Raw genomic sequence first — 53,726 nt, forward strand, 5'->3', positions numbered from 1 at the left:
TTACAGCAATTTCAGAATCATTTAATTCTCTTTTAGAAATATATTTGAGATTAATACTATTTTCCGATATTGGTGTAATAGCCATTTTAGGTGGCTTTGCACCTTTTACCTTTTTCATAATTATAGAATGAATAAAGTTTAGGGATTTTAAAAACTTATATAGAGTAACTCTTTTAAAAAATACAGGGTAATCTTCAGCAAACTTATTTAAGTTATTCTCCCCTATTACCTTCCATAAATCTTTAACTGAAACTCCAACATTATCTGCTATAATATCGATTAATGTAAAGATTTTCTCATCTTCTACATCTTCTAGTGGCGAAAAAATAATATTTTCTGGCCAATTAACTTTTCTTAAACACTGGTTTATTGTATTATCTCCATATAAATCTCTACAGGTTCTGATCCATGTGGAAACCACAGTACCTTTCATAAATTTTCCTCCTATTATTGTATTTAAAATATCCATCTATTATTGTATATCTAATATGCATAAATAAACAGATATATTATCGTCAAATAATAAATATTCTTTATTATATTTCATAATAATAAAGAGACTGCCTGAACAATCTCTAATTAAAAACCTAGAATGTAAAATAATAAATTATTTTACATCTTTAATTAATAACCTTACATTGCTAGACAGCCTCATTATTATTGCATATCATCAAAATAATTAAATCTTGGTACTGTTCTATCATAATAATTATCGAAAGACCTTGGTGGTATAAAGATTCTCTCTACAGATTTTGCACTTCTTCTAAGTTCAGCTATTCTACTTACACCAACATATATATCAGAAATCTTATACCAAGTTGCATAGTCTACCACACCAGTCTTTGGTAAATTAAATACTCCTTGAAAAACTTTAACAGCTTCAGCTGTATTTTCTCCAAAAATCCCATCCTGTGCCACCTTAGGAATTAAAGGGTAGTTTTGTGATATTCTATTTAAATATTCTTGTATAGCTTGTACTTCTGATCCAGTTGATCCTACTATTAAATCATATCCAGGATAAGACTTTGGAATACCTTTAACTTGTTCTGCAGTTACTAGCTCTATATCACTTCCATAAAAGTTAGTTAAAATTTCATAAGGTGTTTTTCCTTGATCTCCTAAGTACTTACTTCCCCATTGTGTCATCCATTCAGGACAAGTAACATTTTTTCCATCACAATATTGTGTTAGTAAAGGCTGTTTTTTTCCTATCCTTCTTATATAAGTTGCAAAGATATCATCTACAACAGCACTTATACTTTCAAATATGTTTCTTCCATAAGTAAAAGCATGATCATAAGCTGTAGAATTTGTTATATCAAAGTTTTTTCCCTTTCCCCTGTACCATTCTGTATATATTCTATTTAATGTAAATGAAATTATTGCATATACATTTGCTCTTATAGTACTTTCTGGCCAAGTTGAATAAATTTCGCAAGAAGCTACATTTTTTATATAATCCTTATATAAAACCTTATAGTTTGCTGCTGATGTGTTATTAGGACCTCCTGCATGTACTACTATGAATTCTGGTACAACAGGTTTTGGTAAAACTACTCCACTAGTCGGTGGTGGAAGAGGTTTATCCACTTCTTCAGGAATTTTTTCTGGATAATTACCATTCAATGTATTTGGTCCTATATTTATTATTTCATTTACATTTCCACCTTGCTGATTTTGTGGAAAGTTAGCTGTATTAGGTGGTATATTAATATTTTCCATTCTAGTCAATATACCTGAAGATTCTATAAGATTACATTGTTGTATTGCTAACTCATCAGGGAATACCTGACATCTGTTTATTAATATACTTTGAAATCCTTCCCTTTCAACTAATATATCATACATGCTATAAGGGGTTCTTCCTGTGGGTTGTTCGGAATATTCTAATGGTGGTGCTTCTAAATCTACAATTTGAGATTCCCCCATTGAATTTGTAGTTAGTACTATTTCATTAGTATTTGTACCACCTTCAGATGGTCTTACTGTTATTCTTGTATTATTTACAGGCAAATAAGTTTCATTTACAAAGCATTGAACTTTCAACCTACCCTGAGCCATATATTACTCCTTTATAATTTCTCCTTTAATTAATATATGCATGCCTTTAATTTTGGTTCTAATTATATATCTTATATAAACATACTAACCTTTCTTATAAATAATTTTAATATAGCTATTATTTATCCCTAGTATTTTCTACTCCGCCTGTTAGGTTTTCCCTTATACCATCAAAGACTTTCTTCATATTTATTGTCCCATATCCCCATTGCTCATTAGGATATTTCTCTCCCACTCTCATATCAGTTCCTCTAATTAAATAACTTCTTAACTCTGTAGGATATATTTTTTTATTATTTCCATCTACAATTGCCCATTGTAATAAAAGAGCACAACATCCTGACATAACAGCTGTTGCTACAGATGAGCCACTAATGGTTCTAGTTCCACCTCCTGGAGTAGTTACTAGGGCATTAATTCCTCCTGCAGCTACGTCTGGCTTTATTCTTCCATCTCTAGTAAAACCTCTTCCTGACTGACCAACTATGGCATTATTATTCTGATTATAAAAAGCTGAAACTATGGCGCCCTTTGATGTGCCTGGAATAGTTAATGTTGTATATTGGCTTGGACTTAGAAATTTTGTTTCTTCATCTAATAAGCTTCTTTGAGGTAGCCAACTCCAATACCTTCCATCAACAATATAATCTCCATATAATTTAAACTGCCATATACCTTCCCTTAGATTTCTTGCTTCAATACTTATTATTTCTGCCCCTGTAATAGGATCTGGATAATAGTAATAAACCCTCATTTTAGTGCCTTCATAAACAAAACTTATATTTTCCACTTTATTTAATTTAGCTGGTATTTTTTCTATTACTTCTCCTGATGGTGATACTATTCCTAAAGACACTCTATCTGGCTGTTGTACATATATTTGAAAGTTTAAACTCTTTTGACTCTTCCCAACCTTAATTTCTATGGTATTAATATCATTAGCTCCTGCAAATTTCCCTTCTGTATGGGTGTCAGTATCTCCTTCATTCCCCGTTCCTGTAACACATACAATTCCAGCTTGTTTGCTGATAAAATCTATTGCTCCTTCAATTTCACTTGTTCCATCATGAGAGCCTGTATTGGTGCCTACTGGAATACACATTACTAATGGTTTACCAAGATCACTAGCTAATCTTGATAAATATCTAATTCCTAAATATATATCTATACTTGTATATCTGCCAGGTTTAACATCATTTAACCCTGCTCTACTTTGTATAATTCTAGGGGCTTCATTTAGTTTAACTATGGCAAAATCACAATTAGGAGCTGCTCCTATAAGGTCTGGATTATAGCCTCTAGCTCCAGTTATACTTGCCATAGCTGTTCCATGGCCTATTGTATCCTTAGTATTTACTATTGAATAAGGATCTCCTCCATTTTTACTTTCTTGTATAGCTCTATTAATATCTTCTTCCTTATACTCTGTTCCAACTTTAACCCCATATATATTTTGATTGCTATTTATTGTTTGATCCCATATCCTTAAAATTCTTGTGGTATCATCTTCTTTCATAAATTCTCTATTTAAATAATCTATTCCTGTATCTATAATTCCAATAATAACTCCTCGCCCATTTAACTGAAGAAATGGATTGTTATGAAATAAACTTGCTCCACTAGCATCTACAGGAGATATTTGCTCTAATGTATATATTGAATAAATTTCTATAGATGCTACATCTTTTATATAAGGAAGAATGTCATTTATCTTATTAAAAGGTATAAATACTACTGCATAATTATTATCTAATACTGTAACAGATGTATTAAGTATATCTTCTATTTTCATTAATTGCTCTACTGAATTATATTCTACAAATATACCAATAACTTCATTATCTTCACTAGTATCTATATTTTGTTCTATTCTATTTATAAACTCTTCTATTTTCTTCATATTAGTATTTTTATCCCCCCTCCTATTCTTATTACTTAATTTATTTCCTCTTTGATTATTAGAGAAACCTATATTTTCTATCACTCTCTTAATTGCAGAATCTAAACAAACCTCCCCATAACCCCAAGTTGGGTCTGGATACGTTATTTCTGTTCTATTCCTGTTGGCAGACACTACTAAAAAATACTTAAGTCTTTCTCCATAAAGATATGGATCATTTTGTTTAACTATTCCCCACTCCATCATTAAAGCTGCTATTCCTGAAACATGTGGGGTAGCCATTGATGTACCACTTTTAGAATCAAAACTTCTATTAGGAATGGGTGATACTATTCCTTCCCCTGGGGCAACTAAGTCTGGTCTAATAGGCTGGTAAATTGTTTCCTTTCCCCTTCCACTAAAAGGTGATATATTATTAGTTAAATAATTATAGCTTCCAACTGCTATAACATTAGTTACTGTAGCTGGTATCCCTAAAGTATTTAAAATAGTAGGTTGTAAAAACTTAGTATTAACATTTAGGCCTTCTCTAATAGGTAGCCACATATCATAAATTCCACTATACTGATTTAATAAATTAATACTAATTTCCCATTGCCCTGATAATATATATTGTCCACCTGATAATATAGCAATAGTAATTTCTCCAACTATATCAAAAGGCTTTGGACCTGAATAATAGAGCTGATATCTATCCATTCCTATTGTTCCTTGGTAATATCCCTCTCTAATGGTTATATCTCCACTTGTTGCTCCAGCAGGACTAGTTATTCTAATAGATATATCTGATAAAACAGGCTTATATAAATTCAATATTATCCCTGGTTCATCTGCTGCAACATTTATAGAAACTCTATTTTGCCTTTCTAAATTTCCACCAATATGATGTGATGCATCTCCTTCATTGCCAGCTGCTATTACTATAGTAACTCTCTCTAATGTTGATACAGTAGAAATATATTGTTCTAAAAGGCTCGTCCCATTATGTGCTCCATCATTAGTACTAAGACTAATATTAACTACTAAAGGCTTCTTTAAGAATTTACTTGCTTCTATTAAAAATTTTAATCCCTTCATAATATTGCTGCTTAAAGCAAAATTACCTCTTGTGCATTTAACCATAGCTATAGAACTTTTAGGTGCTACACCATAATACTGACTATTAATTTTTCCTCCTGCACAAGCTATACCTGCTACATGGGTTCCATGTTCAACAGTATCAATAGATGGAACAATAGAATATGGGTCTTGGCTACTTAGAGCCTTATCTATATCCTCTCTACTATAAGGCTTACCACCTTCGCTTAAATCATAAATATAATCTATCCTAGTAGTTCCATCGCTATTTCTAAAGGCAGGATGAGTATAATCTATTCCAGTATCTATAAAACCTATTAAAACTCCCTCGCCTTCAATTCCATAGGCACTTCTAGCAACCGGAACGCAAGCTGCTCTATTACTACTAGCATCTGTAGTATATAATTGCTTTGGTAATTCAATATATTCAATTGATGGAATATTGGCTAGCTTAATTATATTTTCTATAGAAATTGTTACTAAACCAAATCCATAGCCTAAGTCATAATAGCTTCCCCCAATACTCTCAACTGCAGTTCTTATGTTTTCTGTAGTATCTCCTGATATAATAGTAACTTCTATGGTGCTATTTCCATCTTGCCCTAATCCAACATTTAACCCTAATTTCCCAAGTAAGTTTTTAGATATATTTTGAGCTAGTCCTAGCCCAGAACTTATTTTATTTGAATTTATATTTTCTATTACTATCACCTCAAAAAGTTATTTGTACTAATATATGACTACTGAAATTCATGTGATATATAAATTCAAATATCTATTAAAGTTAATATTAACTATTTTTATTGTTAACAACAAAAAAAGAGATGAAATGTTACATTTCATCTCTAATGCTTATAATTATTTTATAATTTTATTTCTAATCTCTCTAGCTTTGCTACTACAGAAATCTCGTTTAAGTTCATAGTTTCTGTTAAAAGAGTTCCACCATTACTAACTAATAAAGCCTTAGAATTTCCTAATAACTTTATCTGTCTTATAGCTCTTTTTCCCTTATATTCAACTAGGAAAATACCATTATTAGTAGGTTCTTTAACTATACTAGAAAAGGCTAAATCTCCTTTTAACATTCTAAAGCCAGACATTTCATCATCTTGAATTTCTAAGTATAAAACTTTGTCTTGATTGAAGCCTTCAACTTTATTTGAGTGAATTGGTAACTCCTTATATCCCTTGCTATTCTTTAAAGTATAATCGAATATAGGAACATTTTTTAATACTGATGAAAAGGCATTTGTCCAAACCTCTTCCTGCTTTGAATTATTATTCTTAGCAGAAGAATTAGTTTTTAAATCCTTCATCATTTTTCTTTCTTCTAATAAAGCTTCATCTGTTACTACCATGCTAACATCATTAAAATCAGCCTTTAATATTTTTGATGCTTTATCAATAAAAGATTCTTGAGCTATTCTTCTTCCCATTTCAACTTCATTAATAAACTTTTCTGCAACTCCTAGCTTTTTAGCTAAAGCCTTTTGACTTAATCCATTTTTTATTCTAGCTTCCTTTATCTTATCGCCAACTCTGCTCACTTAAGCTCTTCCCTTCTGATTTCTTAAATACCATTCTCTTTCTTCAATTAAATGCTCAATTAAATAACTAAATTTCCATTGAATTGAAGAAGGTGTCACTGTGGCAAATATTCCTTCTTTATATCTCTTCCTAATTGTTGTTATAGCTGATTTAATTTCCTCGTCTGAGAATCCATTAAATAAAATAACAGCTTCATTAGGTAAATTTGCATTAACAGTTTCAAATCTTAGTCCATTTAAAATATCATATACTGTCATTTCTGCCATTTCCCTTGATACTTCTACTACCTTAAACTCATCATTTTTTAATTCCTTAAGTTCCTCTTCTGGTATATTATGAACTAATATGCACTTATTATTGCTAAGCATATTCCTCTCCACTCCCCCTTTTTTATGTTATCTTCCTACAGTTTCTGGTTCGTCGTAAGTTTCGCCAAAAGTATCAACAGTAACTTTAAGCATTCTTTGATCTTCAAGCGGCTTATCATTATAATCTCTCTTAGCCTTTACTATTTCATCAGCAACTTCCATACCTTCTATAACCTTACCAAAAGCAGCGTATTGATTATCTAAATGTGGAGCATCTGCTACCATTACAAAGAATTGGCTTCCTGCTGAATCATGAACCATAGTTCTAGCCATAGATAAAACACCTCTTGAGTGCTTTAAGTCATTTTTAAATCCATTTCTATTAAATTCACCTTTAATACTATATCCTGGGCCACCCATTCCTGTTCCATCTGGACAACCACCTTGAATCATAAATCCAGGTATTACTCTATGGAATATAACTCCATCATAAAAACCTTTATTTATTAAGCTTATAAAATTTTTAACTGTATTAGGAGCTACTTCTGGATATAATTCTGCTTTAATAACTCCTCCATTTTCCATATTTATAGTTACTATTGGGTTTTTCATATAAAATCTCCTTTCAATGTAAATCCTTACTTATTATTTACACTTTCATCATTATCAATTCTTCTAAAGGCTAGCCTTTAGGTAAAATTTATATTTATCTCTTATAGTAATTATATATTATTTAAAAGTAAAAACAACACATAATTGAAGCTATAAAGCATTCTTCATATTATCCCTAAATAAAGGATAAGAAGGAATTGCATTAATACAATTCCTTCTTACCGATTTTAATAATTAGTTTTTTCATTTTATTATTTAAAGGTAGTTCCTAGAACTACTCTTGAATAATCAGTAGTATTTGATAAATTTTTAACACCAACTTGTTGAAAAATAAAATCTCTACCGAAACTATTAATAAGATCTCCAAATAACATATTTAGAAATGTTGTAGGAATTCTTTTAAATCCATCAAAATCTAATAAAACTCCAATATTAAGACTATTCCTAATCATTTCTCTTAATAATATAGCATCTTCTATAGTTATATCTTCCCCTAATACTTCTCTTACTTTAATTTCCATAAATCTTCCCCCCCAAAAAATATCGTTAATTTATCGAATTTTCTGAATTTTCTCTTTACTATAATATATCAACTCTTCCCGTTTTTGTCAACATTTTAACAATATTTTTTTTAAATTTAAAACAAAAATAAAAACTCCTTTCGGAGTTTTCTTAATTCATTAATAATTCATGACTTAAATCTAGTACTTCTTTCTTATTAGAAGAATTTATAATTTCAATATTTCCTTTTTCTCTAGATTCTGATAATAAATTTTTTTCGCTTAGCCTTCTTCTAAGTTCTCTAGCAGTCCCTAATCCTCCATCTATAATATTAACATCTTCACCAACAATTCTTGATAATGTTTCTTTTATAAATGGATAATGAGTACATCCCAATACTATTGAAGATATTTTACCATCTCTATATGTATTTATTTTTTCTAAAAGATACTCTTCTACAGCCTTACCTTTATATTCTCCTGCTTCTATAAACTCAACAAGACCTGGGCATGGTACTGGTATTATAGATGCTCTCTCCTTATATTTATCCATTAACCTTTTAAATTTTTCTTCTTTTAATGTCATAGCTGTAGCCATAATTAATATATCTCCATTTTTTCTAAGTTCAACAGCTGGTTTTAGAGCTGGTTCTATTCCCACTAAAGGTAGATCTGGATATATTTTTCTTAAATCAGCTACCGCTGCACTTGTTGCAGTGTTGCAAGCTATAGCCATTCCTTTAACGCCCTTATTTAGTAGTAATTCAACTGCTTTAAAAGTTAATTCCCTAACTTCCTCTACAGTTTTCATTCCATAAGGTGCATTGATAGAGTCTCCAAAATATATATAATCCTCATTAGGCATTATCTTTATAGCTTCTCTTAATACGCTTAAACCACCAACTCCTGAATCAAAAAAACCTATTGGCCTGTTTTTATTGTCCAATTAACTCACTCCATTTTCTTTAATCCTACCTTTTATTTTATACCTTTCTTCATGATAAATCTATAAATTTATTATTTGTAATTGATTTATGAAATTTAATGCTATAACTAAAAATTTTAAGAAAAAAAATTTTTAGTTATTAACAAATTTAATCATTGACACCATAGCATGGATATAATAGAATTTTTTTATAAATTATTTAATTTTCCGAATATTATGATGTCTATACCAGTTTAATATTCGATTTTAATTGAAAGGAAGTGAAATTTTCTTTGCTGACTTTTAGCAAAGAATACCTCTATGAAAGACTTAATATATTTAATTCCAAAAGCAAAGCACAATAAAGATGACCTATTCACAATATTTAATGACCATCCTGAAATAAAATTCGTATCCATTGTTGGAATCGACTTATCAGGAAATGATACTGATGAAAAAATCCCGGCTAGACTTTTCCTAGATGATATAGATTCATTCTTAAATGGAGTTGCTATCCAAACAGATGGTTCATCAGTTGTTCTTCCTGGAATAGCTACTTTAAACGATGCAAAGGTAGATATGGTAGCTGACCTTGATGCTAATTGGTTTATTGACTATAACTATGATCATATAGATTATCTTACTAATAAACCTGTTGGTACTCTTAGAATTCCTTCATTTTTAATTCATAATAATAGACCTGTATGTTCAAGAAACATCTTACAATCTGCTATTAATACTTTTAAATCAACTCTTTTAGATATCTTTAAAAACAAACCTGAAACTTTAAAGCCTTTTAAAATTACTTATGATGATATAGATGAAATTGTTGTTACATCTGCAACAGAATTAGAATTCTGGGTTAAAACCCCAAATGAGCAAGCTCATATTGAAGAATTATCAACTTCTCAAGTTTTACAAGAACAATATTGGACAAGAACTAAGGGTTCAGTAAGAACTGCTCTTGAAGAAACTCTTCTACTTATGGAAGCATATGGATTTGAGCCTGAAATGGGACATAAAGAAGTGGGCGGAGTTAAATCTCAATTAGATAACAATGGACAATTTAATCATATAATGGAGCAACTTGAAATAGATTGGAAATATGCAGATGCAATACAAGCTGCTGATAATGAAATTTTTGTAAAAATATTAACTCAAGAAACTTTTAGAAGACATGGTTTAGATGTTACCTTTAAACCTAAGCCTATAGATGACGTAGCTGGTTCAGGAATGCACGTACATTTAGGTGTTAGCTTAAAATTAAATAATGGAAAGAGAATTAACCTATTTACTGCTACAAAGGATGATTTCTTAAGTAAAATAGGATATGGAGCTATAATGGGAGTCCTTAAGAATTACGAAATAATGAATCCTTTTATATCAACTACTAATGGTGCATTTAAGAGATTAAAGCCTGGTTTTGAAGCTCCAATATGTATAGTTACTTCTCTTGGTTTATCTCCTGATAATCCATCAAGAAACAGAACTATATTAATAGGCTTAATAAGAGACTTAGCAAATCCTCTTGCAACTAGATTTGAACTTAGATCTCCAAACCCACATAGTAATATATATTTAACTTTATCTGTTTCTTATATGGCTATGCTTGATGGAATCTTATATGCTCTTCAAGATAACAAAACTGAAGAAGATTTATTATTAGAACTTTCTAAGAAACCTGGTGAGGCTGCAGAGTATCTAGAAAAAGATAGAGCTTATAGAAGTGAAGAAGATGTATTTGAATTCTATAGTGATGATGAAAGAAATAGCTACTTTGGAGAAGCTCCTTCTACAGTTTATGAAAATCTAATTCATTTAGATAAATGCTCTGAAAAATTAAGTGTATTAAAAAGAAATAATGTATTTAGTGATCAATTAATAAATAGCTTTAAACTTGCTATACTTCAAAGATGGACAACTGATATTATTCATAGAATTATTTTAAATCATGCCGCAGAAGTAAGAAGCTTTAAATTATTGCATTCAAACAATGCACTTGACTTAGACATTTCTAATTGGATGACAATAAATAACTTAAGACATTATATAATGAAGGATACTTATACTTCAAAGGGTTTATTCACTAGAATTAAAACCGCTATTTCTAATGAAGAATATTCATTAGCTTCTGATTTACTTAACGAATTAGAAGATAACATGAAAAAGTTAAGAGATCTTTATAGTGACTATACTAAAAATCTATTAGATATATAAAAATATAATATATTATATTTAGAGGCTGTTTTAGACAGCCTCTTTGTTATAATTACACTTTTTATAGAATATTTTGTACTCCTAGTTTATAATAATATTAAATAAAATATATAAATTAATATTGAGAGGTAGTTATGAAATTAATTTTTATAAGACATGGTAAAACTGATTGGAATGTCCAGGGTAGAATTCAAGGCAGTCATGATATAGAACTTAATGAAATTGGAATAAATCAAGCAATGGAATTAAGTAATAAATTAAAAGGTCTTAATTATAACTTCAAAAAAATTTATACAAGCCCTCAGAAAAGAGCATTGAAAACAGCAAAAATAATAAGTGAAATTAGCAATGTTCCATATATTATAGCTGAAGATCTTAAGGAAATTAATATGGGTCAGTGGGAAGGTCTAATATGGAAAGATGTAGAGGATAAATATCCTCTAGAGTATAAGGAATGGAAAGGTAATAGGCGCTTTAATCCACCGCCAAACGGTGAATCATATGAGGATATGATGCAAAGAGTTATAATAGCTTTACATAAAATTATTAATGAAAACACTGATGATGTTGTAATTGTAACCCATAGTGCTGTAATTATGTGCTTACAATGTTACATAACTAATACATCTTTTAATGAAATGTTAAAATTCAAAACAAATAATGCTGAAATTACAGAAATAGATAGTAAATTTATTATATAAGTAATACAGGAATGTTGTTGAAATTATTATACAATATAATGTGCAATAAATAGTAACATTTTAATATTAATTGTTTTCCTAAGCAATAGTTTGGACAACCTACATGTAGTCTAGATTTATGTTTAATAACCACTTTTATATAAGGAGAGAAATTAATGAATATATTACATAAATTTATCTTATTTCTATCATATCTTGCAACAACTATATTTACTATTTCAATTTTAATGGTAGGCTTAGAGAAAAATATCAAAACCACTAAAAAACTTATGATAAAAGGAATGATGATATGTACACAGGAATAATAGATACAATAAATAGTATTCTTCAAAGCTTTCTATTTGTATTTGTAATAAATTATTGCGTTAATGAAGAACATAAAAAAAACAAAAGTCACTTAGTTATATTAGTAATATTACTTTGGATAATTATAACTTCACTCACTTACTTTCTTGGTAATTCAAGTTTATCTATTATAATTATTCATATTGCTCAATTATTATTTTTAATGCTTTTTGCTTATAAAAACGATAAACTCGGAGCAACAATTGGATTTACAATAGTATATTTAATCTTTGGTATAACCATGATTATATCCTTTATTGTATTTGTATTTATAATAAATAATACAAATGTAAATACAATTTATGCCAACATATTAATTATGTATTTGCCTCAATTTATAGTATCCTACTTAATAATAACTAATATAAAATCTATTAATAAGATAAATTTGATTATTAAATCAAGAATCTTTTCTATATTTACTTTAATAATAACTACCATAGCTGTAGATTTTACAATATCCTTTCTACTAATATATAATGACAAAGATAATCCACTTTTTAAAGAAATAGTATTTATATTTTTAGCTGCATTTATAATTTTTATCACATTATATTTTGCCAGTATAGATAAGAAAGCAAAGGAAATTAATAGCTTAAATAAAGAATTAACATCAAAAATTAATGAATTAAAGAAGATTAAACATGACTATGGGTCACAAATATCTTATTTATATGGAACTTATCTTATGAATGACTATGAAAAACTAGGTAAGTTATTAAAGGGAGTAATAGATGGATATGATATCTCATCTCAAGTTAAGGTTATAAGCAGTAACCTATCAATTATTGCCCAAGTAATAAATACTACTGATTTAAAAGAAGTTGATATTCTTATAGATGAACAAGCTGATCTTAATCATGCCAATATAAAAGAATTAGACCTTCAGAGAATCCTTTCTAATATTGTTAGGAATTCTGTTGAAGCCTTAAATGGAAAAGGTCTATTAATGATTAAAAGTTATTATAGTTATAATTACCTAATTATAACTGTGCAAAATAACGGTCCAGAAATTAATGCGGAGCTTATTGAAAAAATATTTGAAGAGGGCTTTTCAACTAAGACAAATAAAAATGGTGATAATGGATTTGGCTTATATATAGTTAAAGAACTACTCTATAGTTATAATGGTAGTATACATGTAAATAGTAATAAGGATGTAACTACATTTACAATAAAATTACCCTTACATATAGAGTAATTAATAACTTAAATAAAAATAGAGCTGTTGCACAGCTCCTAATTAAAAACTTAGAATGTAAAATGAAGAATTATTTTTAGTAATTTGTTCCAAATCACTAAAAATATATATTTTATTATAAACTCCTTTAGGAGTTTATTTCTTCATTTTACATTGTGCCACAGCACCACTTATATCCAAGCTGGAATATGTATTTTATCACTATTCATTAGTGAGATGTTGTCTTCAATTATTCTTCTTTTGCTAATTATATTACTTTTCTTTATAGAGTTCTTACTTATAAAGTCCTCTGCTTCTTTTAAACTATTCGCCTTAAATACAAATGTCCATCCATCTTTGTCGTACTTTCCTGTACAAATCATATATTTATTATTATCATAATCTTTATGTTGTCTATCTACTATTATGCTCTTAAATTCTCCAATTGTTTTATAATTTAATTTTACAAAAACATCATTATTCATTATAACCCCTCCGAGCAAACATAAGTTCTATCTTTATATTTATATTAACCGAACATACGTTCATTGTCAATAATTTTAACTATCTTTTTGTAAAAATTTATAAAAAAATATCCATTTAGAAATTTATGTAAAATAAAATTGTTTATTATATAATTATATTAAATTACACTTCAAAAATATTGTATATAATATTTATTCTAACTCCTTAATTGCCTTCCATTCCTCTTCTAAAATAGCCATAATAATAACATCTTCGTATTTATCTCCATCTAGAATAGCATCCTTTTTTACTCCTTCAACTTTAAAACCTGCTTTTTCATAGGCTCTTTTTGCTCTTGGATTAAATGCAAATACTTCTAATTCTAATCTATGAAGCTTTAAGCATTCAAAAGCAAAATCTCTAGTAGTTTCTACTATCCATGAGCCTATACCTTTTGAACGTCCTTCTTTTCTAAAAATAACAATTCTAAAATTTGCAGATTTTAATTCCCAATCTATTTCGTTAATAACACTTTCTCCAATAAATCTCCCTTCTGAATCAATAATCATAAAATCATATCTATCTGTATCGTCTACAATCCTATTATAATAATTAACTACTCCTTCATAATTAAAATCCCCACTTGAACCAGTTAATCTATTCACTTCTTCATCTGACACTTCAAAACAATCCCTATAATACTTATCTGCTTGTCCATATTCAAAGGAACGTAAAACAATGCCATCCTTCTGCCAACTCATTTTATATTTTTCCATTTCTTTTTCTCCTTCATAAATTCACTAATCTTTAAACAATAAATACCTTCATATATATTATAATCCTATAATATATATGAGAAAGAGGCTTTTCATTTATATGAAGGCCTCTTTCTCTATTAATAATCTATACTCTTATTTTGTTATATCAAATACTTCTAAATCTTTTTTATTTAAACCCTGTACCATAACTTCTGCTATTGCTCTTAATGTATCTAATGCTGTTATTACACCAATATTTCTCTCTACTGCTGCTCTTCTTATTAGGAATCCATCTCTATTAGAATCATTACCCTTTGTTGGAGTATTTACAACTAAATCAACTTCTCCATTTTTAATTATATCTAATATATTTGGTTCTTCTTCATCTAATTTCCTTACTACTTCTACTTCTATATGGGCTTCACTTAAAAGCTTTGCGGTTCCTTTCGTTGCTACAAACTTATATCCAGCAGCTGATAGCATCATAGCTATTGGAAGGAATTCCTTCTTATCATGCTCTTTTACAGTTGCTAATATCTTTCCCTTTTTATTTGAAGGATACATATTTCCTGCTATAAAGCCCTTATATAAAGCTTCTTTAATATTTCTTCCTATTCCTAATACTTCTCCAGTAGACTTCATTTCAGGTCCTAATGAAACCTCTACTTTAGGAAGCTTTTGAGTTGAGAATACAGGCACTTTAACTGATACTAATTCTGGTTCCTTATATACTCCTGTACCATAGTCTAACTCACTTAATTTACATCCTAGCATTACCTTAGTAGCTAAATCTACTATTGGAACTTTGCTAACCTTACTTATATATGGAACAGTTCTTGATGCTCTTGGATTCACTTCAATTATATAAAGTCCTCCTTCAAATTCTATGAATTGTATATTTATCATACCCTTTATTCCTATAGCGATTGCTATTTTTTTTGTATAATCTAATACCTTATTCTTAATCTTCTTGCTAATATTTTGGCTAGGATACATTGTAACTGAATCTCCTGAATGAACTCCAGCTCTTTCTAAGTGCTCCATAATTCCTGGTATTAATATTTCTTCGCCATCTGATATAGCATCAACTTCTATTTCTCTACCCATTAGATATTTATCTACTAATATTGGATTCTTATTATCCTTTGCAAAAGCGTTCTTTAAGTAGTATTTTAATTCTTCCTCATCATGAGTAATTTCCATCCCTTGTCCCCCTAAAACATAAGATGGTCTTACTAACACTGGGAATCCTAATATCTTAGCTTCTTCTAATCCCTCTTCTATATTCCATATTCCCTTACCCTTTGGTCTATCAATTCCTAGACTTTCTAGTAATTCATCAAACTTCTCTCTATCTTCAGCCATATCTATTTGATCAGCAGTAGTGCCAAGAGTCTTAATTCCCTTTTCCTTTAAGAAATTAGCTAATTTTATGGCTGTTTGACCACCAAATTGAAGTATAACACCATATGGATTTTCTTTTTCAATTATATTAAATACATCCTCTTCAGTTAATGGCTCAAAATATAATTTATCAGAAATATTAAAATCCGTACTTACTGTTTCTGGATTATTATTTATTATTATAGTTTCTATACCCATTTTCTTTAATGACTTTACACAGTGTACTGAAGCATAATCAAACTCTATACCTTGCCCTATTCTTATTGGTCCAGAACCTATAACTATTACCTTTTTATTGTCAGATACTTCTACTTCATCATATTCTTCATAAGTTGAATAATAGTATGGTGATAAAGCTTCAAATTCTCCTCCGCAAGTATCAACCATCTTATATGCAGGTTTTATATTCCATATACTTCTTAACTTATAAATATCATCTTCACTAACATTAAGCATATCTGCTATAGCCTTATCTGCAAAGCCCTTTTTCTTTAAATTTAGTAACCATTCTTTATCTAAATCTTCTATTTTACTAGATTTTAATTTATTTTCTTCTTCTATTATCCATTTAAATTTTTGTAAGAAGAATATATCTATTCCTGTTATCTTAGAGATACTTTCAATTCTATAATCTCTTCTTATCATTTCAGCTAAGGCAAATAATCTTTCATCATCTGGCTTAACTACCATTGATTTTAATTCTTGAATACTTAACTCCTTAAATTTTGGATGATATAATGAGTATCTTCCTATTTCTAAACTTCTTATTCCCTTTAATAAAGCTGCTTCTAAGTTAGAACCTATAGCCATTATTTCTCCTGTCGCCATCATCTTAGTTCCTAAAACCCTATCTGCTGTAAAGAACTTATCAAAAGGCCACTTTGGAATCTTAACTACTACATAATCTAATGTTGGTTCAAAACAAGCATAAGTTTTTTGAGTAACTGCATTCTTAATTTCATCTAGACCATATCCTAAGGCTATCTTTGCAGCTAATTTTGCAATTGGGTATCCAGTTGCTTTAGATGCTAAAGCTGATGATCTTGAAACTCTAGGATTAATTTCTATAACTGCATATTCAAAGGAGTTTGGATTTAATGCAAATTGAACATTACAACCACCTTCAATTCCTACAGCATTTATAATATTTATTGCTGATGTTCTAAGCATTTGATATTCTTTGTCTGATAAAGTTTGTGATGGTGCTACAACTATACTATCTCCTGTATGAATACCTACTGGGTCTATGTTTTCCATATTACATACAGTTATACAATTTCCATAAGAGTCTCTCATTACTTCGTACTCTACTTCTTTCCATCCCTTAATTGATTTTTCTAAAAGAACTTGTCCTATTGTACTTAATTGTAATCCTGACTCTAATATTTCTATTAATTGTTCTTCATTATCAGCTATTCCACCACCAGTTCCACCTAATGTATAAGCTGGTCTAACTATTACTGGATAACCTATTGTTTCAGCATATTTAATTCCTGCTTCTATTTCTGTTATTATTTCACTTTGAATAACTGGCTCACTAATTCTATTCATCATATTTCTAAAAAGTTCTCTATCTTCTCCTTCTTTAATAGATTGAATAGATGTTCCAATTACTTTTACATTATATTTATCTAAAATTCCTTTTTCGTATAATTCTACAGCTAAGTTTAGGCCTGTTTGACCTCCCATTCCTGTAATCATACTATCTGGTCTTTCCTTATCAATAACCTTTTCTAAAAATTCTATTGTTAATGGTTCTATATATATCTTATCAGCAACTTCTTCATCAGTCATAATAGTTGCTGGATTTGAATTTACTAAGACTACTTCTATTCCTTCTTCCTTTAGTGCTTGGCAAGCTTGTGTTCCTGAATAATCAAATTCTGCTGCTTGCCCTATAACTATTGGTCCTGACCCTATAACTAAAACCTTTTTTATTTCTTTATTTAATGGCATCTCCTAACTCCTCCTATAGTGCATAATTTAAGAACTTATCAAATATATACTCGCTGTCCTGTGGTCCTGCTGAAGCCTCTGGGTGAAACTGAACTGAATATATAGGAAAAACTGTATGCTTCATTCCCTCAATAGTTCCATCATTAATATTAATATGAGTTGCCACAACACCTTCTGGTAGACTTTCAACTACATATCCATGGTTTTGTGATGTAATATGAACTTTATTTTCTTCTAAATCCTTAACTGGATGATTACACCCTCTATGACCAAATTTTAATTTAGTAGTTTTACCACCTAAGCTTAAAGCTAAAAGCTGGTGTCCTAAACAGATACCCACTAGAGGTTTCTTACCTATTAAACTTTTTACATTTTCTATTACATTTTCTAAATCCTCTGGGTCTCCAGGTCCATTTGATAAAAACACTAAGTCTGGATTTACTTCTAAAATTTCTTCTGAAGTTGCATCCATTGGAAATACTGTTAATTTACAATCTCTCTTTTTAAAATTTCTAATTATATTTTCCTTTATTCCAAAGTCAATTATTGCTACATGTTTACCCTTTCCTTCTATAATGTATTTTTCCTTTGTAGTCACATTGCTAACTGCATCTTTATTTGAGAAAGCCTCAACTCTCTCTTTAACATCTTCTAAGTTAACATCATCTAAAGAAATCATACCCTTCATAGTTCCATAGTTTCTTAAAACCTTGGTTAGTGCTCTTGTATCTATTCCTTCTAAACCTATAATTTTATTTTGCTTTAGATAATTTTCAAGGTCCATTTCGCATCTAAAATTATTAGGAAAATCACATTTTTCTCTTACTATAAATCCTTTAACCTTTGGTGTTTTTGACTCCATATCTTCTAGGTTTACCCCATAATTACCTATAAGAGGATAAGTCATAGTAACAATTTGTCCATAATAGGATGGATCTGTTAAAACTTCTTGATAGCCTGTCATTCCAGTAGTGAATACTACTTCACCTATACTATCTTTTAAATATCCGAAGGCTTTGCCTTCAAAAATCATTCCGTTTTCTAATATTAGCTTTCCTTTCATATTTAGCCCTCCTAAAATATAAATATATATAGCTAAAAATACACTTCATAAAAGCTTATCCTACTAAAATAAAAAGGATACTAAGGAGATAACAAAATTACTGTTTTCTCCCTACTATCCTTCTATATTTAATATCAGTATTAGAAAAAGTCCTAACTGACATAACTATGCAATTATTTTGTGAATATAAATATAACATAAATACATACTCCCTTTCTGGCCTCACAGGACCAATTTAAAGTGTACTTTTTAACTTAGTATAAAAGTCATTATCCTTTTATACTATTCTATATTTCCCCAATGTATATGTCAAGATTTACTATATTAATATTTATACATATAAAAAGACTATTTAAACAAACTTTTTTAAACTTCACAAAACTATTACCGACATAAATATACTGATAGTAGATAAGTTATATATTATATTATTTATTTACTATATATAATACATTATTTTAATAAAATTTAAAACACATTTATGAATATTTATTCATAAATGTGTTATTTTTATACTAAGTTCTGTTTATTTTTCCTAAAATTATTCATATATTTTGTGATAATTATTATCTTTAACTAATTATATATTCTTTCATATACTATTCTAATAGCTCATCTTTCACTTTAAGTTCATAATTTTACCTATATGTAAAAATATTCAAATATTTATTGATTTTTTCACCTAAATATTGTAAAATAGTATATTATAACTCTTAAAAAAATATTTTTTACCATTATATAAAAGGAGGAACCATATGCTTAATTTAAATAATGTCAGCAAAAGCTTTAAAAAAGTAACTGTAGTTGATAACTTATCCTTTTCAGTAGATAAAGGTGAAATAGTTGGTCTACTTGGTGAAAACGGTGCTGGTAAAACCACAACTTTAAGAATGATATCTACAATGCTTGAAATATCAGCAGGAGATATTAAGGTAAATGACATAGATGTAAAATCAACTCCTGAAAAAGTAAGAAAAGAAATTGGAATACTTTTCGGAGGTGATGTAGGCTTATACGATAGATTAACTGGAAGAGAAAACATAAGATACTTTGCTAACCTATATGGCATGAGCAAGAAGGAAGCTGATGAGAGAATAGATGTATTGGCTAAAAGTTTTGAAATGGAAGATTATATAAATAAACCTGTTGGAAAATATTCAAGAGGTATGAAACAAAAAATCTCTATTGCAAGATCTATAGTTCATAATCCATCTGTTATGTTATTTGATGAACCAACAACTGGACTAGATGTAAGTGCTGCAAGAATTGTACAAGACTTCATTCTACAATGTAAAAGAGAAAATAAGATTATATTATTCTCAAGTCACTCTATGAAGGAAGTAGAAAAGCTATGCGATAGAGTTGTAATTATTAATAAGGGAAAACTTCTAGAAAATTGCACATTACCACAATTAGCAGAAAAATATAATAATAATGATTTAGAGGAAACATTCCTAACACTTATAGGAGGTCATACTAATGAATAACTTTATAACTGTTTTAAAGAAAGAATTATTAGATATTGTTAGAGATAAAAAAACATTAGTATTTACATTAATACTTCCAATACTTATTTACCCTCTAATGTTTAAATTTATGTCTTCCTCAATGGAAAAGGCAGTAACTGACGTTGAAAAAGAAATTAATATCTATATAGATGGTGATACTGATTCTACTATAGCAAAAGTAATAACATCATTAGAAAATATTAAAGTTTCTGAAATTGACTCCCCTAATGAAGCTCTAAAAAATGGAGATATTCAGTTAATAATAAATATTCCAGAGAATTTTGATGAAAATATAGCTACTGGTAAAAATGATACTATTGATATATTAATTGACCAGGAATCTAATAAATCAATAATTGCTAGTAGTATGGTTAATGAAATTTATGAAAATTATAAAGGCACAATTGTAGAACAAAGATTATCTGCAAGCGGTATTGACCCTTCAATATTAAAGCCATTTGAAGTTAATATTAAATCTGGAATAAGTGAAGATAGTGGAGCTGTAGACTCTGTTGCATCTATGCTTCTTACTATGATACCAACACTTATAGTAATATTAATGGTATCTTCAACTGTTGGTATGGCCGCTGACTTAGGAGCAGGTGAAAAAGAAAGATTCACTTTTGAGCCATTACTTTCAACTTCAGCTAAAAGATCTTCTCTTCTTTGGGGTAAAATAACAGCCTTATGCACAGTATCCTTTATAGCCTTAATTGCAAACTTGGCTGCTATGGTATTTTCAATGCAACGATTCATGAACTTTGGAAATGGAGAAATACAATTTAATTTAGCACCATCCACTATACTTGGTATGTTAGTGGTAGGATGCTTAGTTTTAGTAGCCTTATCAGCATTACAAATATCAGTAAGTATCTATGCAAGATCAACTAAGGAAGCAAATTCATACTTAGCTGCTATTACAATGCCAACTATGATTTTATCATTTATTCCATATATGATGGATGCAAAAGGAATAAATCCAATATTCTTTAATATCCCTGTAACCAACGCAATTTGCTTAATGAAAGAGTTCACAGTTGGAATATTCGATGTTAAACACATAGCTTTAGTTATAGGTTGGCATATAGTTTATATAATTGCTGCAATTATATTTGCTAAATTTATGTTCTCAAAAGAAGAAGTTATTTTTAGGAATTAATAATGCACAATGCATAATGCACGTTACTAATGCATAATTTAGGTTATAATTCACTTAGGTGAATTATTAAAAAAAAGGAATTCAGTCTCAAACTGAATTCCTTTTTTCCTTTTTTCATTTTTTCATTTCACTTTTGCAATAGTAAAAGTGAAGCTTCATTCATTTATTCTTAAAATTCCTAAGGAGTTTTTTCCCTAATTATCAATTACGCATTATGCATTGTTCATTGTAGAAAGTTTGGAATCAAACTTTCTAATATCAGGCCATGTATGATAATTAGCTCCTTCTTTAGAATGATAATCTATAAAGTCTTCAATACTAATTTCATATCTTTCAAAGTCATTTAATTCTATTTCAATATTATTATTCTCTAATACATCAAAGCTTGTTACTTCTCCTGTGGGTATTGATTCACTTCCATAATAAAAAGTAACTCCACTTTCTATTAAAGTTTCATATAGTTCTAAAATATCATCCCTTAAATTTTCTTCCAATAGTATCACCTAACCTTTGTTCATCATAAATATTATTTTTCTAGATAAACTTCTAGGTATAAATTTATTAAACGCTATAAATATCTTATTTCTAACTCCAGGAATTATTATAAGTTTTCCTTTTTTGAAATCTCTATAAGCAATTTTAGCAACTTCCTTAGGTGTCATTAATGCTTTTTTAGCTAACCCTTTTTTCTTTATACCAGCCCTTTCTTGAAAATTTGTTCTTACAGGGCCAGGGCATAAACAACTTATTTTAATATTTTTCCCCTTTACTTCTTCATATAAAGCTTCTGTAAAATTCAATACATAAGACTTTGAAGCATAATATGTTGCCATCTTTGGTCCAGCACAAAATGCAGCTGTAGATGCCACATTCATTATAAAGCCTTCTCCATGCTCAAGCATAGCTGGTAAAAATACTTTTGTAAGTTCTGTTAATGCTCTAATATTTATATCAATTAACTTAAGCTCCTTTTCCATATCTATTTCATTTAAATATCCAAAAGAACCTATACCTGCATTGTTTATTAAAATATCCACAGACAAATTATTTTTATTCACATATTCTAATATTTTTTCACAAGAATTATCCCCAGATAAATCTAAAGCAATAGTATAAACATTAATACTATATAGGCTTAATTCATCCTTTACCTCTTTTAACCTATCTTCATTTCTTGCAACTAGAATTAAGTTATTCTCTTCCTTTGCATATAGCTTAGCTAATTCATATCCTATACCAGTAGTAGCTCCTGTTATTAATACGCAACTCCTACCATATGGTTTACCCATAAAAATTCCTCCAATTATTTTTTAATAATAAACTTTAATTTTTAATATATCATATTGTCCTTTAAAGATAAATATTATTACTTTATATAATCATTAGTTTATTTAGATATATTCTAATAAATATCTATTAAAAATAAAAATAGGTGAAATATCTTAAGTTGATATTTCACCTTATTAAGAATTATATTTTATTATCTATAATTACAATGCCCCTATTATAAAGTTAATTAAGAATAATGCACTTACTATATACATTACTGGATGAACATTCTTAGCTTCTTTTTTAACTATTTTAACTAAGCAATATGTTATAAAGCCAGCTGCCACACCATTTGAAATACTTCCTGTGAAAGGCATAAATGTTACTACAAAGAATGCTGGTAGAGCTATTTCGAAATCCTCCCAATCAATATTCTTGAAGGATTCCATCATTAAGACACCTACTACTATTAAAGCTGGAGCTGTTGCTGCTGATGGTACCATTCCCATTATTGGTGCTATGAATAATGATAATAGGAATAATACTGCTACTGTAACAGAAGTTAGTCCAGTTCTTCCACCTTGTCCAATTCCTGCTGCACTTTCAACATAAGTGGTTGTATTACTTGTACCTAAAAGTGCTCCAATTGATGTTGCTGTTGCATCTGCAAATAAAGCTCTTTCTAATTTTGATGAGAAATTATTTTCACTTTCAAATAACTTTTCATCATTCTCATCAAATATCCCTGCCTTTCTTCCAGTTCCTAAGAATGTACCTATTGTATCAAAAGTATCTGATAATGAGAATGCAAATATTGTAATCAATACAAGAGATATTTTAGAAGGATCACTAAATAATCCTACAAAATCTAACTGGAAAAATGTTGGTGCTATACTTGGAATTCCAAATGAAATTTGTGAAAAATCAGGAACTTGTGTTACACCCATGAAAATACCAATAACTGTAGTTATAAGAATTCCAAATAAAATTGCTCCCTTAAAATTAAGAAGCATTAATACAATTGTAACTACTAGTCCTATTAGTGCTAATACAGCAACTGGATCTTTAAAATTAGTCATTGCTAAATTCACACTATTGAATATTGTTGAACCTTCTGATGCAGCAATTTGATTAGCAGCTTCACCTGTGAAGGTAATAAAATGCGCTTGTTTAATTCCTAGAAATGCAATAAATAATCCTATACCACCTGATATTGCATATTGAAGTGATTGAGGGATAGCTTGTATGATCATCTTTCTTATTTTAGTAGTGGTAATAATTATATTAATAATTCCACAAATAAATACCATGGCTAATGCTTGTTGCCATGTAAATCCTAAACCTAATACTACTGTAAAAGTGAAAAATGCATTTAAACCCATTCCTGGAGCTTGTGCAAAAGGTACATTAGCTACTAATCCCATTATTAAAGTTCCTATTGCTGCTGCAATAATAGTAGCTACAAAAACAGAATTCTTATTCATACCTGCTAATGATAAAATAGATGGATTTACGAATAAGATATATGCCATTGTTAGAAATGTTGTTAATCCCGCCATTAATTCGGTTTTAACATCTGTGCCATTTTCTTTAAGTTTAAAAAACTTGTCCATAAAAAATACCTCTTTCATAATCGAATATTATATTGTTATATTAACATTTCATTCGTCATTAAGCAATGTATTTTTAATTTTTTTTTATAAATTAATATTTTAATTAGTTATTTATAATTTTTCTTAAGTATTTTATTCCTTAAATTCTGCAAATACGAATATTCTCTATTTATTTCAAATGTTATCATCTGTGTTTTATAAACTAAAATTTCAAATCATATTCCATATATTTACAACAATCTTTGATAATGGTAAAATATATATATATATAATAAGTACTAATAGGAGGCTTTTAATTATGTTTAACATTCATAATGTATCAGTTTATGTAAACAATAATTCACCTGTGGATTTAGAAAACTGTACTATACAGCATAATGGTAATGGTGGGCATCCTATTAAATTAAGAACTATTAAATCAATGGGAAAAACCGAGGAAGAAATGTGCATCATAACTGCAAGAGAAAGATCAGAATTAATTTTTAGTTATAGCTTAAATGGAAAAAATTATAGCTTAAGCTTATATGATAAAATATTTCTTACTGATCTCAGTCCAATAATTATAAATATAACATCAGAAGATAACAAATTAATATTTACTACTGAAAGAAAATCTGTAAAAAATATTTAAATTAGGAGGTCTGATAATGAAAAGAGAAGTTCAAAAGATTCCTATTCCTATACTAATTTGGGGTTCTGATTTTAATAGACATAATACTATTCTTTATATAAAGAATCATACTCCTTATAATTTAGTTAATGCTACCATTGAAAGAACTGGCATGGGTGGACATCCTATTAAATTAGGGACTATTAATGCTATGAGCGCTGATATCAGCGAAGAAATTTATCCATCTCCAATTATGGAAAAATCAGATCTAATATTAAATTACACATTAAATGGTGAAAATTATAACTCTGTTATTAAAGGAAATATAACCTTAACTGATATAAGGCCTCTTCTTATTGATATAACTGAAGAAAATGGAGAATTAAATTTTTCTGCAACTCGTTTAACTCATAAAGATGTAATAAGATAAAAATGTGCTGTCGCAACTCCTTTAATTAGGGTCTGTTGCGGCAGCGCCTTTATTCTTTCATTCTACTTCTCGTCTTCTGTTACTCGTCCATCAGAACTATTTACAGGAATAGCTTCTCCTAAGAATTTAGGTTCTGGCTTTAAAATATTTACATAGGTAAAATCCTTTAATTGAGCCAAAAGTTCACGCTTCTTATAGCTATCCATTAACTGATATTCTCTTATATCAGATTTTACACCATAAGCATCTATTCCTAGCTTTCTTGCTATATATAAAGCTCTTGGAAGATGATATTCATTAGTAACTATAACAGCTTTATCTACTTTAAAAATTTCTTTAGCTCTATACATGGTATCATAGGTACTAAAGCCTGCATGGTCCATGAAAATTAGTTTTTCATCTACATTACCATTCATAATATATTCCTTCATAGCTCTAACTTCATTATATTCTTCTCTACCATGATCACCACTTAAAATAAAAGTCTTACCAAGTTCAGCATTGTAAACTTCCAATGATGTTTCTAGTCTATCAGATAAAATATCAGAAGGTGTTCCATCCCCTCTAACTCCAGCACCAAGAACTATTATTGAATCATTTCCACTAGGTATATCTTCAATATTATAAATATACTTTTTATAACTACTTACTGTTGAAATGGCAATACTTATGATTAATATAGTTATTGCGATTAAAGATATAAATATTCCCATAACCTTTTTCCCCCACTTATTTAATTTAATCTTTCTCATAAATTCTCCTTATATTATATTCTAAATTTCATTTTTACGTGAGGTATACCTGCTTCTTCATACTCCTCTGATACCTCTTTAAAGCCAACAGATATGTATAAATTTTTAATATAGCTTTGAGCAGATAATGTTATTCTATCAGTGTCATAATTCTTCTTTATTTCTTCTATTGCTCTAATCATCATTTCCTTTGCTAGGCCTTTATTTCTATATTCCTTTAAAACTAAAACCCTACCTATGGATGCTTCTTCATAAGCAAGTCCCGGTGGTAATAATCTACAATATCCTATTACCTTTTTTCCTTCATCATCCATAGCAAATAAATGAATACATTCTTTATCCTTATCATCAAAATCATTTTCACTAGTTATTTCTTGTTCACAAACAAATACTTCATATCTAGATTTAACTATTTCATATAATTCATTTATATTAAGCTTTTTAAAAATCTTACAACTAAATTTATATTTACTCTTCATATAATGCCCCTTTCAATTATTAAGCTTTTATAATCATAATTATAATATTGTTATTTTATATTTTCCATAAATAAGTGAAATCAAGCTATATATTTTTTCAAAGTATGCTATACTCAATTCATAAGAATCTAATATGGTGTTTTAATATAACACTATATTTATAATTTAAAAGGAGAAAAAAGTATGCTTGAGTTTAAATTTGATACTCAATTATTAATTGAAGGGCAGAACTTATCAGAAGATGACATCAATGAATATATAACTAAAAATATAGAAGGTGATTGCTTATTAGCAGTTGGTGATGAAGATTTAATAAAAGTTCATTTCCACACTAATACTCCATGGAAGCTTCTTGAATATTGTTCTTCACTTGGAGATATTTATGATGTAGTTATTGAAAATATGGAACGTCAAGAAAATGGACTACAAGGCTAAGGTTAGTGAATAGATAAAAAGTAAGAGTGAATAGTTGTTTTATTTTAAAACTCCTCTTGAGTTTTTTCATAAACTATTCACTCTTCTCTATTATCTATAACTTTAATTAATCATTTCTTTATTTTATCATTATAAATAAACATATCAAACATTGAACTATTACCCTTCTTAAGAATATATTAATAGCATATCAATAACATATGAATTATATATTCTATGAGTAGGAGGTTTATGATTAAACGTGCAAGTTCTTCTATAACAATTGAGTACTGGTTTGATGGTCTAAAATATACTTTTTGGCGCCGCATCAACAATAATAATCCAAATTACTACACAGAAGATGATGACTGTATGATAGATAGATATGAAGATTTTCCAAGGAATAAATGTTCATGTTTTGATAATTGTTGTCCTAATATTCCTGGTATTCAAGGTCCCCCTGGCCCTCCTGGCGATCAAGGTCCTCCTGGTGATCAAGGTCCTCCTGGCGATCAAGGTCTTCCTGGCGATCAAGGCCCTCCGGGTGATCAAGGCCCTCCTGGCGATCAAGGTCCTCCTGGCGATCAAGGCCCTCCGGGTGATCAAGGCCCTCCTGGTCCTCCTGGTGGCGGTGGATGCGAATGCTGCTTAGCTGGTTTAAGAGCAATACTAGGATATTTAGAAAGTGTTTCTGCCGATGATATAAGAATAGAAACCATAGCAACTCAACCAGCAGATACTGATGTAAGTATAGTAAGATTCTATCCTGATGCAACTGATCCATCTACAGCTCTTTTGGTAGAACTTTCAGATGGCGTAATTGTATCCATTTGTCAGATAGAAGTTATAAAAAGTGCTAGTTTAATTGATGAGTCTTCAGACATGGTACCAGATGCATTAAGACTTTTATTAGATAATACTATAAACTCAATTCCAGATTCCTGTAAAAACTGTTGCCAAGAAGAGATAAGAAAGCTATTTAACTATAATGTTTCTATGGAGGTTTCTAATATTGATACTAATAGAAATAATGCTATATCTGGTAACGATATCGTTTTAGCTACTGGAGCTGCTTTAGCATTAATAGGAGCACCTTCAGATAAGGGATCTGCAGTTAATTTATGTTTTGTATCATCAGTAACCTTTTAAAGTCATTATAAAGAAAAGAAATAAATAATTCTAATAATAGAATAAAACCTAAACAAGTCAAATAAAAATTTTAAAAAAGTAAGAGTGAATAGTTTATTTAATTTTAAAACTCTCTTGAGTTTTTTCATAAACTATTCACTCTTCTCTCTTCACTATTACCTATCTTAGTCCTTCTCTATTATCTCTTAGTTATTCACTATCATCTATTCACTATACTTTATGCCCTATCTTATTTGTCCATTTCCATAGATTATATATTTAATAGTAGTAAGTTCTTTAAGACCCATTGGACCTCTTGCATGAAGCTTTTGTGTACTTATTCCTATTTCTGCTCCAAAGCCAAATTCTCCGCCATCTGTAAATCTTGTTGATGCATTAACATAAACTGCCGCTGCATTTACCTTGCTTAAGAATTTTTGAGAATTCTTATAACTATCAGTTACAATGGCTTCTGAATGTCCAGAACCATATTTATTAATATGAGTGATAGCTTCATTTACATCTTTAACTACTTTAGCTCCTATTATATAGTCTAAGTATTCCTTGCTCCAATCTTCTTCAGTAGCTGGTAAAACATCAGGTATTATAGCTTTTACTTTTTCATCCCCTCTTATTTCTACATCTTTCTCTCTTAATTCCTTAATTATAATTGGTAAAAAGTCTTTTGCTATTTTTTCATTTATAAGCATTTTTTCTGCTGCATTACATACTGATGGCCTTGAAGTTTTTGCATTAATAATTATATTTTTAGCCATCTCAAAATCACAAGCTTCATCTACATAAATATGGCAGTTTCCAACTCCTGTTTCAATTACAGGAACAGTAGCATTTTTAACTACAGCTTGTATTAATCCTGCCCCACCTCTTGGAATTAAAACATCTATATATTCATTAAGCTTCATCATCTTAGTTGCAGTTTCTCTACTAGTATCTTCAACTAACTGAATTGAATCTTTAGGTAAATCAGATTTTGCTAAGGCTTCTCTTAATACTTTAGTGATGGCTTTGTTAGAATTTATAGCATCACTTCCACCTTTTAAAATTACAGCATTTCCTGTTTTTAAGCAAAGACCTGCAGCATCGCAAGTTACATTTGGTCTAGCTTCATATATTATTCCGATTACTCCCATTGGAACTCTTTGCTTTCCTATTTGGATTCCATTAGGTCTTTTCCACATTTCTATAACTTCACCAATTGGATCATCTAATGCAATAAGATCTCTTAATCCCTTTGCCATATCTTTTATTCTATCTTCATTTAGGGAAAGTCTATCCAACATAGCCTTTGAAGTGCCCTTTTCAATTGCTATATTTAAGTCTTTTTCATTTTCTTTTATAATTTCTTCTGTATTATCTATTAAAGCTTTTGCCATTAATTCTAATGCATTATTTTTTTCTGTTGTAGATGCTATTCCTAAATCGTAAGAAGCTTCTTTAGCATTTTTTCCTAATTCCTTTATATCTAATATCACTTAAAACGCCCCCTTATTTATTTGAAATAAATAATGTTCCTATTTCTTCCCCATTTAATATATTTAATAATAATTTTGGGTTTTCTCCATTTGCTAAAACCATATGTACTCCAGCTTCCGTTGCTGTTCTTGCAGCAGTTAATTTAGTTATCATTCCGCCAGTTCCTAAATTGCTTCCTGCCCCTCCACAACACTCTTCAAGTTCTGGTGTTATTTGCATTATTTCTCTTATAAGCTCTGAATCTTCATTTTTTCTAGGATCTGAATCATAAAAGCCATCTATATCAGATAATATTATTAATAAATCAGCATTAACTAGCTTCGCAACTATAGCTGATAAATTATCATTATCACCAAATCTCACTATATTTTCTATCTCATCTATAGATACTGTATCATTCTCATTAACAATAGGTATTATTCTATTTTCAATTAATGTTTCAAAGGTATTACAAACATTATTTCTTATATGATCATCTTCAACTACATCTCTAGTTAAAAGTACCTGCCCAACTGTATGACTATACTCTGCGAAAAACTTACTATATATATGCATAAGCTCACATTGTCCAACTGCTGCAACCGCTTGTTTTTCTCTTATAGTTTTAGGCTTTTCCTTTAACTTTAGTTTAGATACCCCAACACCTATAGCTCCTGAAGTAACTAAAATAATCTCTTTACCTGAATTCATAATATCTGATAGTATTCTTGTTAGCTTCTCTATTCTAGTTAAATTTATATTTCCGTTTTCATATGTTAGTGTGGAAGTTCCTACTTTTACTACTATCCTATTGGCTTCTTTTATTTTTTGCCTATTATCCATTCTACCGATCCCCCTAATTATTTCTTGATTTAATTATAAATATTATTAAATATTTTTTCCACATAAAATATACATAAAATTTACTATTCTTTAAACTCTCTTATTTTTTCATCTAATTCTTTATTAAAATACTTGTAAATAACTTTAGCTAAAGAATAAATTGGTACTATAACAAAAGCTCCAATAGGACCAATAAGTGTAGCAGCTCCTACAACTAAAAAAATATCTGTTATAGGATGTATTTTCATAGTCTTTCCCATAATTAAAGGCACTATTATTCTCCCCTTAAGAGTTTGTGCTACTAATACTAATATTGATAGTTTTAAAATCATGTTCCATCCTAAAGCTATAGCAATTATATATGGAAGTATTAAGGATATAAAGAAGCCAATAAAGGGTATAAAAGCTAATATAAAAGTTACTGAAGCTAAAAGTAATGGATTTATCATTCCTATGATTTTATATCCAATAAATATCATTACAGCTAGTGATAAGGCAACTTTTGCTTGACCTATTATATATGTTGATAGAACCTCATCACCCTCTGTAACTATAGCTTTAGCCTTATCTTTATATTTCCTAGGAAATGCTTTTATTAATGCTTCTTTTATATTTTCCTCATCCTTAAGTAAATAAAAAGCTATTAAAATTACTAATAATATATCAGAAAATAATTGAATGCCTTTATTAAAAAGTTTTCTTATATTAGTAGATAATAAAACTATGTAGTTTTGTATATCTCCTAAAAACTTATTATAATAATCAATATTTAAGACACTTCTTTTTACCATACTTCCTATATTTTCTGTATCACTTCTTGATTCTATTATTTTTAAAAATATAGATTTAACACTTATAAATTGCTCTATAAAATAATCTCCAAAATATTTACCTATTCCTGCCATTATAAAGAAAAAAATAAATATTGTTAAGGCTGCTGCCATTCCTTTATTCATTCTCTTTTGTATAAATAATTTGTTTAATGGTTTTAGTATATAAAATAAAAATACTCCAAATATTATTGGTATGATTACTACTGAAAATATTACACTAACAAATTTTTTTATTATATAAACATTACTTAATAATATTATTAATATGGCAAATAAATTTAAAATAACTAAATATGTAATTACGCTTTTTTTACTCATAGTAAATTCTCCCTTAGTTAATTATTAAATTTAGTTTATCCTTATTAGAAGAAAATATTAACATAATATTTTTGTATAAATTTTAGTTATTTTTGTATAAAAATATATTGATTTTTAGATTAAATATGTATTAAAATAATTTCTTGTGTATAAATATTAATTATTTCATATAAAGGAGACTGAGATGAAAAATATAACTAATTATGAGATTTCTATTAAAAATTCTCTTATTTTTATTATTCCTTCTTTAATAGGGATGCTTTTATTTATGATACCTATTAAGTTTAATGGAGAAATTACTATACCAGTAGCATTAATGTCAAAGTACCTTGCATCTTCATTGGAAGGATATTTAACTTCAATTATTACTTTAACAGTTTGTATATCTGCAATATTTAGTATAATAACTAAGGTATTCAAACCAGACTTCATAATTAAAAATAACTTTCTAAATACTTTATTTAATGTAAGTACAGTTTGGTTTATAGCTAGAATTTTAGGAGCTGTATTTTGTGTTCTAGCGTTATTTAATTTCGGTCCTGAAATAATAACAAATGCTGGAACTGGAACCTTTGTGTTAAATGATTTACTTACAATTTTATTTACTATTTTCCTTTTTGCAGGATTATTATTGCCATTATTACTTAACTTTGGGCTATTAGAATTTTTTGGTTCACTTCTTACTAAAGTTATGAGACCTATATTTACATTACCTGGACGTTCATCAATTGATTGTATTACTTCATGGCTTGGTGATGGGACTTTAGGAATATTATTAACTAATAAGCAATATGAGGAAGGATTTTATTCTAAAAGAGAAGCTGCTGTTATAAGTACAACTTTTTCTGCTGTTTCAATAACTTTTAGCTTAATTGTAATAGATACCGTTGGTTTATCTCACTTATTTATTCCATTTTATTTAACTGTAACACTATCTGGAATAGTAGCTGCAATGATTCTTCCAAGAATATACCCATTGCGTAAAATTCCAAACCATTATTATGATAATAAAATGAAAAAGGATGATGAGACTATCCCTCATGGGCATACTTCTCTTTCTTGGGGATATAAAAAGGCTCTAAATAAAGCTGAAAAAAACCCTGGGGCTAAGGCCTTTTTAATTGATGGTACTAAGAATGTTTTAGATATGTGGCTAGGTGTACTTCCTGTAGTTATGGCCCTTGCTACTATAGCACTAATAATAGCTGAATATACTTCTATATTTCAAATATTAGGTTTACCTTTTATTCCTTATTTAAAGCTACTTAATGTTCCAGAAGCTATATCAGCATCTCAAACCTTAGTTGTTGGGTTTGCAGATATGCTACTTCCATCAGTTTTAGCTGCTAACTCTATAACTAGTGATATGACTAAATTTATAGTAGCTTGTACTTCGGTTTCTCAATTAATTTATATGTCTGAAGTTGGTGGAGTTTTACTTGGATCAAAAATTCCTATATCATTAAAACAATTAATCATAATATTTATAGAAAGAACTTTAATTACTTTACCTGTAATAGTTCTTATATCCAACATTATCTTTTAATAGAAAAAATTGGGCGTAAATAGCCCAATTTTTTTATAATTTAATTTTATAAATAGTATATATTCTACTTATTATGTATATATATCAGAAAATTCAATATTGCACTTCTCTATAATTTTATTTTCATCAATAACTTCATTATATATGTCTCCGCCTTCTATAACTTCTATAGGTAAATAAAAGGTTATCTGAGTAGCGTCCTCTACATCATCTACATATATTTTACCATTATGCATTTCCACAAAATTCTTAACTAAAAATAATCCTATTCCACTGCCTTCATTCTTTCTAACAAATAAGTCATCTACTTGAGTAAACTTTTTAAAAATTAGCTCCTTATTATCTTCATCTATAGTTTCCCCATAATTTTTAATAGATACAAATACCTTATTTATATCTAACCTTGTATTTATATTTATTTCTATATCTGTATTACAATCTGAAAATTTAATTGCATTGGATATTAAATTCAAAATAATACGTTCAATCTTTTCTGCATCGCAGGCTAAAATCACTTCTTCTTCATCTGTATCGAAAATTATATTTCGATTTTTTTCATTTACACATCTTACCACAGACATAGTTATATCTTCTATTAATGTAATAATATTATGATTTTCTAATTTCAAATCATAAAAATTATTACTTATTTTTGCTGTATCTATAATATTATTAACTAATCGTATTAATCTATATGAATTTTGTTTTAAAATATTTAAGTATTCTTTATATTTTTTATTATTAAAGCTTATATTAAAGTCCTCTGGATATGACATTAATAACTGTACAATTGAAAGTATTATGTTAATTGGTGTTCTAAATTCATGAGATACGTTATCAAAAAAATCTGTAATTATAGACTCTAATTTTATTATAGCTTCTAATTCTTCTTTTTTCTGCTTTATATCTGATATTTCTCCGTTATTTTCTATTTGCTTCATTATAATACATATTTTATTTAGAATTACTTCTAAATATGCCTCATCTATAGAAAAACTATCTATACTTTTATTAAATGATATACAAACTAATCCAAATAACTTGTCTGCTAAACTTATATGCTTAATCTTTAAATTTTCTTGCTTAATATCTTTGTTAAATTTTTCAAGCCCAAGTATTTTACTATATATATCCATGCTATTATCTATATCAAAATCATTTAAGCATAATTTATTTTCCATTTCTTCAGATATATATATTTTCTTTTTATAAAATTTAATCTCTTTTTCATTTTCACTTATATATAGTTTAAAAGATTTTTCATCCTTATCATACAAAAATATATGTATATTTTCACAATTCAAAGTTTTTTTAAAGATCTTTAATATAGAATATAAATTATTCTTAAACTCTTCTTTGTTTTGGTCTAAATACTTTAAGAGATTACTTTCTATTTCAATTTGTAGATTTTTTGCTAAACTTATGTCTTCAGCTATACCTCCTATAATCTCTTCTTTACCATTATCTCTATCAATTATGAATTTATGTACCTTATGCCATATATCTTGTCCATCTATTTTGATATGCTCTAAATTATACATATCCTTCTTATTATCTAGTAATTTTTTATCTGTATATACACACTCTTTTGCAAGATTAGCATCTCTAAAATCATAATCCGATTTTCCTATTATGTCTTCCTTATGTAAACCTACACTATCAGCAAATAACTTATTTACATATATATGCTTTCCATCCTTATCCTTTAACCATATTGGATAAGGTAATTTATCTAACATAGCTTCTAAATCTTCTATACTATAATTTCTAACTGATTTATCATGGTTTTCAGTCACTATATTTCCTCCTTAGATTTAATATAATAGCACTATGATACTATAAAAAAAGTTAATTTTCAATAATCTAATAGTTCACCCATAACCTTAACATATTAATACTTTACTGATGTTTTTAATAAAAAATTGGACCCCAGGGGTCCAATTTTTTACAATTATTTCACAATTATTTTCATAAGTCTTGTTAAATCTAAAGCTTGCATAGTATTAACTATAACTCCTGCTAAATTTTCTATCTCAGTATCTATTCCTGTTATATCGCAAGTTGTGAAATCTATTTTATTTAAGTTAGTTTTATTAAAATAAGCATTAGTTAAGTTTGTTTCATTAAAAGTTACTTTATCTAACTTTGTTTGTTGGAATATTCCCTCTGAAAAATTACATTCATCAATGGCTATATTCTTAAGCTTTGAAAAAGAAAAGTTTATATATTTCCCTATAGAATTATTAAATACTACTTCTTTTATATTACATTCATCAAATCTAGCTCCAAGTAGCTTGCAATTAATAAATTCTACTCTATGAATACTTCCACCACTAAAATCTATATTAGATAAATCACAATTTTCAAAGGCTGAATCTAATAAATCTATATTTTGTAATGAGCATTCGTTAAATATAACATTTCTAAATCTACAAGAATCTATAGTTAGAGTTCTCTCTTGTAAGTAGTCTATATCTATATCTTCAATTAATTTGTTTTGTAGCTTTTCAAAATTAGCTATTTCCTCTTCTACTTTATTTACTTCCTCAAGTTCATCTATAAACTTAGGCTTTTGAATTTTATATAACTTTGCCATATACTATCCTCTATCTTTTATATTTATTTATAATAATTATATTATAAATATTATACCCTACTATAAATTATTTCAAAAAAATAAGAGTTGTATAATTTTCTTACACAGCTCCTACTTATATTCAATATATTTTCTTTTTTATATTTATTATATTTGTCTTGCTACATTTACTGCTTCTTCAATACTATTTAATGCTCTACGAGCTCTAACTGCATCCCCTATTACATGGTATGCTATATTTTTTTCTTCACAGTAATTAGAAAGTTCACTAAAGTCACGAGATTTAGCTCCTATTGCAACTACTACTGAATCACAAGGAATTTCTTCAATATTACCATTTTTCTCTATTATTATTGATTTTTCCTTTATTTCAATACATTTTGCTTCAGTTATAGTTTTTACCCTTTCATGATATAGACTTTCCATAACGCAAATTTTTCTTAATTGCCCTAAATCTTTTGCTACTTCATTAAGCATTTCTACTACAGTTATGTTATTAACTTTTCCTGATAAGTATTCAGCAACTTCTAATCCAACTAAGCCTCCACCTATAACTATTACTTCTCCTGTTACCATTGAAGTACCTGCAAGTATTTCATGAGAATTAGTTACATGTGATAAATCAGCTCCTGGAACTCTAAGCTTCATTGGTTCTGCACCAGCAGCTATTATAACTTCATCTGGATTTATGTCTTTAATCACATCTGCTGTAACAGGAGTTGAAAGTCTTATATCTACTCCTTTTCTTTTTGCAATATCTCCCATAGAGATAGCAGCATCTTTCATTTCTTCTTTTCTTGGAGCAGCTCCTGCTAAAATAAATTGTCCACCTAAGGAATTAGAAGCTTCACATAATATTGGATTATGCCCTCTATCCTTTAATTCTATAGCAGCTTGAAGTCCTGCAACTCCCCCACCTACTATTAACACTTTTTTAGGATTATTTGTTTTTTCTAATTTAAATTCATCTTCTCTTCCTAATGCTGGATTTCTTAAACAAGTTATGAAAGGTACATCTGGTGATGAGAATCCATCATAACATCCTTGATTACATCCTACACAACGTACTATATCTTTTTCATTTCCATTCATAGCTTTATTACAGAATTCTGGATCTGCTAATTGTGCTCTACCGATAACTACCATATCAGCTTTTCCACTCTTTATTATTTCATCTGCTTGCTCTGGATCATTAATTCTTCCAACAGCCACAGTTAACATTCCTGTTTCCTTTTTAATTCTTGCTGCATTATCTACATTAAATCCTCTTGGTAAATCTACTGGAGGTACTTCAAATTTTATAGCTGCACTTGAGAAATTTCCACGAGATACATCTAATGCATCTACACCTGCTTCTTTAGCCCACTTACAAAATTGGATAACATCTTCTATAGTAAGTCCATCTTTTACATAATCATCATGAGCATCTATTCTCATAAATAAAGGCATGTCCTCTGGAACATTATCTCTAATTGCCTTTATACATTCTAATAAAAATCTAGCTCTATTTTCTAAACTTCCACCATATTCATCTGTTCTTTTATTAAATGCTTTACTTAAAAATGAATGTGGTGTGTAGTTATGCCCTGCATGGAATTCTATTGCATCAAAACCAGCTTCAACTGCACGCTTAGCTGCATCTCCAAAAGCTTTAATAGATTCTTCAATAATTTCCTTACTAGCTCCTGGCACTGTATAATTTTCAGTAACTTTAAACTCACTTGGTACTACTACCATTGAAGTAGGATCTCCAAATAAAACAGCTGATCCACCTAACCATAATTGTATTCCAGCCTTTGCACCACCTACATGAATTGCATCAACTAGCTTTTTTAGGCCTGGTATATATTTATCATCTGAAATTGCTAAAAAGCTTTTTGGTGCAGCTTTGTCATAAACTGAACAAACTTCTGTAAAGTTTAAACCATTTCCACCATTTGATCTTGCAACATGATAATTTATAATTTGATCTGTTACTTCCTTACCCTTGCCAGCCATTTTAGTACCCATAGCTGGGAAAATAACACGATTTCTCATTTCCATTCCTCTAATTTTAATTGGACTAAAAACATTCTCAAAAGCCATTTTATTACCTCCAAAAATATAAATTTTAATGTACCTTTTATATATATATTATATTTCTTTGTTAAAAATAAATCAATATGTTTCAAACACTTTGTTTTAATTTATTAAAAAAATAAAAAATGCCCTATGTTTTTAAACAATAGAACATTTTTATTATCTAATTTTCTTCTTTTAATAACCTTATTAATTTTTTAATATAAATCTGTCTTTCTTCTACAGTAGATATTATTTCTTTATTATAATCTCCATCTTCATTAGTAGCTGGATAAGTGATAGCTGCCATAAATATTGCTTTTCTATATTTAAAATCTTCTTCACTGCAATTAAGTACATTTTTTAAAACACTGTATAGCTTTATATTTGCTTCATTTGATTTTTCAATTATTTTTAAATCCATTTCGTTCTTTTCCTTGGTAGATGAAGCCTCCTTATTCATCACTAAAACACCTGGATATCTTAAACAGTATTCTATTATCTCATTAGAACACTTAAAAAGTTTTTCTTCATCACTAAGGCTTTCATCATAAAGTGCCGAATAAGCTTGAGTTATATTTTCTAAATAAAATTCCTTAACATAATTCATCATATTTTCTTTACTATTAAAATAATAATTTATTGCACTAACATTTACTTCTGCTTCTCTAACTATAGATCTAATAGGGACATTAGTAGTTCCATTTTTACCAAAAAGGTATAATGCTTTATCTAAAATTTTTTCTTCTATCCCCTTTAATTCTCTCATTATTTCACCTCTAAAATTCAAACTATAAATATTATATCAATTAACTCTAATATATCCAAAATTTTCTTATGAATTACTATAATAATTTAAGAGAACTATTTATCAGTTATTACGAATGCATAGTCCCCTTAATTTTAATAATATATAATTTTAAAAATCATAATCATCTGGATCTAAACCATGCTCTTCAAGAATTTCATTTCTTTCATCTTCATCCATAAATGATAATTCATCATAATCTAATCCTTCTTCTTCAATCTCTGTTTCAAGCTCTTCATCTTCATCATAAGATAAAGATAAATCTGCCTTTTCAGCTTTCTTCTTCTCCTCTTCTTCCAAAATGCTCATAAATGTTGCAAATGCAGCTGCCTTTTCGAAGCTATCCAATTTACCATCATTATTAAAATCAAACATTTTTCCAAAAATACTCTTAAACATTATACAACCTCCTGTAAATTTATTGATTTTATGATTATTTTTTAAATACTTGTATCATCTATTATTTATTATTTAATTCCACCATAAAATACAGTTCCTTCTCATAAAAAAGTTGTATTACTATAATTTAATTGTACTCCCATTCTAATAATCAGTAAATATTATAGTATAATTTTGTTAACGTATAGTTAATAATTTATATAAGTTATATTATTTTCAAATCAGTAATACTATAAATTTTTAACTTATTTTACTATACTATTTAAAGTATAATAGACTATATAGGGGAGGTTATATATGAAATATGAAGTTTTATTATTTGATGCTGATGAAACCTTATTCGATTTTAAGAAGTCAGAAAAACAAGCTTTTGAAAATAGCATTAAGGAATTTAATATAGATTATAATGAAAGCTATCATTTGAAAATTTATGAAGAAATAAATAAAAATATTTGGTTAGAATTTGAACAAGGCTTAATTACTCAAGAAAAGTTGAAGGTTGATAGATTTAAAAGATTATCTAAGGAAATAAATGTACCCTTTGATGAATTAGAATTTTCTATAGCTTATATAAAACACTTATCTAATGCTTCCTTCTTATATAATGATAGTGTTGAATTAATTGAAAAGCTAAGTACTAATTATAAATTAGGTGTAATTACTAATGGACTTAAAGATGTTCAATCTAAAAGAATAGGACAATCTGTTATAGCTAAGCATTTTGATACAATAGTTATTTCAGAAGAAGTTAAGGTGTCAAAACCTAATTCAGAAATATTTAAAATTGCTTTAAATAATTTAAATTATACTGATAAAAGTAAGGTGTTAATGATTGGAGATAGCTTAACTTCTGATATACAAGGTGGCATAAACTTTGGAATTGATACTTGTTGGATTAACTTTAATAATAATAAAAATTCAACTTCAATTAAACCTACATATGAGATATCAAACTTATTGGATTTACTTCAATTACTATAAGCTTAACTTAAAGATAATATAAATATAAATGCCTATAGATTAAGGTGCATATCTATAGGCATTTACATTTATAAACTACTTATTCTGATCCTTTCATTAGATGCTTTTTAATTTTCTCTTTTCCCCTACTTAATCTCTTATAAACTGCTTCTTTACTTAACTTTAAATCTCTAGATATTTTTCCTACTGATTCTTCAAATAAATATCTTTTTATAAATATATTTTTATCTTCTTCTTTTAAATCTGTTAATAACTTATAAAATTCTTCATTATCCACTTCTATACTTTCATTAAATTCAGTATATATAATCTCCTCATTAAGTTCTAAAGTTATTCCCCTTTTATTTATCTTTCTTTTATAATCAATTGCCTTATACTTAGCTACTGAAATTAAAAAGTTCCTTAAATTTCCCTTTGTACTATCATAACAATCTATATTTCTCCAAATACCTATTAATACTTCATTAAAACAATCATCTACATCATTTGCTTCTGAAAAATTATAAAGTATTTTATTTATTACTCCATAAATTAATTTTCCATAGGCTCTTGATAAATCATCTAATGCATACTGCTCTCCATTTATTAACCCCGAAACTATCTCATTGTCTTCCATACCACTTTCCCCCTATAGAAAATTAGTTATATTTATTAGATAAATATTCTTGTATTTCATCACAATCTGTATTTCTTATTAATAAGTCCTTAAAGTCACCATTAGTAAACTCAATAAGAATCTCTGATTGAAGTTTTCTTCTTGTAAGAAAGAAATACGCAATAGGAATTATTAAAATATAATAAACTACTTTTTCAACTGACTCTGACCTATTTGATAACATATATGAAACAAATGAAAGTATTTTTGATAGTGCATTTGCTGCTATAAGTGCCAATAATGTTATTCCTATTGCCAATGCCTTACTCTTCTTATAGTATAATTGAAAATGAAATCTATATTTTTTCTTAACATCTGCTCCTGCATTTATTTCCTTTATTTCTTCATTATTATATATTTTTATCCCTTGCATTCTATTATAATAATTTGCGCTAACTTCAATAATTCTTTTATTTGTACAAAACATTAGTACATTAAAAGAATATCCATCTCCAGTAATAAAGGGTGCATTAACCGCCATATTTACTGTTGTTGCAACTGCAAGCATATCTGGATCAGTAGTCTTAATTATCTTTTCTATTACTTCATCCTCTTCTAATATTCTTTCCTTAACATAAATGCAAGCTTCTCTAAATTTGCTTTTTGCTAACTTTGTTTTTACATCCTTTGTTATACTATTTAATTTCTTCTCTTCAATATTGGCAATATCAATATACTCTTTAATTTCTTCATCATCATAATTAATTCCATTTAATTCTTTAAACATTTGTCTATCATTCATATCAAATGCTCCTTTAATTATTTTATACTATATACGAAATCCAATGTTAATATTTGGACATTTCTAAATAATAAATATAATTTATTTTATATTTATTAATTTATAGTCATCCTTCATCTATTGGCATCCATTCAAGTATATATTGCTTTTATTTTTGAAATACTAATTCAGAATTAAACTTTAGGAGGATACTTATGAAAGAAATACTTTTATCGCTACTAATAATAGCACCATTTACAAATACTAATATAATTTTTCATCATCAAGCTATTGCTACTAATGTTAGTATTTCAAAACCTAATGATTCAAAACAAGGATATAATCATGAATATAATATTATCTTTAAAACTATGAAAAAGGAAATGAATGCTGCACCTAATACAGGAAATGTTAACTTAGACTTTGTCTTAGAAATGATACCTCACCATGAAGGTGGTATAAATATGGCAAAAGCAATAGTTAAACATGGTTCTAACCCCGAAGTTAAGAAGATTGCTGAAAATATTATTACTTCTCAAAGCGCTGAAATTCCAATTATGCAAGAATTAAAAGCTAAGTTTGAGAAAGAAAAGCCTTCAAGTAAGGCTGATTCTAAAGAATATATAAATGAATATGATAAAGTTAAAAATACTATGTTTAAGAAAATGGAAAATGCTATAATAACAGATAATGCTGATGTTAACTTTCTTCAAGAAATGATATATCATCATGAAGGTGCTATTGGAATGGCAAATAACATCTTAAAATACACACAAGATCCAGAACTTAAAAAATTAGCTGAAAATATAGTTTCTAGCCAGAGCAAAGGTGTAGAAGAAATGAAGTCATTGTTATTAAACTAATAAATTAAAAAAAGCAGATAAACTTGCCTTAGACAATTTTATCTGCTTTATAATTAATAATCCTTTTTCTTTTTTACAACAACTACTATGTTCAATATAAATATAATTAAGCTTAAAATTGAAATTCCTATTAATATGTCATTCCAAAAGGTCCAATTTAATGCATTATTATCAGCTAGTACACCTTGAAATAAAATTCCTGTATACATGGCAACTCCACATAAAACATCTATTATTAAGTCATAAGTATTTATTAATTTTCTAATTGCATTATTATTAATTAAGTTTTTTCTAACTCTTATTGCTTTATAAAAATTTATACATACTATAATAAATAATACTATATATGCAATAAATATTAATTGAAAATGACTCATTACATCATCTAAAGGCTTTACCTCTAACATATCTATTCCTCCTAAATATATACCCAATCTATTTCAAATCTAAAGCTAATTATACCAATACACTTGTTTTCATTCAATAATTTCACAGTTTTAATATATTAAGCATTTATTATTTTCCTTATAGAATGTTTAATATACTCTGGAAAAAATAATGTCAACTCAGCATGGCTCTTATAATATCTTTTATCATAATATGCATTTATATTAGTTTTACTTAATTCATTTAATAAAGGATTTATATCAGAATTATAGGTTTCTTCCTCTGTAGAGTAATGAATATATATATTATTATTATTACTTTTATTTAAATTCAACTTATTCTTCATTAAGTTATTAAGTTTATCTATAGATTCTTCACTGCAATCTCCCATAATATATTGAAGTATATTTTTGTGGTTAGGAAGATTCAAATAATTACCAAGATTATATTGTGGAGCTCCTGTTATTATATAAGAATTCTCTCTTTCCATTCCAAAGTATAAGGCAGAGTAGCCACCCTTACTTGATCCAATATAAATTTCTTTCTCTGGTTTTATTTCATCTGATATCTTCTTTATTAAATTCTTTACATCTTCTTCAATCATGAAGTCATTATCTTTTCCTAGGTAATAAGCTCCCCTTCCATCAAAGCCGAAGTTATCTAATATAAATAATTTATTACATTTAAATTCTTCAATAGTTCTTATATAATTATATCTAGCCTTCTGTCCTACTTTAGTGCAGGATGAAAATACTATTATTAATTCTTTAGAATTTTTATTTCTTTCTAATAAGTAATTAATCTTATAATTATTTCCTAAGTATACTTTTTGCTTAAACTTCATTAAATACTTTGTTTTTAATAAATCTAATGCCTTATTAATTTTGCTTACTGTGTCCATCTTCTTACCCCTAAACTACTTTTATAAAAAAACAAAACAATGCTTATATTAAATAAACATTGTTACGTTACTTTTAATTACATTATATCAAATAATTGTAAAAAAGTAATTATGTTATTTTTAATTTTCTAAATCTACTATAGGCTGCCATAATTTCTTGCTTTCTAGGTAATGCTAAACTCCCTGAACCACCCTTAACTTTATCTAAAGAAATTATTCCATTTCTTTTTATTTCATTATAAGCTTCATTTACTGCTTCTTCTAGGGATAAATTTTTATTCATTAAATTATCTTCTATCCATTTCATAATAGCTCCAATAGCATTTAATTGCTCGTTATCTACTATTTGCTCTACAGCTCTTAAATCAATATTCTCATTATTAACACTTATACTACTTAATCCCATAGTTTTAATTTTTACACCTTTATAAGTACTTTCAATAGTTCCCTTTTGAAGCCTTCTATTAAGGTTTATATTTATAGATATATCTCTTTCCTTAATTCTCTTATTTATTTCACCTCTCATAAGAGACCTTGCTTCTTTTGTAACATCCTTTGTTTCGTAATTATCCATTTGTATAACAGTATCTGCTACATCAAAATAATCTCCAGAGCTACCTATAACTAATATAGTTGAAATGTCCTTTTGATTATATAAAGGCTTAACTATTTCAATAAATGGTGTTATTGGCTCCTTTTCCTTAGAAACTAATTTTTGCATTAAGTCATCTCTAATCATAAAATTAGTGGCTGATGTATCTTCATCAATAAGTAAAACCTTTGCCTTAGCTTCAATAGCTTCTATTATATTAGCTGCTTGTGATGTGCTACCACTAGCATTTTCTGTAGTAAACTTAATTGTATCTTTACCATTTGGAAGGTTATCTATAAATAATGATATATCTGTATTTTTAATACTTCTTCCATCTTCTGCTCTTACTTTAACTGCAGTATTATCAGTAATTACAAATTCTCTACCATCGCCTTCAATATGATTATATACGCCTAGTTCTAAAGCATTTAAAAGAGTAGACTTTCCATGATAGCCTCCCCCAATTATTAAAGTTATTCCTTTTTTAATTCCCATTCCTTTAATTAAGCCTTTATTAGGTAAATTTAATTCTACCTCTAAGGATTCTGGAGACTTAAAAGGTAATGCATTCTTTAATGGTCTTTGTGAAACTCCACTTTCTCTAGGAAGTATTGAGTCATTAGCTATAAAAGCAATTAAATCTCTTTTCTTAATTTCACTTCTAATATACTTTTGATCTTCAGCTAATTTAATTCTATTTATCAATTTATTTTTATTAATATTTTCATATATTAATGTATTTTCCACTATGCTTGGTATAACATTATATAAAATCTTTTTTAATTCCCTAGACAAAACTGTTCTTCCCTTTGCAGGAAATCCAGCATAAAATCTAGCTTCTATATTATCTTTATTTATTATGACTGATGTTCTCTCTAATATTTGTTGTGGACATCTACTTATAGAAATTAATCCACTTTTACCAGAGACAAATATCTTTTCACTAAACTTATTTATATTAAAATAAAATAATCTAGTTAAAAAATCAGAAACTGCAATTCTTTTATAATTTTCATCTATTAATTCTTCTGGAAATCTTGCTTTATTCTTATTAATAATAATTCTTATTCTTGAAGGTGAAGCAAAAGGATCTCCTTGAACATGATCTATACTTAAAATATAATTATTAAAATCATATTGCCCTTGTAAATCTTTATATGCCTTATATCCTCTTCCATCTATCCTTTGAAGTTCATTTTTTAAAGTTATAGAATTCTTCATATTAATACCTCCTATAGCTTATTAAAATATTCGTCTATTAACTTTTCTCCCATTCTTCTATACATATTGCTCATATTAATAAAAGAGCTAAGTAGTAAAAAGTTCTTTTGGAATTCTTCATCCTCTTCTATATTTTCACTTGTTACATTACTTTCAATATTATTATTTTTTTCTTCTATAGTTTTTTCTACATCTTTTAAATCCTCATTATATTGTTTTAAATATAAACTATATAATTCTCTTATTGGATACTTTTCTCCATCTTCGAAGGTTTTAACTATTTTATTTAATGAACTCTTTATATCACCGATAGATAATCCACCTTTTAAATTATATATAAGGCTCATTAATATTAAATGCTCCTTACTATACTTTTTATTTTTTATAGACATTAATAATTTACCTTTAGCATAATTATTTACCATAGTCTTTGTTAATGCCTTATCATCTTCAGTTCTTTTGCTTTCATTAAACTTACTATCAAATAACTGAGTAACTTGATCCATATATAAATCTAACTCTGGTATTTCTTCTAAAGTTAATTGATTTTGTAAATTTAATTCTTTAAATTTCTCTATTAATTCGTTTTTATCCATAATTTCCTCCATGTAGTTTTGTAAACTACTTATTAATGTGTCTATATTTAAATATACTAGGAATTAACAGATAATTCAAGAAAATTAATAAATTTAATCACTTTTCTAATAATATTAAGATATTTTCAACTTTGACTTTTTAAATACACTTTATTAATATATAAATAACAATATGTAGTTTTTAAAACTATATGAAAGAGGTGTTGATTTTGGAAAAGTATTTAAGAGAACCTATTAATAGTTTAACCCACTTAATTGGTGCAATTCTTTCGGTTTTTGCTTTAATTGCAATGCTAGTAAAAGGTATTGTTAACAATTCATCTACTGTCACAATTGCTTCAGTTGTAATCTTTGGCATCAGTTTAATTTTGTTATATAGTGTATCTGCAACTTATCATGGTGTTATAACTAGTGATAAAATTATTTTTACATTAAGAAAATTAGATCACTCTATGATTTTTATACTTATAGCTGGTTCTTATGCACCCTTTAGCTTAATTGCACTTGGAGGCTCAAGAGGGACTGTTTTCTTTACAGTTATAACTTCTATTGCAATATTCGGTATCTTATTTAGAATGCTTTGGTTTAACTGCCCAAGATGGCTTCAAACCTCTCTTTATATAGGTTTAGGCTGGGCTGCAATATTTATGATAAAACCTTTATCTCAAGTATTAAATCCTATTAGTTTATTCTTATTAATTTTTGGTGGAGTACTTTATACAGTAGGTGGAGTTATTTATGCTCTTAAACCAAAAAAACTACAATTAGGTAAATTTGGTTTTCACGAGATATTTCATATATTTATTATTCTAGGAAGCCTATGCCACTTTATTAGTGTATTTATATATTTAATATAGTAATTAAAGAGAATATAAAAAATTCTTTAATAAAAAAGCTATTTAAGTAATTTGTTTATGATTACTTAAATAGCTTTTTTTATAAACTCCATTAGGAGTTTATTCCTTAATTCTTCATTTTAAATTTTACATTTAATACTAACCTTGTTTAATTACTGCTTTTCTAGTTAAAAGCCTTGCTATTCCTATAAATATCATAAACACTACTGTAAATGTTAATATAGCAGCATATACATTTACAGGGTTTATCCCAAATATAAATTGTACAAACTTATATATATTCATAGTTAAATTTGGAAATAATGCAGCCCCTAATATCCCCACTCCATTAAATAATATAACAGGGATAATAGATATTATTACCTTCATAACTTTATTACATCTATAATAAATTATAGTTATTAAGAAACCTAAAGAAATTGCAAATAAACATAATGAAGCTTGAAAAAGAATACTATTAAATAAAGTTATTATACTATTACTTTGCACCCAATTAACAGAGTTATCCCAATGACCTCTCCCAATAGCATAACCCATATCATAAAGAGTTGGGCATTTTATAAATATATTATAAATACGATTAATTATTATATCTATAATTGCAATAAATAAAGCAACTGGAATCATAGATATTGCTGTTCCATATATAAAATCTTTTCTAGATACATTATTACTTTTCATAAAATAGAAGCTTTCTTTAAATAAATTTAGCCCTGCAACAAATAAAAATATTACTGATGCTAATTCTATTCCTGAAGATTTTACATTACCATCTCCTGAAAGTAATACTGAAGCTAAACATATAGTGATAAAGGTTAAATAATAAATTCCAATTGAATTTTTTAAATTATTGATATTATATTTTACTATAGATTTTAATTTCATTATTTAACTTCCTCCTCTCCAGTTAAATGGATAAATAGTTTTTGTAATTCTACCTTTGATGTTTCTAGTCCTAATTCCCTTATTTGCATTTTACTTTCATTATTTAATTTTCCTATAATTGTTGCTGACTTAAATCCTGATATAGATTCTGTATTAATGCACTTCTTACCTTCTATATATTCATCAACCTTTTCTGCTGGCCCTGATACTAAATAAGCTTCTGCTAATAAGCTTTCTACTTCTTTATCTCCCAGTACCTTTCCATCTTTAATTATTATTACTTTTTCCAAAATATCAGAAACTTCTTCTATAATATGAGTTGATAAAACTATAGTTTTAGGTTCATCAATATAATTAGAAACTAGTTCCTTATAGAACATATCTCTATGATTGGCATCTAACCCCAAAACTGGCTCATCAAAAAGTAATATTTCAGCTCCAGATGATAAAGTTGTGATTATTTTGCAAATTGATGAATATCCAGTAGACAATTCTTTAAACTTCTTATTAATATTAAGTCCAAACTTTTCACTTAAATTTAAGGCATAATCCATATCAAAACCTTCATAAAATTCTTTTGTCCACTTAAATATATCTTTAATCTTCATTCCTTCAGGATATAAATCTTGCTCTGTCATAAAATAAGATTTTCCTAATGCATTACTATTTTCAATTACATTCTCTCCGTCTATTTCTATAGTCCCTTCACTTGGGAAAATTCTATTAGTTATAAGATTTAAAAGTGTTGTTTTTCCTGCTCCATTTCTTCCTAATAATCCGTATATCTTATTTTCTTCTATAGTTAATGAAACCTTATCTAAAACTCTATGCTTTCCGTATTCCTTTGTTAAATTAGATATTTTTATTAATGACATTATCTATTCCCCCTTCCTAATCATATCTATGATATCTTCTGTAGATATATTAAGTTTCTTCGCTTCTTCAACTAACGAAACTATATAATTAGAATAAAAACTATCTTTTCTCTTCTGTATTAATACTTTCTTGCTTCCACTTGAAACAAACATTCCAACACCTCTCCTTTTATAAATAATTCCCTCATCTACTAACAAATTAAATCCCTTTGCTACTGTTGCTGGATTAATTTTAAATTTTACTGATATTTCCGTTGTTGATGGTATCACTTCATCTTCTTTATAAACTCCATTTAATATGCCATCCTCTATTAATTGAGCTATTTGAATGTAAATAGGTATTTCACTAGAAAAATCTAAATTCATAGCTACCTCCTTTAAACTTTATAATATAATATATGTATCTTTTGTTATTTGGTTCATTACTTATGTAATTAACTATATATCTTCTGGTTATATTTGTCAATATATATCAAATAAATTATTTACTTAATTTCCATTAAATTTTCTAAATATTATTTTGTCTTTCAATGAAATTATGTTTACTTTATGATATAATAACGAAATGAATAATTTTAGAAATGAGGTCGGTTTTTAGTGATAACTGTATCAAACGTAAGTTTAAGATTTGGTGGCCGTAAGCTATTCGAAGACGTAAATATAAAGTTTAATCCTGGTAATTGTTATGGTGTTATAGGTGCTAATGGTGCTGGTAAGAGTACTTTCTTAAAAATATTATCTGGAGAAATAGAACCAAATACAGGTGATGTAAGTATAGCTCCTAATACAAGAATGTCTGTTTTAAAACAAGATCACTTCGCTTATGATGAGTTTGAAGTTTTACAAACAGTAATTATGGGTAATAAAAGATTATATGAAATAATGGAAGAAAAGGATGCTTTATATGCAAAGCCAGACTTTTCTGATGAAGATGGTATAAGAGCTTCTGAATTAGAAGGTGAATTTGCTGACATGAATGGATGGGAAGCTGAATCAGATGCATCTTCATTACTTCAAGGTTTAGGAATCGGAACTGATATGCACTATAAGAAAATGAGTGAATTAACTGGTTCTGAAAAAGTTAAAGTTCTTTTAGCCCAAGCTTTATTCGGAAATCCTGGAATATTAATTCTAGATGAGCCTACTAACCACTTAGATATACAATCAATTAACTGGTTAGAAGATTTCCTTTTAAGATTTGAAGGAACTGTAATAGTAGTATCCCATGATAGACACTTCTTAAATACAGTATGTACTGTAATGGCTGACGTTGACTTTGGAAAAATCAAATTATACGTTGGTAACTATGACTTCTGGTATGAATCAAGCCAATTAGCTCTTCAGATGTCAAAGGATCAAAACAAGAAGAAAGAAGAAAAAATTAAGGAATTACAAGACTTTATCGCAAGATTTAGTGCGAATGCTTCTAAATCTAAGCAAGCAACTTCTCGTAAGAAGTTATTAGATAAGATTACTTTAGATGATATCCAACCATCAAGCAGAAGATATCCTTTCGTTGGATTTAAGCCTGAAAGAGAAGTTGGTAATGAAATTTTAACTGTTGAAGGATTAACTAAGACTATTGATGGAGTTAAGGTCTTAGATAATGTTAGTTTTAGAATTAATAAAGATGATAAAATTGCTTTCGTTGGAGACAATGAAATTGCTATAACAACTTTATTTAAAATAATAACTGGCGAAATGGAACCAGATAGTGGAGAATTTAAATGGGGTATAACTATAACTAGTTCTTACTTCCCTAAAGATAATACTGAATTCTTTGAAGGCTCTGATTTAAGCTTAGTTGATTGGCTAAGACAATATGCTGGAAAAACTGTTGAAGAACAATCTGAATCTTACTTAAGAGGATTCCTAGGAAGAATGTTATTCTCAGGAGAAGAAGCATTAAAGAAAGCTAGCGTATTATCAGGAGGAGAAAAGGTTAGATGTATGTTATCTAGAATGATGCTTACAAATGCTAATGTATTAATTTTAGATCAACCTACTAACCACTTAGATCTTGAATCTATAACTGCTGTTAATAACGGCTTAAAAGATTATAAGAGCGTAGTTTTATTCGCTTCTCATGACCATCAATTTATTCAAACTATAGCAAATAGAATAATTGATATTAAAGAAGATGGTTCAATAGTTGATAGAACTATGACATATGATGAATACTTAGAATTCTCAGGTAAAACTAAGTAAGCTAATATAAGAATACTTTTAAAAGAATAATGTAGCTATATCTAATATAATTTATTAGATATAGCTATTTTTATAAATCTGCTATAATTCTATACTCTATATATTTTTCTCCTCCAAATTCATATTCAAATATCTCCTTCTTTTTAAATCTAATTTTTTTAATTATTTTCTATTAAATGTTTATTTTTATATTTGAAATATAACTTAAAACTAATTACTAAAGTCACAACTTCAGTTAATGGAATTGTAATCCAAACTCCCGTCATTCCAAAAAACTTAGGTAAAAATAATATAAGTGGAATAATTATAATCAATCCTCTTAGTACCGATATAAAAAATGATTGCCTTCCTTCATTAATTGAGGCAAAAAACGATGTAATTACTATATTTATACCCATTATAATAAAGGCACTAAAATAAATATTAATTCCAACAACAGCCATTGAAAGTAATAATTCATCTCCTTCACTATTAAATAAATTCACTATTTTCTCTGAAAATCCTATTCCAATTAAATAGCATCCAAGCCCTAAAATAGTAGATGTAATTACTCCATACTTAAAAATACTTTTTATATTTTTAACTTTATCTTCTCCATAGCTCTTACTAATTATAGGTTGAATTCCTTGAGCTATCCCTGTAAATATTGAAACTACTATAAGTGCTAAGTTAGCAATTACCCCATAAGCAGCAACTCCAGTATTATTAGATATTTTTAATATAGTAAAGTTAAATAATAAAATTATTATTCCTGATGAAAATTCTGTAATAAATGATGGTATTCCTAAAGATATTATATTCCTTATATAAGGAAGCCTAAATTTACACTTAACTAGCTTAAAGTTATTTTTCTTTCTAATAAAATGAAGTGATAATATTACTAAGCTTAATATTGGTGTAGCTCCTGTTGCAAGAGCTGCTCCAAACATTCCAAGCTTAAAAGGAAATATAAATATATAGTCTAAAACTATATTACTTAAGCTTCCTAAAAGCATTGCAATCATAGCTAAATTTGGCTCATTATCATTTCTAACAAAGGCTGTAATTATATAATTTACTATGAAAACAGAAGAAAATGATAATAATGTTTTTAGATATTCACTTGCTAAAGGTGCTACCACCTCATCAGCTCCTAAAATTACTACAATTTCATTAGAAAATATTATACCTATTATAGTAATTATAGCTCCAACAGCTAATCCCATTATTACTGCATGAGTAAATGTTTTATTTGCTCCGCTTTCATTATTTCTTCCTCTTTTTATTGAATAACTAATTCCAGCTCCTATACCAATCATAAGTCCTAATCCACTAATTAAACTCCATAACGGTAAAACTAAATTTAATGCCGTTAATCCAATGCTTCCTACTCCATTTGCTATAAAAAATGTATCAGCAAGTATATAAAAGGATAGTCCTATCATACTTATTACATTTAAAGATACATACTTTGTAAAATCTCTTAAAATATTATCTTTTAATTCTTTCATTTTATATCCTCCTTAATAAAAAAAGCATTAGATTGTTTATACCCTAAGGCCTAACGGCATAAACTTCTAATGCTTGTTATCTAAATAATATATCCGGCGATATTATTATTCTAACTATTTATTTCATATAATTTTATAATATTATACTAATATTGTAAATAGCTATACTCTAAGAATTAATTCATAATAGTATCTATACATTCTCCAACAGTTGAGACACACCTTTGTGCAATACCTTTTAATTCTTCCTCAACATGATGGAATGTAAAACTATTTTTTGTTAGTTCAAACATAGATACATCATTAAAGGAATCCCCTATAGCATAAAGATTTTCCTCTTTAATATTATCTAATTTAAGTATACTTCTTAGCCCATTTCCCTTTGAGCAATTCTTTGGCGCTATATCTACAAAATATTGATTTCTAAAAGCCTCTAGTTCTTGTCCATGTTTTTCAATTAATAAGTTCTTTATTTCCTCTGCTACTACCATATCCTTATTAATGGAAAAAGCACTTATAAATGTATATTTTCTTTCTTTAGCAAATATATCTTCTATTGAAATTCTATTTTCAAAACGTACTAGCATATCTTTAATGTCTTCTGATAAACTGTTTTCATATTCTAATCCCTTAGATTTAACTAAATAATGTTGTCCATCAGCTTCAAAATGAATACAAATATCATCTCTATCTATAAAGGACTTAATAATTTTTTCTGCTAAATCGTGTTTTATGTAATTATTGAAAATAACTTCTTTGTTCTTATCTAATACTATTGCTCCGTTACAAGCTACTATATAGTCATACTCTATTTCGGGATAATCCTTAAATAAATTGTAAATTGATTCTACATCTCTTCCTGTTGAAATTACAAATTTATTTCCTTCTCCCTTAAAACCTATTATAGCTTCTAAGTTTTCTCTACTTATAGTTTGATCCTCCCTTAATAAAGTTCCATCTAAGTCACAAGCTAAATATTTCATCCATTTCCACTCCCCCGAAAATACTTCTAGAAAATTATATCATATTTATTATTCTAATTTTTTCAATATGTAAAATTACTATATATTATTTATATTTAGTATGCACATTATATTTTTATAATATAATTATAATAGATATTATTAAGAAACTAATTATCTAAATTTAATTCTAAAATTAATTTAAGGAGATTGCTATGATATTTAACAGAAAAATAATTTTAACCTTTATTATTTCTCTTACAATTTCATATA

At 27.8% G+C, this 53,726-nt stretch carries 51 protein-coding genes; 15 read left to right on the forward strand and 36 right to left on the reverse strand.

What is annotated here, in order from left to right; all coding sequences use genetic code 11:
* The 8 genes from HUJ77_RS01385 to murI form a co-directional block, all read right to left on the reverse strand.
* A partial coding sequence (locus tag HUJ77_RS01385; RefSeq protein WP_291706777.1) for a heme NO-binding domain-containing protein occupies positions 1-433 on the reverse strand: 433 nt, incomplete at its 3' end.
* A gap of 224 nt (positions 434-657) precedes the next feature.
* The gene (locus HUJ77_RS01390) at positions 658-2,061 is read right to left on the reverse strand and encodes a peptidoglycan-binding domain-containing protein (RefSeq protein WP_291706778.1); all 1,404 of its coding nucleotides are present in this window, start codon (positions 2,059-2,061) and stop codon (positions 658-660) included.
* Between the two features lie 118 nt (positions 2,062-2,179).
* Positions 2,180-5,749 carry a S8 family peptidase gene (locus tag HUJ77_RS01395; RefSeq protein WP_291706779.1) on the reverse strand — a complete coding sequence of 1,190 codons (3,570 nt, stop codon included), beginning with the start codon at positions 5,747-5,749 and terminating at the stop codon, positions 2,180-2,182.
* 152 nt (positions 5,750-5,901) lie between these two features.
* The gene (locus HUJ77_RS01400) at positions 5,902-6,588 is read right to left on the reverse strand and encodes a helix-turn-helix transcriptional regulator (protein WP_291706780.1); all 687 of its coding nucleotides are present in this window, start codon (positions 6,586-6,588) and stop codon (positions 5,902-5,904) included.
* Positions 6,589-6,957 carry a DUF3783 domain-containing protein gene (locus HUJ77_RS01405; RefSeq protein ID WP_291706781.1) on the reverse strand — a complete coding sequence of 123 codons (369 nt, stop codon included), beginning with the start codon at positions 6,955-6,957 and terminating at the stop codon, positions 6,589-6,591.
* A 27-nt stretch (positions 6,958-6,984) separates the two neighbouring features.
* Positions 6,985-7,509, reverse strand: coding sequence for a peptidylprolyl isomerase (locus HUJ77_RS01410; protein ID WP_291706782.1), 525 nt, complete (start codon positions 7,507-7,509; stop codon positions 6,985-6,987).
* Positions 7,510-7,760: 251 nt separating this feature from the next.
* Positions 7,761-8,030, reverse strand: a complete 270-nt coding sequence (locus tag HUJ77_RS01415; protein ID WP_291706783.1) for an STAS-like domain-containing protein — start codon at positions 8,028-8,030, stop codon at positions 7,761-7,763.
* 151 nt (positions 8,031-8,181) lie between these two features.
* Positions 8,182-8,955 carry a glutamate racemase gene (murI, locus tag HUJ77_RS01420; RefSeq protein WP_291706784.1) on the reverse strand — a complete coding sequence of 258 codons (774 nt, stop codon included), beginning with the start codon at positions 8,953-8,955 and terminating at the stop codon, positions 8,182-8,184.
* Between the two features lie 300 nt (positions 8,956-9,255).
* On the opposite strand from murI, the gene HUJ77_RS01425 reads away from it, so the two are divergent.
* The 4 genes from HUJ77_RS01425 to HUJ77_RS01440 all read left to right on the forward strand — a co-directional run bounded on the left by HUJ77_RS01425 (position 9,256) and on the right by HUJ77_RS01440 (position 13,398).
* A complete protein-coding gene (locus tag HUJ77_RS01425) occupies positions 9,256-11,151 on the forward strand; it encodes a glutamine synthetase (RefSeq protein WP_291706785.1) in 1,896 nt (631 codons plus the stop codon).
* Between the two features lie 134 nt (positions 11,152-11,285).
* Entirely contained in the window at positions 11,286-11,852 is a 567-nt protein-coding gene (locus HUJ77_RS01430; protein ID WP_291706786.1) for a histidine phosphatase family protein, read from the forward strand.
* A 155-nt stretch (positions 11,853-12,007) separates the two neighbouring features.
* Complete coding sequence (locus HUJ77_RS01435; RefSeq protein ID WP_291706787.1) at positions 12,008-12,157, forward strand: hypothetical protein; 150 nt, start codon at positions 12,008-12,010, stop codon at positions 12,155-12,157.
* The gene (locus HUJ77_RS01440) at positions 12,142-13,398 is read left to right on the forward strand and encodes an ATP-binding protein (RefSeq protein WP_291706788.1); all 1,257 of its coding nucleotides are present in this window, start codon (positions 12,142-12,144) and stop codon (positions 13,396-13,398) included. The genes HUJ77_RS01435 and HUJ77_RS01440 overlap by 16 nt, the downstream gene beginning before the upstream one ends.
* A 170-nt stretch (positions 13,399-13,568) precedes the next feature.
* On the opposite strand, the gene HUJ77_RS01445 is transcribed toward HUJ77_RS01440, so the two are convergent.
* The 4 genes from HUJ77_RS01445 to carA form a co-directional block, all read right to left on the reverse strand.
* A complete protein-coding gene (locus HUJ77_RS01445) occupies positions 13,569-13,862 on the reverse strand; it encodes a hypothetical protein (protein ID WP_291706789.1) in 294 nt (97 codons plus the stop codon).
* 192 nt (positions 13,863-14,054) lie between these two features.
* Positions 14,055-14,618 (reverse strand): GNAT family protein, encoded by a 564-nt coding sequence (locus HUJ77_RS01450; RefSeq protein ID WP_291706790.1) that lies wholly within the window; start codon positions 14,616-14,618, stop codon positions 14,055-14,057.
* A gap of 135 nt (positions 14,619-14,753) precedes the next feature.
* Positions 14,754-17,960 (reverse strand): carbamoyl-phosphate synthase large subunit, encoded by a 3,207-nt coding sequence (gene carB, locus HUJ77_RS01455; protein ID WP_291706791.1) that lies wholly within the window; start codon positions 17,958-17,960, stop codon positions 14,754-14,756.
* Positions 17,961-17,973: 13 nt separating this feature from the next.
* Entirely contained in the window at positions 17,974-19,023 is a 1,050-nt protein-coding gene (carA, locus tag HUJ77_RS01460; RefSeq protein WP_291706792.1) for a glutamine-hydrolyzing carbamoyl-phosphate synthase small subunit, read from the reverse strand.
* Positions 19,024-19,778: 755 nt separating this feature from the next.
* On the opposite strand from carA, the gene HUJ77_RS01465 reads away from it, so the two are divergent.
* Both HUJ77_RS01465 and HUJ77_RS01470 read left to right on the forward strand, forming a co-directional pair.
* Positions 19,779-20,510: an ATP-binding cassette domain-containing protein gene (locus HUJ77_RS01465; protein WP_291706793.1), complete on the forward strand. Its 732-nt coding sequence runs from the start codon at positions 19,779-19,781 to the stop codon at positions 20,508-20,510.
* Positions 20,503-21,690: an ABC transporter permease gene (locus HUJ77_RS01470; protein ID WP_291706794.1), complete on the forward strand. Its 1,188-nt coding sequence runs from the start codon at positions 20,503-20,505 to the stop codon at positions 21,688-21,690. Before HUJ77_RS01465 ends, HUJ77_RS01470 begins: the two co-directional genes overlap by 8 nt.
* A gap of 212 nt (positions 21,691-21,902) precedes the next feature.
* Here the strand turns inward: HUJ77_RS01470 and HUJ77_RS01475 are convergent, their stop codons facing one another.
* The 3 genes from HUJ77_RS01475 to HUJ77_RS01485 all read right to left on the reverse strand — a co-directional run bounded on the left by HUJ77_RS01475 (position 21,903) and on the right by HUJ77_RS01485 (position 24,572).
* On the reverse strand, positions 21,903-22,184 hold the full coding sequence (locus HUJ77_RS01475; protein ID WP_291706795.1) for a hypothetical protein: 282 nt from the start codon (positions 22,182-22,184) through the stop codon (positions 21,903-21,905).
* 9 nt (positions 22,185-22,193) lie between these two features.
* Entirely contained in the window at positions 22,194-22,979 is a 786-nt protein-coding gene (locus HUJ77_RS01480) for an SDR family oxidoreductase (protein ID WP_291706796.1), read from the reverse strand.
* Positions 22,980-23,180: 201 nt separating this feature from the next.
* Complete coding sequence (locus HUJ77_RS01485; RefSeq protein ID WP_291706797.1) at positions 23,181-24,572, reverse strand: NCS2 family permease; 1,392 nt, start codon at positions 24,570-24,572, stop codon at positions 23,181-23,183.
* 298 nt (positions 24,573-24,870) lie between these two features.
* On the opposite strand from HUJ77_RS01485, the gene HUJ77_RS01490 reads away from it, so the two are divergent.
* Both HUJ77_RS01490 and HUJ77_RS01495 read left to right on the forward strand, forming a co-directional pair.
* Complete coding sequence (locus tag HUJ77_RS01490; RefSeq protein WP_291706798.1) at positions 24,871-25,203, forward strand: hypothetical protein; 333 nt, start codon at positions 24,871-24,873, stop codon at positions 25,201-25,203.
* A gap of 16 nt (positions 25,204-25,219) precedes the next feature.
* Positions 25,220-25,612, forward strand: coding sequence for a hypothetical protein (locus tag HUJ77_RS01495; RefSeq protein WP_291706799.1), 393 nt, complete (start codon positions 25,220-25,222; stop codon positions 25,610-25,612).
* 62 nt (positions 25,613-25,674) lie between these two features.
* Here the strand turns inward: HUJ77_RS01495 and HUJ77_RS01500 are convergent, their stop codons facing one another.
* Positions 25,675-26,364, reverse strand: a complete 690-nt coding sequence (locus HUJ77_RS01500; RefSeq protein ID WP_291706800.1) for an ElyC/SanA/YdcF family protein — start codon at positions 26,362-26,364, stop codon at positions 25,675-25,677.
* Between the two features lie 14 nt (positions 26,365-26,378).
* Complete coding sequence (locus tag HUJ77_RS01505) at positions 26,379-26,843, reverse strand: GNAT family N-acetyltransferase (RefSeq protein ID WP_291706801.1); 465 nt, start codon at positions 26,841-26,843, stop codon at positions 26,379-26,381.
* A 183-nt stretch (positions 26,844-27,026) separates the two neighbouring features.
* Between HUJ77_RS01505 and HUJ77_RS01510 the strand changes: the two genes are divergently transcribed.
* Together HUJ77_RS01510 and HUJ77_RS01515 are read left to right on the forward strand one after the other, a co-directional pair.
* On the forward strand, positions 27,027-27,278 hold the full coding sequence (locus HUJ77_RS01510) for a kinase to dihydroxyacetone kinase (protein ID WP_291706802.1): 252 nt from the start codon (positions 27,027-27,029) through the stop codon (positions 27,276-27,278).
* Between the two features lie 231 nt (positions 27,279-27,509).
* The gene (locus HUJ77_RS01515; RefSeq protein ID WP_291706803.1) at positions 27,510-28,406 is read left to right on the forward strand and encodes a hypothetical protein; all 897 of its coding nucleotides are present in this window, start codon (positions 27,510-27,512) and stop codon (positions 28,404-28,406) included.
* Between the two features lie 224 nt (positions 28,407-28,630).
* Here the strand turns inward: HUJ77_RS01515 and HUJ77_RS01520 are convergent, their stop codons facing one another.
* The 3 genes from HUJ77_RS01520 to HUJ77_RS01530 all read right to left on the reverse strand — a co-directional run bounded on the left by HUJ77_RS01520 (position 28,631) and on the right by HUJ77_RS01530 (position 31,852).
* On the reverse strand, positions 28,631-29,866 hold the full coding sequence (locus tag HUJ77_RS01520; protein ID WP_291706844.1) for a glutamate-5-semialdehyde dehydrogenase: 1,236 nt from the start codon (positions 29,864-29,866) through the stop codon (positions 28,631-28,633).
* 25 nt (positions 29,867-29,891) lie between these two features.
* On the reverse strand, positions 29,892-30,701 hold the full coding sequence (proB, locus tag HUJ77_RS01525) for a glutamate 5-kinase (protein WP_291706804.1): 810 nt from the start codon (positions 30,699-30,701) through the stop codon (positions 29,892-29,894).
* 83 nt (positions 30,702-30,784) lie between these two features.
* Complete coding sequence (locus HUJ77_RS01530; RefSeq protein WP_291706805.1) at positions 30,785-31,852, reverse strand: AI-2E family transporter; 1,068 nt, start codon at positions 31,850-31,852, stop codon at positions 30,785-30,787.
* 184 nt (positions 31,853-32,036) lie between these two features.
* Here HUJ77_RS01530 and HUJ77_RS01535 point away from each other — a divergent pair, with 184 nt between their 5' ends.
* Positions 32,037-33,398 (forward strand): YjiH family protein, encoded by a 1,362-nt coding sequence (locus HUJ77_RS01535; protein WP_291706806.1) that lies wholly within the window; start codon positions 32,037-32,039, stop codon positions 33,396-33,398.
* A 71-nt stretch (positions 33,399-33,469) separates the two neighbouring features.
* On the opposite strand, the gene HUJ77_RS01540 is transcribed toward HUJ77_RS01535, so the two are convergent.
* From HUJ77_RS01540 to HUJ77_RS01560, 5 genes are all read right to left on the reverse strand, one after another.
* Positions 33,470-35,194: a PAS domain-containing sensor histidine kinase gene (locus HUJ77_RS01540; protein WP_291706807.1), complete on the reverse strand. Its 1,725-nt coding sequence runs from the start codon at positions 35,192-35,194 to the stop codon at positions 33,470-33,472.
* A gap of 155 nt (positions 35,195-35,349) precedes the next feature.
* Entirely contained in the window at positions 35,350-35,994 is a 645-nt protein-coding gene (locus tag HUJ77_RS01545) for a pentapeptide repeat-containing protein (RefSeq protein WP_291706808.1), read from the reverse strand.
* 147 nt (positions 35,995-36,141) lie between these two features.
* On the reverse strand, positions 36,142-38,079 hold the full coding sequence (locus HUJ77_RS01550; RefSeq protein ID WP_291706809.1) for an FAD-dependent oxidoreductase: 1,938 nt from the start codon (positions 38,077-38,079) through the stop codon (positions 36,142-36,144).
* Positions 38,080-38,236: 157 nt separating this feature from the next.
* Positions 38,237-38,821, reverse strand: coding sequence for a TetR family transcriptional regulator (locus HUJ77_RS01555; protein ID WP_291706810.1), 585 nt, complete (start codon positions 38,819-38,821; stop codon positions 38,237-38,239).
* 150 nt (positions 38,822-38,971) lie between these two features.
* A complete protein-coding gene (locus HUJ77_RS01560; protein ID WP_291706811.1) occupies positions 38,972-39,259 on the reverse strand; it encodes a hypothetical protein in 288 nt (95 codons plus the stop codon).
* Between the two features lie 297 nt (positions 39,260-39,556).
* Between HUJ77_RS01560 and HUJ77_RS01565 the strand changes: the two genes are divergently transcribed.
* Positions 39,557-40,240: a YjjG family noncanonical pyrimidine nucleotidase gene (locus HUJ77_RS01565; protein ID WP_291706812.1), complete on the forward strand. Its 684-nt coding sequence runs from the start codon at positions 39,557-39,559 to the stop codon at positions 40,238-40,240.
* A 79-nt stretch (positions 40,241-40,319) separates the two neighbouring features.
* Here HUJ77_RS01565 and HUJ77_RS01570 read toward each other — a convergent pair whose 3' ends face one another.
* Positions 40,320-40,856 (reverse strand): sigma-70 family RNA polymerase sigma factor, encoded by a 537-nt coding sequence (locus HUJ77_RS01570; protein WP_291706813.1) that lies wholly within the window; start codon positions 40,854-40,856, stop codon positions 40,320-40,322.
* A 22-nt stretch (positions 40,857-40,878) separates the two neighbouring features.
* Positions 40,879-41,637 (reverse strand): hypothetical protein, encoded by a 759-nt coding sequence (locus HUJ77_RS01575; RefSeq protein WP_291706814.1) that lies wholly within the window; start codon positions 41,635-41,637, stop codon positions 40,879-40,881.
* 194 nt (positions 41,638-41,831) lie between these two features.
* On the opposite strand from HUJ77_RS01575, the gene HUJ77_RS01580 reads away from it, so the two are divergent.
* Positions 41,832-42,479: a DUF305 domain-containing protein gene (locus HUJ77_RS01580; protein ID WP_291706815.1), complete on the forward strand. Its 648-nt coding sequence runs from the start codon at positions 41,832-41,834 to the stop codon at positions 42,477-42,479.
* A gap of 53 nt (positions 42,480-42,532) precedes the next feature.
* Here HUJ77_RS01580 and HUJ77_RS01585 read toward each other — a convergent pair whose 3' ends face one another.
* The 4 genes from HUJ77_RS01585 to HUJ77_RS01600 all read right to left on the reverse strand — a co-directional run bounded on the left by HUJ77_RS01585 (position 42,533) and on the right by HUJ77_RS01600 (position 46,176).
* A complete protein-coding gene (locus tag HUJ77_RS01585) occupies positions 42,533-42,886 on the reverse strand; it encodes a hypothetical protein (protein ID WP_291706816.1) in 354 nt (117 codons plus the stop codon).
* Positions 42,887-42,984: 98 nt separating this feature from the next.
* Positions 42,985-43,767: a hypothetical protein gene (locus tag HUJ77_RS01590; protein WP_291706817.1), complete on the reverse strand. Its 783-nt coding sequence runs from the start codon at positions 43,765-43,767 to the stop codon at positions 42,985-42,987.
* Positions 43,768-43,876: 109 nt separating this feature from the next.
* The gene (locus HUJ77_RS01595) at positions 43,877-45,580 is read right to left on the reverse strand and encodes an ABC-ATPase domain-containing protein (protein WP_291706818.1); all 1,704 of its coding nucleotides are present in this window, start codon (positions 45,578-45,580) and stop codon (positions 43,877-43,879) included.
* Between the two features lie 11 nt (positions 45,581-45,591).
* Positions 45,592-46,176, reverse strand: coding sequence for a DUF1836 domain-containing protein (locus tag HUJ77_RS01600; protein ID WP_291706819.1), 585 nt, complete (start codon positions 46,174-46,176; stop codon positions 45,592-45,594).
* Between the two features lie 209 nt (positions 46,177-46,385).
* Here HUJ77_RS01600 and HUJ77_RS01605 point away from each other — a divergent pair, with 209 nt between their 5' ends.
* The gene (locus HUJ77_RS01605; protein WP_291706820.1) at positions 46,386-47,033 is read left to right on the forward strand and encodes a hemolysin III family protein; all 648 of its coding nucleotides are present in this window, start codon (positions 46,386-46,388) and stop codon (positions 47,031-47,033) included.
* A gap of 138 nt (positions 47,034-47,171) precedes the next feature.
* On the opposite strand, the gene HUJ77_RS01610 is transcribed toward HUJ77_RS01605, so the two are convergent.
* The 3 genes from HUJ77_RS01610 to HUJ77_RS01620 are packed head-to-tail and all read right to left on the reverse strand — an operon-like array spanning position 47,172 to position 49,159.
* Complete coding sequence (locus HUJ77_RS01610) at positions 47,172-47,918, reverse strand: hypothetical protein (RefSeq protein ID WP_291706821.1); 747 nt, start codon at positions 47,916-47,918, stop codon at positions 47,172-47,174.
* Positions 47,918-48,793 carry an ABC transporter ATP-binding protein gene (locus tag HUJ77_RS01615; RefSeq protein ID WP_291706822.1) on the reverse strand — a complete coding sequence of 292 codons (876 nt, stop codon included), beginning with the start codon at positions 48,791-48,793 and terminating at the stop codon, positions 47,918-47,920. The genes HUJ77_RS01610 and HUJ77_RS01615 overlap by 1 nt, the downstream gene beginning before the upstream one ends.
* 3 nt (positions 48,794-48,796) lie before the next feature.
* Entirely contained in the window at positions 48,797-49,159 is a 363-nt protein-coding gene (locus HUJ77_RS01620; protein ID WP_291706823.1) for a GntR family transcriptional regulator, read from the reverse strand.
* A gap of 231 nt (positions 49,160-49,390) precedes the next feature.
* Between HUJ77_RS01620 and HUJ77_RS01625 the strand changes: the two genes are divergently transcribed.
* The gene (locus HUJ77_RS01625; protein ID WP_291706824.1) at positions 49,391-51,001 is read left to right on the forward strand and encodes an ATP-binding cassette domain-containing protein; all 1,611 of its coding nucleotides are present in this window, start codon (positions 49,391-49,393) and stop codon (positions 50,999-51,001) included.
* Between the two features lie 158 nt (positions 51,002-51,159).
* Here the strand turns inward: HUJ77_RS01625 and HUJ77_RS01630 are convergent, their stop codons facing one another.
* Both HUJ77_RS01630 and HUJ77_RS01635 read right to left on the reverse strand, forming a co-directional pair.
* Positions 51,160-52,491, reverse strand: coding sequence for an MATE family efflux transporter (locus HUJ77_RS01630; protein ID WP_291706825.1), 1,332 nt, complete (start codon positions 52,489-52,491; stop codon positions 51,160-51,162).
* Between the two features lie 176 nt (positions 52,492-52,667).
* The gene (locus HUJ77_RS01635) at positions 52,668-53,474 is read right to left on the reverse strand and encodes a Cof-type HAD-IIB family hydrolase (protein ID WP_291706826.1); all 807 of its coding nucleotides are present in this window, start codon (positions 53,472-53,474) and stop codon (positions 52,668-52,670) included.
* Positions 53,475-53,726 lie beyond the last annotated feature (252 nt).

It is taken from the genome of Clostridium sp. (assembly GCF_021443865.1).
In the GTDB taxonomy this organism is placed as follows: domain Bacteria; phylum Bacillota; class Clostridia; order Clostridiales; family Clostridiaceae; genus Clostridium.

Excerpts from the sequence above, each read along its gene's own strand:
- HUJ77_RS01615 (WP_291706822.1), bottom strand. The coding sequence starts at position 48,793 with ATGTCATTAATAAAAATATCTAATTTAACAAAGGAATACGGAAAGCAT.
- HUJ77_RS01600 (WP_291706819.1), bottom strand. The coding sequence starts at position 46,176 with ATGGATAAAAACGAATTAATAGAGAAATTTAAAGAATTAAATTTACAA.
- HUJ77_RS01485 (WP_291706797.1), bottom strand. The coding sequence starts at position 24,572 with ATGGACAAGTTTTTTAAACTTAAAGAAAATGGCACAGATGTTAAAACC.
- HUJ77_RS01470 (WP_291706794.1), top strand. The coding sequence starts at position 20,503 with ATGAATAACTTTATAACTGTTTTAAAGAAAGAATTATTAGATATTGTT.
- HUJ77_RS01590 (WP_291706817.1), bottom strand. The coding sequence starts at position 43,767 with ATGGACACAGTAAGCAAAATTAATAAGGCATTAGATTTATTAAAAACA.
- HUJ77_RS01565 (WP_291706812.1), top strand. The coding sequence starts at position 39,557 with ATGAAATATGAAGTTTTATTATTTGATGCTGATGAAACCTTATTCGAT.
- HUJ77_RS01595 (WP_291706818.1), bottom strand. The coding sequence starts at position 45,580 with ATGAAGAATTCTATAACTTTAAAAAATGAACTTCAAAGGATAGATGGA.
- HUJ77_RS01450 (WP_291706790.1), bottom strand. The coding sequence starts at position 14,618 with ATGGAAAAATATAAAATGAGTTGGCAGAAGGATGGCATTGTTTTACGT.
- HUJ77_RS01580 (WP_291706815.1), top strand. The coding sequence starts at position 41,832 with ATGAAAGAAATACTTTTATCGCTACTAATAATAGCACCATTTACAAAT.
- HUJ77_RS01515 (WP_291706803.1), top strand. The coding sequence starts at position 27,510 with ATGATTAAACGTGCAAGTTCTTCTATAACAATTGAGTACTGGTTTGAT.
- HUJ77_RS01495 (WP_291706799.1), top strand. The coding sequence starts at position 25,220 with ATGAAAAGAGAAGTTCAAAAGATTCCTATTCCTATACTAATTTGGGGT.
- HUJ77_RS01545 (WP_291706808.1), bottom strand. The coding sequence starts at position 35,994 with ATGGCAAAGTTATATAAAATTCAAAAGCCTAAGTTTATAGATGAACTT.
- HUJ77_RS01445 (WP_291706789.1), bottom strand. The coding sequence starts at position 13,862 with ATGAATAATGATGTTTTTGTAAAATTAAATTATAAAACAATTGGAGAA.
- HUJ77_RS01500 (WP_291706800.1), bottom strand. The coding sequence starts at position 26,364 with ATGAGAAAGATTAAATTAAATAAGTGGGGGAAAAAGGTTATGGGAATA.
- HUJ77_RS01480 (WP_291706796.1), bottom strand. The coding sequence starts at position 22,979 with ATGGGTAAACCATATGGTAGGAGTTGCGTATTAATAACAGGAGCTACT.
- HUJ77_RS01635 (WP_291706826.1), bottom strand. The coding sequence starts at position 53,474 with ATGAAATATTTAGCTTGTGACTTAGATGGAACTTTATTAAGGGAGGAT.
- HUJ77_RS01630 (WP_291706825.1), bottom strand. The coding sequence starts at position 52,491 with ATGAAAGAATTAAAAGATAATATTTTAAGAGATTTTACAAAGTATGTA.
- HUJ77_RS01430 (WP_291706786.1), top strand. The coding sequence starts at position 11,286 with ATGAAATTAATTTTTATAAGACATGGTAAAACTGATTGGAATGTCCAG.
- HUJ77_RS01390 (WP_291706778.1), bottom strand. The coding sequence starts at position 2,061 with ATGGCTCAGGGTAGGTTGAAAGTTCAATGCTTTGTAAATGAAACTTAT.
- HUJ77_RS01585 (WP_291706816.1), bottom strand. The coding sequence starts at position 42,886 with ATGTTAGAGGTAAAGCCTTTAGATGATGTAATGAGTCATTTTCAATTA.
- HUJ77_RS01490 (WP_291706798.1), top strand. The coding sequence starts at position 24,871 with ATGTTTAACATTCATAATGTATCAGTTTATGTAAACAATAATTCACCT.
- HUJ77_RS01410 (WP_291706782.1), bottom strand. The coding sequence starts at position 7,509 with ATGAAAAACCCAATAGTAACTATAAATATGGAAAATGGAGGAGTTATT.
- HUJ77_RS01555 (WP_291706810.1), bottom strand. The coding sequence starts at position 38,821 with ATGAGAGAATTAAAGGGGATAGAAGAAAAAATTTTAGATAAAGCATTA.
- carA (WP_291706792.1), bottom strand. The coding sequence starts at position 19,023 with ATGAAAGGAAAGCTAATATTAGAAAACGGAATGATTTTTGAAGGCAAA.
- proB (WP_291706804.1), bottom strand. The coding sequence starts at position 30,701 with ATGGATAATAGGCAAAAAATAAAAGAAGCCAATAGGATAGTAGTAAAA.
- HUJ77_RS01560 (WP_291706811.1), bottom strand. The coding sequence starts at position 39,259 with ATGTTTAAGAGTATTTTTGGAAAAATGTTTGATTTTAATAATGATGGT.
- HUJ77_RS01435 (WP_291706787.1), top strand. The coding sequence starts at position 12,008 with ATGAATATATTACATAAATTTATCTTATTTCTATCATATCTTGCAACA.
- HUJ77_RS01550 (WP_291706809.1), bottom strand. The coding sequence starts at position 38,079 with ATGGCTTTTGAGAATGTTTTTAGTCCAATTAAAATTAGAGGAATGGAA.
- HUJ77_RS01530 (WP_291706805.1), bottom strand. The coding sequence starts at position 31,852 with ATGAGTAAAAAAAGCGTAATTACATATTTAGTTATTTTAAATTTATTT.
- HUJ77_RS01505 (WP_291706801.1), bottom strand. The coding sequence starts at position 26,843 with ATGAAGAGTAAATATAAATTTAGTTGTAAGATTTTTAAAAAGCTTAAT.
- HUJ77_RS01425 (WP_291706785.1), top strand. The coding sequence starts at position 9,256 with ATGAAAGACTTAATATATTTAATTCCAAAAGCAAAGCACAATAAAGAT.
- HUJ77_RS01620 (WP_291706823.1), bottom strand. The coding sequence starts at position 49,159 with ATGAATTTAGATTTTTCTAGTGAAATACCTATTTACATTCAAATAGCT.
- HUJ77_RS01575 (WP_291706814.1), bottom strand. The coding sequence starts at position 41,637 with ATGAATGATAGACAAATGTTTAAAGAATTAAATGGAATTAATTATGAT.
- HUJ77_RS01610 (WP_291706821.1), bottom strand. The coding sequence starts at position 47,918 with ATGAAATTAAAATCTATAGTAAAATATAATATCAATAATTTAAAAAAT.
- HUJ77_RS01415 (WP_291706783.1), bottom strand. The coding sequence starts at position 8,030 with ATGGAAATTAAAGTAAGAGAAGTATTAGGGGAAGATATAACTATAGAA.
- HUJ77_RS01465 (WP_291706793.1), top strand. The coding sequence starts at position 19,779 with ATGCTTAATTTAAATAATGTCAGCAAAAGCTTTAAAAAAGTAACTGTA.
- HUJ77_RS01570 (WP_291706813.1), bottom strand. The coding sequence starts at position 40,856 with ATGGAAGACAATGAGATAGTTTCGGGGTTAATAAATGGAGAGCAGTAT.
- HUJ77_RS01510 (WP_291706802.1), top strand. The coding sequence starts at position 27,027 with ATGCTTGAGTTTAAATTTGATACTCAATTATTAATTGAAGGGCAGAAC.
- HUJ77_RS01440 (WP_291706788.1), top strand. The coding sequence starts at position 12,142 with ATGTACACAGGAATAATAGATACAATAAATAGTATTCTTCAAAGCTTT.
- HUJ77_RS01405 (WP_291706781.1), bottom strand. The coding sequence starts at position 6,957 with ATGCTTAGCAATAATAAGTGCATATTAGTTCATAATATACCAGAAGAG.
- HUJ77_RS01535 (WP_291706806.1), top strand. The coding sequence starts at position 32,037 with ATGAAAAATATAACTAATTATGAGATTTCTATTAAAAATTCTCTTATT.
- carB (WP_291706791.1), bottom strand. The coding sequence starts at position 17,960 with ATGCCATTAAATAAAGAAATAAAAAAGGTTTTAGTTATAGGGTCAGGA.